The sequence below is a fragment of the Vibrio sp. CB1-5 genome (assembly GCF_059412285.1).
Map to the genome: position 1 here is coordinate 1 of NZ_JBJHPB010000034.1, position 51,746 is coordinate 51,746.

Sequence of the window (51,746 nt, forward strand, 5' to 3'; positions counted from 1 at the left end):
GAGTCTTAGCAGCAGTTAGCTGGTGCTTAGCGATCTTGTCTTCAACACGACCTAGTTTAGTTTCTTCACGAACCATTTTCGCGAAGTCTTCAGCTTTAGCTAGAACCGCACCACGGATAGCAGTAAGGATAGCTTCACGACCTTCTTTCGTAGACGTCGCGTAAAATTCAACTTGAGCTTTGTGAGTTGCTTCAATTGCAGCTTCAACAGTTTCGAAAACGCCTTGTGCGTTGTTGATATCGAATGACATTATTATTACCTTCTTAAAGTATTCGGTGGCAAGCCACTTAAAAGAGCAGGCTTAAAGCCTGCTCTTAATCTTTATTCTATTAAGCGTAAGTTTGAGCAGCTTCTTCGCCGTTCACTACGCGTAGCGTACCTAGTACTAGTGCTTCTAGCTCAACTTCACCTGGGAACTTAGTTACAGGTGCGATGAACTCAACGCGCTTAGTAATTTCAGCCGTGATGTACTTGCTGTAAGCGATACCACCAGTTAGTAGGATACCGTCAACTTTTTCACCGCCGAATACCGCGCCCATAGCAGCGATCTGCTTAGAAACTTGGTAAGCCATAGCGTCTGTTACTAGTTTAAACTCAGCGTCGCCAGCTTCTGCTTTCTCTTCGATTTCACGCATGTCGATGCTACCTGTGTAGCTGAATGCGCCGCCTTTACCTTGGATGAATGCTTTCATCTCAGCGTGCGTGTACTCACCGCTGAAGCAGATGTCGATTAGCTCGCGAGTTGGTAGGTCACCAGAACGCTCTGGAGTGAATGGACCTTCAGAAACTGCGTCGTTTACGTCAACAGTTTGGCCGCCCATGTGAGCACCTACAGTGATACCGCCGCCCATGTGACAAACGATAACGTTAACGTCTTCGTACTTCTTACCTTGCTCTTCAGCGAATTTACGCGCGATAGCTTTTTGGTTAAGAGCGTGGAAACGACCTTTACGCTTGATAGCTTTGTGACCAGAGAAAGACGCTAGCTCAGATAGCTCGTAAGTTACTGGAGCGTCAGTGAAGAACGCTTCGATACCGTTCTCATCAGCGATTTCTTTACCGATGATGCCTGCAAGGCTAGCTGGGTGCTGGATTTGCGCTTCTAGAAGGTCTGCGATTACTGCATCGTCAACCTTGTAAGTACCGCCAGCGATTGGCTTAAGAACACCACCGCGACAAGCAACAGCGTTTAGCTCAGAAGCTTTAACGCCAGCTTCTTCTAGAGCCGCTAGGATTGCTTCCTTACGGAATGCTTTTTGGTTTGCAACAACTGCACCGAATGGCGCTAGCTCTTCAGCGCTGTGACGTAGAGTTTTCTCGAAAAGTTCAGTTGTACCTTCGAAAAGACCGATTTTTGTAGACGTAGAGCCTGGGTTGATAGCTAGAATTTTCATCACTTATAAACCTAATTTAAGTTATTGCTAGTTATAATTAAGCAGACGCGTCTGCTGCTTCTTTCTGCTGGCTCATAGCCGCTACAGAACATGCAAGCGCGATAGATACTGTCTTCTCTGCTTCACCGTCTGCACGAGAAACAAGAACAACAGGAATACGAGCACCAAGTAGAACACCCGCCATGCTGAAACCAGCCATGTACTGAAGTGCTTTAGCAAATACGTTGCCTACTTCGATGTTTGGAACCATTAGGATGTCTGCGTTACCGGCAACTGGAGACTCATAACCTTTAAGGTTTGCTGCGTACTGAGATACCGCGATATCTAGAGAGATAGGACCAGAAACGATACAACCTTCGATTTCACCGTTTTGGTTCATTTTTTGAAGCTCTGCCGCGTCCATTGTCGCTGGCATCTTGTCGTATGGCTTCTCTTTCGCACATAGGTTAGCAACTTTAGGCTCTTCGATACCTACAGAGTGCGCTAGGCTCACTGCGTTTTTGATGATGCCCGCTTTTTGCTCAAGCGTTGGCATAATGTTCATCGCTGCGTCAGTGAATACGTGGAAGCTTTCGCCGCCTTCTTTAAATAGAACGCCTGCGTGGCTAAGAACGTTACCAGTGCGTAGACCGTGCTCTTTCTTAAGCACTTCTTTTAGTAGAACTGAAGTGTCGATTAGACCCTTCATTAGTAGGTCGCCTTTACCTTCTGCAATAGCAGATACCGCTGCAGTAGCGATTGCTTCTAGACCATCAGCTTCGATAATTTCGAAGTTAGCTAGATCAACGTTCGCTTTTTCTGCTGCTTCGTTGATTAGCGCACGCTCACCAACAAGAATCACATCTGCCATGCCTTCTTGGAATGCGTTGTTTGCTGCGTCTAGCGTCGCATCATCGTGCGCTGCTGCAACAACCATGCGTTGCTTCTTACCGAACTTTTTAGCTTGCTGAATAAAGAAGTCTTTATTGTACATAGGGGCGATACCTTATATTTAAGAAGAGAGCCACTCGCCCTCTTTCTATTATCGATAAACACTTATCTCTAAAACAATCCGTCATTGTGGAGCAATTGAAGCGAATTATTTTTTAGAACCTCGTGAAAGGATGCGGTGAATTTATCGTAGGTATTATCGGAATTAACGTCACTCAGTGTCAGTTTTTTTGACCGATTTACGGTAACAACCATTTGACCATGAATGATTTAGCGCCCCTTATATCACCCTCACCTATGTAAGCAGAGCGCGATCACATTATTGCCGCATTTTAAGTGGGGAATTGATGCGTATTTGACAGAGTACACTCGGTGCAGAGCTAGGTAACACACCAGTTATATCAGGTATGTTACCTACAATTAACTAGGTAACAGCATGTGATTTAGTCAAGGATTCATGACGACTATCTATTCACTAAATAAGCTATGATTAAGAAAATGAACCTGCTCAAAAAGCACTCATTCATCAGATGAATGTAAAATTGGCTTTTGTAAAGTCTTACGCCAACACTAGAGTAAGTTTTTTTGACGCTGAGTGAAGTGCCTCACTTTCCCCTCATATCCTATACTCGACCTCAGCAAATCACGGTGACTCAGGACAACTAAGTTTCTGAATCACAAAGTAGATATCATATTGACTACCATAAGTAAGGGTCGACGATGACAATCCAAAATCGCCTAGAAGAAAGTGTTAAGAACCTTAATTCTGTACTAGAAGAGCAAAAGCAGCTTCTTGCTGAGCACAAAGCGAACCAAAACTACGCTGAGCGCCTACAAAACCTATTAACTCCTACAGATGAGCTAAGCACTAAAGGTGACGACCTATACATCGGTGGCTGCAAAGCAACTGATCTAATCGAGCAATACGGCAGCCCACTATTCGTACTAAGCGAAGACACGCTACGTGGTAACCTACGTCGTGTTAAGAATGCATTCGGTTCAAACTGGCCTAAGCCTGTGAACGTAATGTTCGCTATCAAATCAAACACTAACTACGCAGTTCGTGCTATCTGTAACGAAGAAGGCGTAGGTGGTGACTGTTTCGGTCCTGGTGAAGTTGAAGCAACTTACATCGCAGGTGCTGATCCAAAAACTATCGCTCTTAACGGTACTGTTAAGCCTGAGCTAGCTATCCGTAAAGCTATCGAGTACGGCTACGCGATCCACCTAGATTCTTACGAAGAAATCGAAATCATCGAGCGTATCGCTGCTGAAGTAAATCCAAAAGAAAAAGTACGTATCGCAGTACGTCTGAAGGTTCTTCCAGAAGAGTTCTTCGACAACTTCGAACCAGATGCATACCCATTCCCAGACTTCAAAGGCGCAATGAAGTGGATCAAGTTCGGTCTTCTGAAAGAAGAAGCGAAGAAGATCATCAACCGCGTTCAAGAAATCGATTCATTTGAATTCTACGGTTTCCACACCCACCTAGGCCGCTTCTCTAAAGATCCAGCAGGTTGGGATGCACTATACCGTGAGTACGCTCGCAACGTTATCGAGATCTCTCGTGACTGTGGTGTTCAACCATTCCAAATCGACCTAGGCGGCGGTTGGCCACGTGAGCGTGAGCCAGAAGGTCGTAGCGTTGAAAACCTAATGAACCCGAACACTATCGAAGACTACGCGTCGATCGTATGTAAGGGCATGCTAGAAGAGTTCAACAAAGAAGGCTTCGAGATCCCTCAACTATGGCTAGAACCTGGTCGTTACATCGCAGGTAACATCGGTACGCTACTAACATCTGTATACGTAGTGAAAGATGACCAAGAGATGGACTACACCTACACAATGGTTGACGCGTCTACTTACCTAGCAACGCTAGTTGAGTCTCAAGAGTCTAAGAACCCAGTTCTACCAGCAAACAAGATGACTCAGCCTCTTGTTGAGAAGACAACTGAAATCGCAGGTCCAATCTGTATCCCATCAATCTGGGAAAGCGGCGCACGCATGCCAGCTCTAGAGCCAAAAGACGTTCTAGCTATCATGGATGTGGGTCACTACGCAGAATCTCAAGCGAGCCAGTTCAACTCTCTACCACGTCCTGCAACTGTACTAGTTAAAGACGGTGAAGCTGAACTAATCAAGCGCGCTGAAACTGTGGAAGACGTATTTGCTACGCAAATCCTTCCAGAGCGTTTCAAAAAAGCTAAAGCAGAAATTGAGAAGCAGCGTAAAGCTTAATTCTTAAGTCTTCTGGACGGACAAAAGCCTCTCGATTGAGAGGCTTTTTCGTATTTGTTGGCTAGATAATTACGCCGACAGATAATAGATAAGTTACAAAAAAGCGGAACAGTTTTCTGTTCCGCTTTTCTATAATCTCACTTTCAAACAGTGACTAACGTTAATCAAGTAGTTTGCGCGCCGCTTCTACAACAACGCGAATAGAACGTGTCTCTGCTTGTTTCAGCGTATCGTGATCCGGTGTCTCTTTTTGCGTACGGTTGATAATAACGCCCGCAACACAGCCCGCTCGTAGACCAGAACTTGCACACATTGTTAGTAGTGTGGCTGATTCCATTTCAAAGTTAAGCACGCCCATTTGTTGCCACTCTTCCATAGAACCTTGGAAACGACGTACCACACGACCCGAGAACGTATCGTAGCGCTCTTGGCCTGGGTAGAACGTATCGCTCGATGCTGTCACGCCAGTGTGAACTGTTGAACCTGCTTCAACAGCCGCTTCTTTCATTGCCGTTGCGACATCGAAGTCCGCAACCGCTGGGAACTCCATTGGCGCGAAGTGTAGGCTGGCACCGTCAAGGCGAACAGAGCCTGTAGTCACAATCATATCACCCACATTCACATGTGATTGAATCGCACCTGTGGTACCAACGCGCAAGAAGGTGCGCACGCCAAGTTGTGCGAGCTCTTCTACCGCGATTGATGTTGATGGACCACCGATACCAGTCGAACAAACCACCACTGGCTTACCGTCTAATTTTGCACGGTACACCGTGTATTCACGTTGGCTTGCCAAAAACTCTGGCTCATCCATCAACTCAGCGATCTTCTGAACTCGAGCTGGGTCACCTGGAATAATGGCAAGTGTCGCGCCTTGTAGATCTTCTTTATTTACTCCGAGATGGAAAACAGCTTGGGACATGGGGGACTCCTTTTGTCTCTTGGGTATGGGTTTAAGCTTATAAGATAGCGCCGCCAATAAACGTACACAGATCACATTTACCCAATGCAACAATCACAATATTTCACGTTAAATCGGTTTACATCACATTTTATTGTCGAATTCGCTCTGATATTGCACAAATTCAGTTTTCAGATCACAAAAAAGCCGCTCAGAGACGTTAAGTCCGTGAGCGACTTTCATCATTCTAGTCGAAATTAATCCAACGAGGATTTATGACGAAGCAATCTCAGCGCATTCAAGGTCACAATCGCCGTCGCGCCACTATCAGCTAATACGGCCACCCAAAGCCCAGTTATACCCAGTAAGCTCGTGACAAGAAACACCCCTTTAAGACCAAGCGCCAGAGCCACGTTCTGTTTGATGTTATTAAGCGTAGCACGTGAAAGCTCAATCATCGCAGGTAGCTCGGTTAAACGGTTGTGGGTCAGCGCTGCATCGGCGGTTTCAAGCGCGACATCCGTACCGCCCCCCATCGCAACCCCAATATTGGCCGCTTTCATTGCCGGCGCGTCATTAATACCATCACCCACCATCGCCACTCGATGCTGGCTTGCCAGTTCATTTACGTAACTCACTTTATCCGCGGGTAACAATCGCGCTTTGTAATCCATGCCAAGAGGAGAAGCGATGGATGCGGCGCTGCGTTCATTATCACCGGTCAGCATGATAGTTCGGATACCAAGTTTGGACAGTTTTGCCACTGCCTCTGCGGTATCTGGCCTGACTTCATCTTGCCACGCAATCAGAGCTTGCAGCGTCATCCCCTGCTCGGTTTCACAAAGTGCGACCACGACGGTTTTACCTTGATCCTCAAGTGCTGCAATTTGCTCTAGATCTTGGCTAGAAATTGACACTTCGAGCTTAGAAGGAGCAGAAAGCATCCACTTCACCCCCTCTAACATGCCTTCAACACCTACGCCAACTAGCGCTTTTTGCTCTGAAGCAGGTGCAATTGCGATACCTTTGCTTTCTACATAACGCACTAGCGAAGTCGCAAGTGGATGGTTAGACCCCTGCTCAATCGACGCTGCGGCTGACAGTAGCTCGTCTTCAGACAATGCACCGTTCACTATCACATCCGTCACTTGCGGTTTGCCTAGCGTTAGAGTGCCCGTTTTATCAAACGCCACGGATTCAATATTGCCAAGCTGCTCAAGCGCCGCCCCACCTTTAATGAGTGCACCACGTCTTGTCGCCGCAGCCAATCCAGAAGTAATTGCTGCTGGTGTTGAAATAACGAGTGCACAAGGACAAGCAATCAATAGCAGTGCAAGACCTCGATAAATCCATGTTTCCCACGGCTGAGCAAACAGAAGTGGCGGCGTTACGATAACCAGCATAGACACCAGCATCATAAGCGGGGTATACCAGCGGCTAAATTTATCGAGAAAACGCTCAATCGGTGCTCGACGTGACTCGGCTTCTTCAATAAGGTGCAAGATGCGATCAATCGCATTCTCACCTTGTTTTGAGGTTACTTTTAGGCGCACGATTTTATCAGCCAGCACTGCGCCAGCCATGACCGTGTCACCCACCATGCGCTCAACGGGAACAGATTCACCAGTCAGTGCGCTCTCATCAAAACTGGCATTGGCACTTAGGAGTTCACCATCAGCGGGCATTCTATCGCCAGGCGCGACTTCGATAATATCGCCTGGCTCAAGCAAAGCGGCACTTTTCTTTTGACGGGTGTTGTCAACAATGACCGTGGCTTCTTCTGGTACTAACGACATTAGCGCTTGAACGCCGCTTCTTGCTCGCGAGGCAGCGAACGCTTCAAGGCGCTCACCAATCAAAAACAGCAATAGCACCATTGCGGCTTCTACCGTTTCACCGAGATAAAGCGCACCAATCGCAGCCACACTCATTAGAGTTTCAATGGCAAAAGGCGTACCAGATTTTGCCAGCTTGATGGCTTTGGCACCAATCGGCATTAGGCCGAGGATACAAGTCAGAGTAAATAGCCACTCACTGATAACAGGATAAGCGCCTTTAAAGGCAGCGGCGATAACCATACCTGTGGATATCGCTAGGATATGAGCGTTGTCTTTAAAGGTCTTTTTCCAGCCCGTTAGCTCAACGTCACCGTTGTTACTGACCGCACTGCCATCTAATGCATTGAGGGTAAATCCGGCATCGGCAACAGCGGCTTCGACTTGTGAAAATAGCGAGGCGTCATTGACTCTCACCACCAATTTTTCGGTAGCAAACATCACTTTTGAGTTAACAACACCTTGGATTCGACTGGTTGCGGTTTCCACTTTTCGAGCACAAGCGGGGCAATCCATGCCGGCGACTTTCCAGGACTTTAACAGTCCTACGGATTCGGTTGAGGATTGTTGTTGACTATTGGAGGCAGCGGGCTCTTCAGGTTCCGCGCCGCAGCAACTATCACCGGACTGGCAGCCTTCAGCCGCACTTGCGGTCACAGTTACAGCGATAGTAGAAACTTGAGCGATTGTTGGTGCATCGCAAGCACCACTAACCGGACGAATAGCATTGATTTTTTGCGTACTGCACGCTTTATGTTTGTTACACATGGGACTCTCCTTTTCATATCCTTAACCCCAAGTGTAAACCTTGGAGCTAGCTCCAAGGTCAAGAACAAATTAACCAGAAAGTGTTGGTGATTCGAGTTGCTTGTCGATTTTCGATACTTCTTCAATCATCACAGGGTCATGGGAACAGAAAGGCTGTGAGTTGACGCTAACAATACTTGGATCTTTGGTTTGCGAGCACTCACCCGTTTTATGAAGCTCGGCAATATGAAAACGCAGCACAATATAACCAAGAACACCAAACACAATGTTGCCTACGGCTTGACCATACAAAACCCCCAAAGCGCCAAACCACAGTGAGCCAAAATAGACAAATGGCAAGGTACCGGCGGTCGCTTTTCCCAAATTGAGCGCAGTGGAGTACAGCGGCTTCCCAAGATTGTTAAATGATGTATTGGCAACAAACAGCACGCCATTAAACACGAAGGTGATCGCCACATAAGTAGCGAACGCCGCAACAATATGCGCCGCATCGCCGGTCAATGAAAACACAGCTACTAAAGGATCTTGAACTAGGTAGAGCAACAAGCAAACCACCAGCGTGTAGAACGTAGTAACGATTAACGAGTTCTTTAATGTCTCTTCAACCCTATCAATCCGTGCAGCACCAAAGTTTTGGCCGACAATGGGACCCACCGCCCCCGACAACGCAAAAATAAACGCAAAACACACAGGAATAATACGGCCAATAACCGCAAAACCAGCCACATAATCTTCACCATATTGAGCGATAGCCGTGGTAACAATAGCATTACCAATTGGCGTCGCGGTGTTAGTCACTATCGCAGGTAAAGCAATAGCAAGCATGACCTTGGTATCGCGTTTCACGGAATCAAAGGTTGGTCTAGAAAGCAGCTGATGTACTTTGATGAGCGGTACAAATGAAAAATAGAATACGGCGAATCGAGCGACGACAGAAGCCGCCGCGGCGCCTTCTACGTTCCAATTAAAACCAAAGATAAATAACGGGTCGAGAATAGCATTAACAATACCACCCGCGAGCGTTGCCCACATCGAACGCTTGGCATCACCTGCGGCACGAAGCCCGGCACCACTCGCCATCCCAAGGGCAATGAGTGGCGTACTAGGTAGCATAATCCACAAATAGGCTTCAGCACGCTCATGTGCACGCCCTTCCGCCCCGATGGCTGTAAGAAGCTCCGGTATATACGCGCACATCAGCGCGGTCACCAGGGCACTAATCACGAAGGAGATCACCAAGACACTACTGCCGATCTCTCGCGCATAACTGATGTTCTTCGCACCAATGGCTTTGGACATCAAGGCGCCCATAGCAATGGATGTACCGATACTTACCGACGTAGCAAAGAAAGTGAGGGTGCCCGCAAAGCCCACCGCTGCGGCGAGCTCTGCCTGTCCGAGCATACTGATAAACAGCATGTCGAGTAAGTCGACGACAAAAATTGCCATGATGCCCACTGTCGATGTTCCAGACATCACCAAAATGTGGCGCATCGTTGACCCTTCAACAAACTTGGCAGACTGTTCAGCCATTGAATTCCCTTTCTGCTTACAAACGCTCTACAAACAACAAAGGGCGCCGCAGCGCCCGTTTCGAAAAATACCTAGTCTATACTGGATGTTTGAAACATTCTTCAATCGTTTTACCAATAGCACGCAGTACATCACGACGGGTGATCACACCGACCAAACGGCCGTTATCGATAACCGGGTACATCTTCGGCTTACCCACTTTCATCATATCAGCCAGTTCGATGATGGAGGTGTGTGGTGCAACGGACAATACCTCACGGTACATACAGTCACCTACAGTATGCGTATCCTGACAGTGATAGCTCACTTTCACTAGCTTCTCGAGCAAGTCTTGCTCAGAGATAAAACCAATCACTTGTTCTTTGTCATTAATGACTGGGCCACCTAGATGAGTCGATTGCATCACTTTGTCGAGTGCTGCACTGAGCGACATGTCTTCCGTGAACGTGACCGTTCTTTGCGTCATATAATCTTTTACTTTTAGCGACTCCATAGCACTCTCCTTACATCCCGATATCCAAACCTTGTACGTTCATTATGGTGCAATCCGTCACAAGGTAGAAATGGGACTTATCGATACTATCGATAGTGAATTCCTATCACAGCGGAAACTCCTTGATTCCACTGCATTGATATTTCTAAGCGTAAGACGGTTTTTTCGATTTTGCCTATCTTATCGATAAGAATTTTGTAACAATCGCATCAATTAGGTTTTCAATTACTGACTCCAAGATGCTCAAAAAGCTGCTTCAATCCCTATCCGATGCTATCGAATTTCGTTCACGAATTTGGGTAGTTCATATCTCAGAATCTTTTCTCAAAGACCAATCATTCGTGGTTAACGAGGATCAGTTTTCAAGTCCATTATCTTGGATGAAAAGCAAGGGTTACAATGAGAGTATGTTGGAGAAAGTTGAGTTGATGAAGCCGTCCCAAATAGTAGTAGTGGAACTAGGTGGCGCGACTCACCAACTCATGAGGGTTAAATAGCGCCACCGTTTTTGGCACTATTTAGCTAAACGTTTAAGCAGACATCACCCAAACTTCTTCACCACGTATTTCAACAAGCCATGTTTTGACTGAGACGTCAGGGTCTTCGATACACTCACCAGAGGTTAAATCGAAGTGCTGCTTGTATAGTGGAGAGGCGACACAATCGCGTCCACCAATGTCGCCCACTATCCCGCGACTTAGCACAAATGCCTCACCGATTGGGTCCCAGTTGTCAATGGCGTACACGGCTTTTTCAGTCTCTGGTAGATAAAATAGCGCAAGTTGGCTTTCCCCTACCAATGCTCCACGCCCTTGATATGGCGTCAAATCGGCAACATCACAAATCTTATTCCACATGATTAATCCTCCAACTGCGGGTCAACGATGGTGACAGGGATTTTCTGACCTCGAACGCGCTGATAGCCAAGGTCGGTACTTTGTTGGTCACTGTTAATAAATGGCATAAACTTGGCGCGTTTCTCTTCCGATTCAACCGCTGTTTTCCATTCACATTGATAGGTGTCGACAATGTGCTGCATCTGTTTTTCAAGCTGTGAATTGATACCTAGTGAATCTTCGATGACCACTTGCTTGAGGTAATCCAACCCACCTTCTAGATTTTCCATCCAAACTGAAGTTCGCTGTAATCGCTCTCCGGTTTTCACATAGAACATCAACACACGGTCAATCAGATCAACTAGCTCTTCTGTTGTTAGGTCAGAAGCTAATAGATCGGCATGGCGTGGACGCATACCACCATTGCCACATACGTACAAGTTCCAGCCATTTTCGGTGGCGATCACACCAATATCTTTACTTTGTGCCTCGGCACATTCTCGTGTACATCCCGAAACAGCGAACTTGATTTTATGTGGAGCGCGCAGTCCCTTGTAACGATTCTCTAGATCGATCGCTAGACCAACGGAGTCATCGACACCGTATCGACACCAAGTCGAACCGACACACGATTTGACGGTTCGCAGTGATTTACCATAAGCATGTCCGGTTTCAAAGCCCGCTGAAATTAATGTATCCCAGATCTCCGGAAGCTGCTCTACTTGAGCACCGAATAAGTCGACTCGTTGACCGCCAGTGATCTTGGTGTAGAGATCGAACTTCTTCGCAACTTCGCCAAGCACAATCAATTTTTCCGGGGTAATTTCGCCACCAGGAACCCGAGGTACAACAGAATAAGAGCCGTCTTTTTGTAGGTTAGCAAGGAAAAGGTCATTGGAGTCTTGCAGACCACGATGCGAATCCTCTAACACGTGTTCATTCCAAAGTGAGGCAAATATCGACGCTGCTGTAGGCTTACAGATGTCACACCCTTTGCCCTTACCGTGCTTTTCAATCAGTTCATCAAAACTCTTAATAGCGTCAACTTGGCAGATATGAAACAGCTCTTGTCTTGAAAACTCGAAGTGTTCGCAAAGGTGGTTGTTGACCTCTTGCCCCATGGCGACGAGCTCTTCATCTAGGACGCTCTTGACCATGTTGGCACAGCCACCACAACCGGTACCTGCTTTGGTTTCATCTTTCAATGTCGCAAGATCGTGAGCCCCAGCATGAATGGCTTCAACCAGATCACCACGTGTCACATTGTGACAAGAACAGATCATGGTCGATGCGCTTGCACCGCCAGAGAGTGAGCTAGTATCAAACAGCAGCTCAGCTGGATGTTCTGGCAAGACTTTTTCATTCAGATACGCTTGCAACAACAAATCGTAGTCGGAGGTATCACCGACAAGAATTGCACCGATAAGCTTGCTGCTGGATTCGTCGACAATCAGTTTTTTGTAAGTGCCTTGAGCCGTATCCTGCAGCACCATTTCTTTGGCACCAGGGGTCTGCATTTGCGCGTCACCGATAGAAGCCACATCAACACCGAGCAGCTTGAGCTTAGTACTCATATCTGCGCCTTCAAACGTCGCTACCTTGCCCATAAGCTGGTCTGCAACGGCTCTTGCCATTGCGTAACCAGGGGCAACCAGTCCAAAGATTCGATTTTGCCATAGCGCACACTCACCAATGGCATAGATAGCATCATCGCTAGTTTGACAGTTATCGTTAATCACGATGCCACCACGCTCGCCGATCTCTAAGCCAGCGGTTCTTGCTAGCGCATCTTGCGGGCGAATACCTGCTGAGAACACAACTACATCCACATCCAACGGCTCTGCATCTTTGAACACCATACGGTGATAGGCGGTTTCGCCGTCGCAGATTTTATCTGTACCCGTAGAGGTGTGAACCGTGAGCCCGAGATCTTCGATCTTATCTTTCAAAAGACCACCGGCGCCATCATCAAGCTGCACTGGCATTAGACGTGGCGCAAACTCGATAACATGAGTTTCTAAACCAAGAAGTTTAAGAGCGTTGGCCGCCTCAAGACCTAATAGACCACCACCAATGACCGCGCCTGTCTTAGCACCTTCACACGCTTTGCGAATCGCGGAGAGGTCGTCCAACGTGCGATAAACGAACACATTGTCTCGGTCTTTACCTTCAATTGGCGGTACAAATGGATACGAGCCAGTGGCTAATACCAAATGGTCATAACCGAGAATATCTTCGCCGTCGAGGGTGATGCGTTTTGCTTGCTTGTCGATGTCTGTCACTCGGCTACCAAGTACAAGTTCAACGCCATATTTCTTGTACCACTCTTCATCACCTAGCATCAGTGAATCATGAGAATTGCCAGCGAACAGAGATGAAAGTTGTACACGGTCATAGGCAGCATAGCGCTCTTCGCCAATCACCGTAATTCGATAATTTAAATGTCCTTGTTGGCTAATGAGATGAGCAATAAAGTGATGCCCAACCATGCCGTTTCCAACTACGACTAGATGCTCCATATCTGCTGCTCCCTATGCGCTTTTCTTCGCGTCTTTCTGTTTGCTGATGTCGACCGATCCCGACAGCTCGTTTTTCGCCTGTTTCTCATAAAGGAAGGTCAATACGGCTTGGCGGTATTTTTGATACTGAGGGTTGTCCGCCATTGCCACGCGGTTACGCGGGCGTTCTAGATTAATTTCCAACACCTCGCCGATGGTCGCTGCTGGTCCATTGGTCATCATGACAATCTTGTCGGATAACAGTACGGCCTCGTCCACGTCATGGGTGATCATAATTACTGTGTTGTTTAGCTCAGCTTGAATTGCCATTAGGGCATCTTGGAGCTTTGCACGCGTTAATGCATCCAAAGCACCAAACGGTTCGTCCATGAGCAGTACTTTCGGCTTTAGTGCTAGTGCGCGAGCAATGCCCACGCGCTGCTTCATACCACCAGAGATTTCATCCGGTTTTTTATCAGCCGCATGTTCCATTTCTACAAGATCAAGATAATGATGAACTTGCTCTTTCACCCAGGCTTTGTCTTTGCCCTTCGCGACCTGCTTAACGGCAAGCTCAATGTTCTCGTATACCGTTAGCCATGGCAGCAGCGAGTGGTTTTGGAACACAACTGCCCGCTCAGGTCCTGGGCCATCAACTTCACGTCCATCAACGATAACACCACCATCAGTTGGGAAGTGAAGCCCAGCTACCAAGTTCAGCACAGTAGACTTACCACAGCCAGAGTGACCAATCAGAGAGATAAACTCGCCTTTTTGTATCTGTAGATTGACGTTTTTAAGTGCCACAAACTCCCCTTGTGGCGTAGGGAACCGCATTCCAAGCTGGGTCAGGTCAAGTAAAGGTTTCGACATCAGTAACTTCCTTATTCCATTTGTCTAGGTATCATTCGTTAGATCGGTGATTACCTGATTAGCGGAGCGATTGTTGTTTATTCCAAGAAAAGTGTTTTTGTAGTAGCAACATGCCACGGTCAAGCAACAGTCCAATTAGGCCGATAGCAAATACCGCGACCATGATTCGACCTAGCGATGCTGAGCTGCCGTTCTGGAACTCATCCCAAACAAACTTACCGAGACCTGGGTTCTGCGCCAGCATTTCTGCCGCAATCAATACCATCCATGCGATACCGAGTGATAAGCGAAGACCGGTAAAGATCATTGGGATCGCTGACGGTAAAACGATAGTGCGAATGTGTTGCCACCAAGAGAGCTTAAGCACCTTACTTACGTTAAGAAGATCCTTGTCTACACTCGTGACACCCACCGCGGTATTAATCAAGGTTGGCCACAAGCTACACAACGCAACGGTAATCAGTGAGTTGACAAATGACTTAGCAAACAGTGGGTCATCACTGACATAAGTCGCACTCACCGCCATGGTCACGATAGGCAGCCATGCCAATGGAGATACCGGTTTAAGCAATTGAATAATTGGGTTAAATGCCTGATAAACACCTTGATTTAAGCCAAGAACAATGCCCAGTGGAATCGCGATGACCGAAGCGACGATGAAACCACCTGCCACCGTAATCAATGACGTACCAATCTGGTCAAAGAAAGTGGGTTTACCCGTGTATGGGCGGATCTTCACTTTCGCATCTGGGTTTTTCGCCAGTTTGGCTGCGTTGCGTTTTTCCTGACGCTCAACAAAGGCTTCCGCTTTCTCGCGCTCCTCTACATGCTCCACAGCTAGGTTTTTAAATTGTTCAAACGTTTGAACTGGACCTGGAAGGGTACCCAGTGACGTTTCAACCTGTCTCGCTGCCAAATGCCACATCATTAGGAAACAAAGAATCCCGATGAGGGGGAACAGCAGCACTCGGCTGCGGTTCACCACCATTTCACGGCTTGGCTTCAGTGATATTACGTTCGTTGCCATCGCCTTTACTCCTTAGCTATTACTGCAATCATTCCGTTGACTTAATGCTTAAACCTTGTCTTTGCCTTTCAGACCAATTGAGAATTTCTCAAGGTAAGCGTTAGGTTTAGTGCCGTCGTAGACAATGTTGTCGATAAAGTGTTTCTGAGGGGCACGGAAGCCATCTTCAGATTTAAAATCAGGGAAGTCTTTTGAAGTCAGAGCGCCATCTTCTACCAAGGCTTCAGCTGCTTGTTGATAGATGTCAGGACGGTATACTTCCTTCGCGACGTTCATATACCACTCATCATCTTGTGAATCAGCAATCTGACCCCAACGACGCATCTGAGTTAGGTACCAAATCGCATCACTGTAGTATGGGTATGTCGCGTTGTGGCGGAAGAACACGTTAAAGTCAGGCACATCACGCTTATCGCCTTTCTCGTATTCGAACGTACCTGTCATGCTATTAGCGATAACTTCAGCATCAGCGCCTACGTAAGCACTCTTCGCAAGGATCTTCACTGCCTCTTCACGGTTTGCGTTGTTGTTTTCATCCAGCCAATGCGCTGCACGAATAAGCGCTTTTACAACACGGATATGAGTATTTGGGTTTTCTTCAGCCCAAGACTTAGATACACCAAACACCTTCTCTGGGTTGTTTTTCCAAATCTCGTAGTCGGTCACGACTGGCACGCCAATACCTTTAAATACCGCTTGTTGGTTCCATGGTTCGCCCACGCAGTAGCCTTCGATCGTGCCCGCTTCCATGGTTGCTGGCATTTGAGGTGGTGGCGTCACGCTAAGCAGTACATCAGCATCAACTTGGCCGCTGTTGTCACCTGATTTTGGTGCGTAAAAACCCGGGTGAATGCCGCCAGCTGCGAGCCAGTAGCGCAGCTCATAGTTGTGCGTAGATACTGGGAACACCATACCCATATTGAACGGCTTACCTTCATCTAGGTAACCCTCAACCACAGGCTTTAGCGCATCGGCTTTGATTGGGTGAACCGGTTTTCCATCCGCTTGCATCTCAAGGTACGGCTTCATTGCTGACCAAGTTTTATTAGAAACCGTAATCGCATTACCGTTTAAGTCCATGCTAAATGCTGTAATGACTTCCGCTTTAGTACCGACACCTATAGTCGCACCTAGCGGCTGACCTGCTAGCATGTGTGCGCCATCAAGTTCACCGTCAATCACACGGTCTAGCAGTACCTTCCAGTTCGCTTGTGCTTCTAGCGTCACGTAAAGACCTTCGTCCTCGAAGAAGCCTTTCTCGTAAGCCACTGCAAGCGGAGCCATATCGGTTAACTTAATAAAGCCAAACTTCAGTTCTTCGATTTCTGGCTCGCCCAATTCAGCCCATGCTGATGTGCCAACAAGTAGCGTTGCTGTCGCTATTGTTGCGGTGCTGACGCGATGAAACGTCTTACCGATCTGAGTTCCTAGTTGAGTCCATTTCTTCATAACACTCTCTCCGTGTGATGCTTAAAATTTTTTTTCAAAAAAAAAGGCGTTACCGCTATCAATAAGCAATAAAGCCTATGTATAAGCAGTAACGCCGTCGCCAACCTTCACTTCACCGCCGTTGATGATTTCAGGAGCTGCCCACTAAGGGGCGGGGGTATTGTGTTTGATATTAGTCTTTCAATATGCGTGCCAAAATGTATTTATCTATATTTATCAGCACATTAGCTAAATCCAGCTACTTTATCAGTTAAATTTTGCTTCGCTAGTGTGCACGGTGCACCAATTGAATGAATCATCACTAACCCCAAAGTAGTAGCTAAAGACTGATGGACTCTAGGGTGTGGATGAGGTTCTTAGAGACTTGAGCAAGCGATAAGCTCGACTGCATCGACGATTTTCGAAGTGCCGCGAAGGCGGTCTGCTCATCGAGATGATGATGCTTCATCAGCAAACCTTTGGCTTTTTCGATAAGCTTTCGCTCTTCTAGCTTTAGGTTAAGCGCTTCAAGTTTCTGATCGTCTTGAATCGATTTCTCACGTACTTGTCTTGCATGAACTACCCAAGCACTGAGTTCAAACTGCGAATCATGAGGCAACAATACGTAATCATTACCAACCGGTAAGCGATTGATATCATTCTTATTTAGTTGTTTTAGGATAACAAGAAGGGGGCGCTGTCTCTGCTTTGCAGCATCCATAATAAGCGAGAGTTCAGCACAAGGTTGCTGCCACGAAATAACCAGCGTGGCAGTGGGTTCTTTTTCAAGCATGGACTCCAGCTGGGAGAGCTGGCAGCCCATGATTTTGTCGAAGTCTTTGGCAAGCCTTGCGCTAATATGCGCCTGTTCTGCGATAGAGTCGCAACAAACTAAGACGGGTGTTTTTGGCATACGATTTTCCTAACATAGTGTTCCTTCACTCGTTAGACCATCGCAATATGTGTGCCAAAGTGTTGTTGCTTTTGATTCTGCGCTGTCCCAGTCACCAGAAAGTGTAAATAGCGCTATCGTCAGCGTACTGATGATGGTGTTCGCCATTATGTCTTGCTCATCTTCACCGGTTCCTAGTGGACAAGGAATCGCGGGCTGAGTGGTCATCGTCTCTTCTACGTAGTGAGAATTCACCTTACCGTCTTCCGCCCACCAGATGGTTTGGCTTACCTTAGGGTTGTATTCCGTCTCACCAGATTGGCCTTTAAACGATACCGTTCGCTGGGTTTGTTTTGACTTTGAGTGAACCAAAGATTCAACCTTAGCATGTAGCTCTTGAAAACCGGGATGGAAACTACCGCGCAGCGCAAACGGTGCATTTGCTGGGTTGAGAGCCCTTGCAACGGTATTGATCGGCGTTCTGAGACCGTAGCGATGCTTCCAATCGAGCATCACTTTGACCTGAGGAAAAAAGTGTTCAAGGGGAAGATAAGCGATGTTAAGCTGCTCTAGCAATGTTTTCGCTTCATCCAAGTTGGATGCGGTATTGATATTAAGATGACCAAGAAAATCACGGGCATGCAGACGATTGTGCATCTTGTCTAAGTCACCATGCAGCAATATCTTCACCCCACTGTCTGCCAGAATTTTGGCTGCAACTAGATGCCACGGTAAGCCCGAGGTTTGTCCTGTCCGTTTGCCCGCATAAAGCGGCCAATCAAGGTCGGCAAACTGCTCTTGGCTGCTCTTTAGAGCTTGCACGAAACCCGCGATCTCTTCTGGCGTTTCATCGCGGACACGGATGAGCATCATCAGCATGGCCATTTGATCATCGCCAACCTCACCCGCCAGATAGGCTTGCATCACTTCTCTGGCTTGAGTTTGAGTGAGTGGACCTCGTCCTCTAGAACCGCGACCCACGGTTCGTATACATTCTTGAATTAACGACACATCCTCTCCTACTTCTTGTGTCTGACCGCTCCTATGCGCTGCTTGTAGCGACTATGCTCTGCTTATAATGACTATGCTCCGTTTATAATAACAAGGCTAAGCAACGGCATACTCCTGCGCCACGTCGAGAAGCTCCTGACGAATCGATACTACTTCACCGATGATCATCAATGCAGGGCTTAAGCCGCGAAGCTGGTCAGCTATCTGATTTAACTGTGATAATTCGAAAGTATATACTTCCTGCTCGGGGCTACAACCTTTACCAATAATCGCTACCGGCGTATTTGGGCTTAGGCCTGAGCCTAGCAACCCTGTGTGTATCTCTCGGCTTTTTTCGAGCCCCATATAGCACACTAAGGTCTGCCCTTGAGCAATAAGCGACGACCACGCAGGGAGCGCACCAGAGACCACATTTCCTGTGACTAAGGTGACGCTTCGTGCTACTTTTCGGTGGGTGAGCGGTATCAAGGCACTAGAAGAGCAGCCAAGCGCTGCGGTAATACCGGGAATGACTTCAAAAGCGATGTTGGCCGATTTCAGCGCCAGCGCTTCCTCACCTCCACGACCAAATACAAACGGATCGCCCCCTTTTAATCGCACGGCACGATAGCCTTTTTGACCGCAGTCTTTGAGGATCTCATTAATCGACGCTTGATTGAGACTTGGCATCCCGCAACGTTTACCTACATAGAAGCGAAGTGTCGATGCTGGGATAAGATCCAATATCGACTGACTGACTAAGCGGTCATAAATCACAATATCCGCGCTTTGAATTCGCTTGTGCGCGGCCATGGTCAATAGGTCAGGGTCACCCGGTCCTGCCCCAACAATAGACACAAACCCTTTGCCACCCTTGCGCGGCAGTTCATCAATAAACCCTACATCTTGCTGTTGATGAGGACGGTATGCGTGCTCATTCCTTTGAGTGTTCATCCTACGTCTCCTTACTTCACAACGACATTAATTTGTTCTGACTGTTGGTGATGCTGATTCACCAACTTCTCTACTTCTGGCAGGCACGAACCACAGTTACTTCCGCATTTAAGCTGCCCTTGCAACTGCGCTACGGTGGTGTGGTTTTGCGTTTGTATCGCATCAACAATCTGCTTTTCTGTGACTCTAAAACAGCTGCACACGAGCTTACTCGCCGCTTCGGTCTGAATCGCTTTCAGGGTATTAGAAAGCGAAAACGGCTGACCGATGAGCTGAGTGATTTGCTCCACATCAGCGTCAAACGCCTTGTTCTCTACTTGAACAAAGCTTTTCACCGTGAGAGCCGCGTCATTAGCACAGCTCAGCGTTACCCACCCATGCTGTGTATCCATCACAAGGAGCTTGCCATTTAACGCAGCGTCCGTCGCCTGAGTCCATGTTTGCTTACTCAACACGGATTTAGAAGCGTAGCGCCAAAGATTGCGGCTTTGACCCTCACCTTCAGTAATCTGCATCGAAGAAAAGTCCGCGATACCACCCAGCTTGTCAGCATTCTCGCCAATCGCGACGAAGTAGCTACCGATGGCAAAGGGTTCGACCTCAACGAACGAGGATTTGAATGCCGGCTGGCCTGAGAATGGGTCGACCACAGACTCTGTGACATGGTTGACGCCGCTACCTGCGCCAAACTCTCCCGCCCAGTGCATTGAGAGATAAACACTATGTAATCCTAGACCGTCGTCTTCTTTGACACGAGCCACAATCTCAGCACGGCTTTCTGGAGCAACAAGTCTAGCCAATTGCCCAGTTTCGAGCGCTGCGCGTTCTATCGAAAGCGGGTTTAGATATACCGTTGGCTCTGTTTCTTTTTGCGTCAGAGCAGGCACGAAGCCGGTACGTGTCATGGTATGCCACTGGTCTCTATCACGGCCTGTATTGAGCACAAACTGATGATGGCCTCGAGGAGCTTGGCTCAATGAGCCTGCTGGAACAATAAGATTCGCGCGTCCATTTAGCGTGGCAAATTGTCCATCTGAGAACGGACGCTGACCATCGAGCGGCCATTGCTTTGGCTGCCATTGGGCGTAGTCGGCTGCCGACAGTTCACTCAGTTCGCTTAGATCAAACAATTGTGGGCTGTCACTATTGATTGAGGAGAGCTCAACATGCTCTTTGAAAATGTCATATTCACTCTGGTAGGTAAATCCATCCTCTACCTTCATGAGCTCACACAGTGCTTGGCCGACTTTAGACACCGCCCACCAATCGGGCTTGCTTTCACCGCGCAGTGGTAAGAAGGCTCGTTGCCGTGACATCATGCGCTCAGAGTTGGTGACCATACCTTGTTTCTCGCCCCAACCTGCTGCTGGCAAGATGATATCTGCATACTGAGCAATATCCGAATCAACACAGATATCTGAGACAATCACAAGCTCACATTTCTTGAGAGCGCGCTTAATTTTGTGGCTTTGTGGGAGTGACACTACAGGATTGGTTGCCATGATCCAAACCGCTTTCACCTCGCCTTTTTCAATGGCATCAAACAAGTCCACCGCCTTTAAGCCTGGTTTTGTCGCCATATTGGGCGCACGCCAAATCGCTTTTACTTCGTCGATGGATGCTTGGTCAAACCCTCTGTGAACCGCGAGTTGGTTCGCTAAGCCGCCAACTTCACGCCCTCCCATGGCGTTCGGCTGCCCGGTTATTGAAAACGGTCCACAACCTTCTCTTCCAATCTTACCGGTTAGCAGGTGTGCGTTGATGATAACGTTACCCTTGTCCGTCCCATTCTCCGCTTGGTTAACACCCTGACAATAAAGGGTGATGACTCTCTTTTTAGTGGCGAACCAATGATAAAACTGCTTCAGACGTGTTTTATCTACTCGAGTTTTCTCCGCGACTGACTCCAACGAACATGTCGCTTGCTTAGCAGCGTCAATCAAGGCTTCACTTCCTTGGGTATGTTCTGCGATATAGTCGTTATCAAAAGCGCCAGTATCCAAACAGTACCTTGCTAGCCCCATAAATAGGTCCACATCACTGTCAGACTCCAAAGGCAGGTGAAGGTCTGCTTGTTCAGCACTCATGGTTTTTCTCGGATCAATCACCACCAGCTTAAGGTTTGGATTCGATTCACGAGCCTGCTGGATACGACGAAATACAATAGGGTGCGTCCACGCCGCGTTTGAACCCACTAGCACAATCATCTCGGCAAGTTCGAGGTCTGCATAATTTACCGGAACCACATCTTCTCCAAACGCTCTGACATGCGAGGCCACTGCCGAAGACATACATAGCCTTGAGTTGGTATCGATGTTTGCTGTACCTACGTAGCCCTTCATAAGTTTGTTCGCGACATAGTAGTCTTCAGTCAATAACTGTCCCGAAACGTACATAGACAGAGCGTCAGCACCATGCTGCTGACGAATATCGTGAAATCGTGTCGCAATCGCGTCAATCGCTTCCTGCCACGATGTTTGTTTGCCATTGATCTTTGGATACAGAAGCCGTGCGGGTCCGGTGTGGCTATCATCGAGCGATGAGCCTTTCACACACAAGGCTCCCATGTTTGCTGGATGAGTAAGATCCCCTTTGGTCGAAGCATCTTTTGGATTGCTGACACATTTTGCGACGAGGCCACAACCGACACCACAATATGGACATGTTGTATTGACACTTCTCGACTTCATAACGTCTCCTTTCGCCTGACTATATCAACAAAAAAAGGCGCCTCTCCTTGCTAAAAGAAGAGGCGCCTTTGCCATTGACGAGTTAGTTTTTTTGTTCACTTCAGTGCTGCAATCGCCGTTTGACTGCCCACTGAGATTTTCGTAAACAAGTAAATGCAAATTTGAGTCCAACTCATAGAAGTCTTACTTATCATAAGCTTACTTAAATCCAGATTTTAAGAATCCCCGTTATTGCGCTTTTGTATGCACTAAAACGGTGCATGCTATTCCGCTAATTCTCACATACTAGACACCCATTACATTGAGCTTTCCGATTGCACACCTAAACTAAGAATCATGATGAACGTGTGGGCGACCAATCCACAGATCTCTAATTGGGCCGGTACTTATGATGAAACCACTGGGCCGAGCATACTGCGCACTTTCGAAACTTCAAATACACACAGTCAAAATGTAAGAATAATGAATAAGGAACCGTAATTTACTGCCTGCTACTTTGAATTTGAGTATACTCGTTTCCTTGTTTATTCAAACACCATACATAGCGACCTATGACCGACACTATTAAGTTCATCGCCACCGATATGGATGGCACATTACTCGATGAAAACAGCAATCTGCCACCTGCATTCCCAGAGTTTTTCCAACGACTCAAAAACGAAAACATTCTATTCGCAGCCGCTTCTGGTCGTCAGTACTACAGCCTGTACGATACCTTTAAAGGTTATCAAGACGAGATGCTTTTCATCGCGGAAAACGGTACGCTGGTGATGCATCAGGGCAAGGAGCTTTATAGCTGTACACTAGATAGCGATTCCGTGCCATCTATCATCAATACAGCGCGTCGCATTAACGATACGTTCATCGTTTTGTGTGGTAAGAAAAGCGCTTATATCGAGACCCAAAACCCTACCGCACTCGAAGAAATCAATAAGTATTACCACCGCTGCGAGTACGTTGAGGATCTGCTTACCGTTGAAGATGAATTCATCAAGATCGCGGTCCTTAATTTCAATGGTTCGGCGGACTATATCGAACCAACAATTAGGCCTGCATTTGGTGATGATTTCCAAGTTGTGGTGAGCGCGAAAATTTGGCTCGATGTGATGAATAAAGTTGCTTCAAAAGGCGCTGCGATACGACACCTGCAGCAAACGATGGGGTTCACCTATGAACAAACCATGAGTTTTGGTGACTACTTCAACGACGCAGAAATGCTTAAAGAAAGCTACTACTCATACGCGATGGACAATGCTCACCCGGGCGTCAAAGAACTTGCTCGATTCTCTGCGCCAAGTAATACCGAGTTTGGTGTAATCAGTGCAGTGTACGACTTTTTAGACAAGAACCCGTAGGGTTCTAACAGCGAAATCTAAATGAAAAAGGGGCTCTAACTTATTAGGCCCCTTTGTAGTATTGCTGCGACGTTACTTCTGCCAGCGCTCTGCCGCCTGCGCATCAGAGTCACGCGATTCCACCCAGCGAGTTGATTCTGTCGTGCGCTCTTTCTTCCAGAATGGTGCCTTGGTTTTCAGGTAGTCCATGATGAACTCACACGCCTCAAAAGCACTGCCGCGGTGCGCACTTGAGACACCAACAAACACAATTTGGTCGCCAGCATCAAGGTCGCCAACGCGGTGGATAACGTGAATACCGTTTAGCATCCAACGTGATTCTGCTTCATCACAGATCTTTTCCAAAGAGCGCTCTGTCATTCCTGGATAGTGCTCGAGTGACATGCCAACGACGTTATCGCCTAGGTTCATGTCGCGCACTTTGCCCGTGAAAGTTACAATAGCGCCTGAAGCTGTGCCCTGCGCCAATGCCTCATACTCATCACCGACAGAGAAATTTTCACGTTGAACAGATACTCGAATGGTCATATTAGCCCCCAGTAACCGGAGGGAAGAAAGCGACTTCATCGCCGTCTTTCACAGCGGAATCGAGAGGCATGATATCTTGGTTGACGGCAGCAAGCAGCTTGCCTGGCTCAAGAGCCAGATCCCACTTACCTTCTTGTGTCGCCAAGTGAGCACGAATGTCTTCAACCGTAGCAAAGTCCATGTCTAGATCGACACTGTCTACGCCCACCAGCTCTCGAGTTTGTGCAAAGAAGAGTACTTTAATCATTATTCGACCTTAAAATGTCCTGACTTACCGCCAGTTTTTTCCAACAATCGAACGCTGTCGATGACCATGTCTTTTTGTACCGCTTTACACATGTCGTAAATCGTCAGAGCGGCAACAGATGCTGCGGTTAGTGCTTCCATCTCAACACCTGTCTTACCCGCGAGTTTACAGACTGATTCGATACGCACTTTGTTCTCATCTTCGAGCGCTTCAAGTTGGACTTCAACTTTAGATAGTAACAACGGGTGACACAGTGGGATCAAATCCCATGTTTTCTTCGCCGCTTGAATGCCAGCAATACGCGCCGTCGCAAATACATCACCTTTGTGATGATTACCAGAGGTGATCATTTTCAGCGTCTCTGGTGCCATATGGACAAAAGCTTCCGCTCGCGCTTCTCGAACGGTCTCTGCTTTTGCCGAGACGTCGACCATGTTGGCCTCGCCCGATGCGTTAATATGAGTAAATTCCGACATGGTATACCTCAGCAATTACTTAGTTAGGTGAGGCATAAAGTTACAAGGGCGGTGGCTCGCATCTAGCTGCTGCTTGATGATCTTCGTCCAACCAGTGCGACATGCGCCTGTAGAACCTGGCATCGCAAAAATAACCGTGTGGTTCGCAAAGCCGGCAATCGCACGCGATTGAATTGTTGAGGTGCCGATCTCTTCGTAAGATACCGCACGGAATAGCTCACCAAAGCCTTCTACTTGCTTGTCGAAAAGAGGAATGAGCGCTTCTGGTGTGCTATCGCGAGAGGTAAAGCCAGTACCGCCAGTAACCATCACCGCTTGAACGCTCTCATCCGCAATCCACTGTGAGACCACAGCGCGAATTTGGTAGATGTCATCAATAACGATTTTCTTGTCCGCAAGCGAGTGACCCGCTTCTTGTAAATTCTCTACAAGGTAGCGACCCGACGTATCATTTTCTTCAGTACGTGTGTCTGAAACGGTTAGCACTGCGATATTCGCAGGCACAAATTTGCTCTCTGCGTGACCCATGATTTTTCACCCTATAAAAACTGTAAACGTAACGTCGACGACTCGAGTTAGCCGCCGATAGATGCCAAGTGAGGCGTCATTCCTGAATTTCCATCATGTAGGAAGTGACTGACCGACTTGGTCTGTAATTGTGCTTGGATGCGCTCGATCAGCGCTTGCTCTTGAGTGTCTTCTTGTAGCAAGTCGCGTAGCTCAACTCCATGCTCGCCAAACAAGCAAAGATGCAGCTTGCCCATAGCGGAAACACGTAAGCGATTACAACTTTCACAGAAGTTCTTCTCATACGGCATGATCAACCCAATCTCGCCTTTGTAATCGGCATGGACAAATACTTGTGCAGGACCGTCGTTCTTCTGACGAGCCTTGAGTATCCAGCCGTTAGCAATAAGTTGATTGCGGATATCGACGCCTGACACATGGTGGTTTTGGAACAATTCGTCCATTTCCCCCGTCTGCATGAGTTCGATAAACCGAAGTTGAATAGGACGGTCTTTGATCCAGTTGAGGAACGAAGGCAGCTCTTTTGCGTTGAGATCTTTCATCAACACAACGTTAACCTTGACCTGCTCGTAACCGATTTCAAACGCACGGTCGATACCATTCATCACCTCGGTAAACTTATTTTCACCGGTGATCTGATGGAACATACGTGGATCTAAGCTGTCGACGCTGACATTGATGTGCGTCAAACCAGCTTGCTGCCAAGTATCCACTTGCTTCGCCATGCGATAGCCATTCGTCGTCGTTGCGACTTTAATGATACCCGGAGTATTAGCGACCGTTTCAATGATCTGAGGAAAGTCCTTCCTAAGACTTGGCTCACCACCAGTAATGCGCACCTTCGACGTACCACAATCTGCAAACGCAGTTACGACACGTTTAATTTCAGGTAGCGTCAAAAATGCCGGCCTTTTTTGACCGGGTGGTTTGTAGCCATCAGGGAGGCAGTATGTACATCGGAAATTACAGACATCTGTAACCGACAAGCGCAAGTAATAAAACTTGCGATGGAATTTATCTTCGAATTGTTGCGCCACGGAACACCTTTCCAAACACGGGAGGCGTGATCATTTCCAATCAAGCCCTTGTGACCTTCTGTCACTGGCTCAACACGCTTATCTGAATGGATACTCAAGTTTTAGGAGTAAATCGCAATCGACTTAGCGTTGTGAGCTCGGAGTTATGGCAGTTAACGAATGTGATTCGCTAACAGCTTGCGAGTAAAATACTTAATAACGACGGGGTTTTCCAGCTTTGTCATCAAAAAACCTTATCTATTCGTCATTTTTATTATAGTTGAGTATCGCTAATGAACAATTTACCTTATGTTACGACAACTAAGTAACACAAACGAAACAGCATAAAAGTAGAATAAGATGAGCAACTATTCATCAAAAAAAATCGTCGCGATCGGTGGCGGTCACGGCTTAGGGCGCATGTTGGCTGCGCTGAAAGATTTTGGGTCTAATGCCACAGGTATTGTCGCAACGACGGACAATGGTGGCTCCACCGGCCGCATTCGAGAGTGTCAAGGTGGCATTGCTTGGGGCGATACCCGTAACTGTATCAACCAGCTCATTACCGAGCCGTCTATCGGTTCCATGATGTTTGAGTACCGTTTCAAAGGCACCGGCGACCTGAATGGTCACAACCTTGGCAACCTTATGCTTACAGCGCTGGATAACCTATCCGTACGCCCACTTGACGCAATTGAGCTAATAAGAGACTTGCTTAAAGTCGATGTTAATATCATCCCAATGTCTGAGCACCCTTCAGATCTCAAAGCACTTTCGGTAGAAGGGAAATGGGTTACGGGTGAAACCTCTGTGGATGAAATGGAACAAGACTTACAGCGCTTAGATCTGGAACCTGTTGTTCCTGCAACTAAAGAAGCGGTGGATGCGATTCTCCAGGCGGACTGTATTGTGCTTGGTCCCGGTAGTTTTCTAACCAGTATCATGCCGCCGCTTTTGCTTGCTGATCTCAGCCAAGCTATTAACAGTAATACCAATGCCAAAGTGGTGTTTGTTGAGAACCTATCACCCGAGTATGGGCCAGCTGGACGAATGACGCTGGAGCAAAAACTACAATGGTGCGAGCGCGCTCTGCATGGCCGAAAACTCGATGTCATTTTAGGTGAGCAGGCACACCCAGATATTTGTTCAAGCTGGAATTGTATGACTCAGCCTCTGGCCTCACCAAATCGTGATTGGCGCCATGATAGGAATAAACTCAAGCAAGCGATTGAATCGCTGCTGCAATAAACTCAAGGCGATTCGCTGAACAACCCCAACAAAAAGCCTCATACTCAGTCACTTAGACATAGTAGAGGCTTTTTTGTATGTCAGGTAAGTATTCACTCACAGTTCCTCATTGCTATTCTGATAAAAACCCTACTTAGTTAACAATTGCTAACCAAGCAAATTGTTGTGCTGCCATGAATACATCACTCTAACATCACAACAATCAAAATAGCGAAGTGCCGACATGAACCAGTACGTGAATGACCCATCCAATTATCAACTGTTGATCAAAAATCTCCTGTTCTCCCCTGTTGCTTTCGATCCAGACCAAGAAATCGTCTACGCCAACTACCGCCGCCACAGCTATCAGACCTTCCATGACCGCGTAAGACAGCTTGCCAACGCCCTAACCCAAATGGGCGTTAAGAAAGGTGACACTGTTGCTGTCATGGATTATGACTCTCATCGTTATCTAGAATGCTACTTCGCGATTCCTATGATTGGCGCCAAGCTGCATATGATTAACGTTCGACTCTCCCCTGAGCAAATTCTCTATACCATCGACCACGCAGAAGACGATGTACTGCTCATCCATGAAGAGTTTTTGCCAATCCTTGATCAAATCAAAGGACGTATCGATACCATCAACGACTACGTGGTACTGCGTGATGAAGGCGACTGTGAGTATGAGCAGCGATTGGCCGCGCAACCGACCGAGTTTGATTTTCCTGATTTTGATGAGAACACGGTCGCCACCACCTTCTACACGACAGGTACAACAGGGATGCCAAAGGGGGTGTTCTTTACTCACCGTCAATTGGTGCTGCATACCCTAGGAATTCTAAGCTCTCTTGGCACCAACGCGGTTCAAGGCCGGCTGCATCAAGGCGACATCTACATGCCTATTACGCCAATGTTTCATGTTCACGCTTGGGGCCTGCCATATATGGCCACCATGCTTGGCATCAAACAGGTCTATCCGGGTAAATATATTCCAGATGTATTGCTCGGCCTTATTGAACAAGAAAAAGTGACCTTCTCACACTGTGTACCCACCATCTTGCACTTGCTACTCAACTCACCTAAATCGTCCTCGATAGATTTATCGGAATGGAAAGTCGTTATTGGTGGCGCTGCATTGCCAAAAGCGCTTTGTCAGGCTGCATTAGCGCGCAACATAGATGTCTTTGCCGGGTACGGTATGAGTGAGACCGGTCCAATCCTGTCGATAGTGCAACTCACCCCAGAACATCTTGAACACGATATGGAAACTCAAGCGGAATACCGAGCGAAAACAGGTAAAAAAGTCGCGATGGTCGACGTAGAGATCGTCGATGAACAAATGGAGCCACTTGCACACGATGGCGAAACCACAGGTGAAATTGTCGTGAGAGCTCCTTGGCTTACACCGAGCTACTACAAAGACAATAAGAACTCTAAGGCATTGTGGAGAGGTGGTTACTTACATACTGGCGATGTAGCAACCATCGACCAAGAGGGATTCATCAAGATTACCGACCGCGTGAAAGATATGATTAAAATCTCAGGCGAATGGGTCAGCTCCCTTGAACTTGAGGATATTCTTCATCAAAACAGAGCTGTTTCTGAAGCCGCTGTAATTGGCATGCCGCACAATAAATGGGGCGAAGTTCCTCTGGCTCTGATCACCCTAAAGCCTGAACAAACGGTGACAGAAAAAGAGCTATTAGGGTTTGCAAAAGGCTTTATCACCAAAGGCATCCTTACTCGCGAAGCGCTGTTAATGAAGATTAAGTTTGTCGACAACATAGCTAAAACCAGCGTTGGTAAAGTCGATAAGAAAGAGCTTAGAAAATTGTATTTATAGAGCGCTGCTTTGACTTACGAGCATAAAAAATGCAGCCACAACGGCTGCATTTTTACGTTTGATAAGGTTAATGCGCTACGCTTCTATCGTCTTAAGGTAGCGAGCATAAGTAGTATGCGTATTCGCCAGCAGTGCAAGCACTTGGTCGATCAAAGCTTGATCTTCCACGAGCGTGTTCTGCTTCGACTTGGCATCAATTTGGATCGCAAGCTGGCACAAGGGCTCAGCACCAAAACTGGCGGCGCTGCTCTTGAGTGCATGGCAAATTTCCGTCAGCAACTCCATTTTGTCACTAACTGTGCCTTCACTAAGTTGACTTTGATACGTCACCAACTCCCCAGTGAATATTCCCAATAAAATAGGAATATTGCTCTCGCCAATTTCGTTGGTAAGCTGCTCAACTCGGTCTTGATTCATAAACGTCATGCTTTGCTCTCACTCGCGTTCCATGCTTGGATTTTTCTATAAATGGTCGATGGACTTACGTCCAGATACTTTGCCGCCTGTGGGATATTACCGTCACAAGCCTCAATGGCCTGCTCAATAGTACGTCGCTCAGTTTGCCATAGCGGCACAATATCTTGTGGGCCAAATGATGAGACCGTGATCGTTGATACGGTTGGTTTCACGACGACCAAAGGCTCATTCAACGGTGGCGGCAACATATCTAACGTAATCTCTTTACCGTGGTTAAGTACCACAACATTACGTAGCACATTTTGCAATTGACGCACGTTACCCGGCCACTCGTAGTGGATGAAGCGTTCAATCACATCTTGAGAAAAGCGCACAAAGCTCTTCCCTTCCTCATGCGACATGAAGCCTAATAACGAGTAGGCAATTTCGATGACGTCTTCTTCACGATCACGAAGTGGCGGCAGGTGCAGTGGGATCACGTACAAACGGTAGTACAAGTCTTCCCTAAATCGTCCTTCTTGCACCTCTTTCCAAGGGTCACGGTTGGTCGCACACACAAAGCGCACATCCACTTTCTTCATCCGCGAGGAGCCCACTTTTTGAAAAGTACCGGTTTGAATAAAACGCAGCAACTTGGTTTGCAGTTCAAGGTCCATCTCGCATAGCTCATCAAGAAACAGTGTGCCACCATCCGCAAGCTCAGCCGCACCTTGTCTATCAACCGCAGCCCCAGTAAAGGCACCTTTCACGTGACCAAACAGTTCACTTTCAATCAGATCTTTAGGGATCGCGGCACAGTTAATTGCAATAAATGGCTTGTCACCACGTTTACTCGCTGCATGTATGGCTTCAGCACACACCTCTTTACCAGTACCACTTTCACCAGTAATAAAAATACTGGCTTTACTGGACGCGGCAGAGTCTATCGTGCGATACACGGCTTGCATCGGCTGGCTACTGCCAATAAAACCTTGATAGCTTGGGCTACCCGTATTGTTTATTTCATCGCGCAGTTTGGATGCTTTACGAATAGCGTTGGTGACAGTTACACGCAGACGGTCAGCTTCACAAGGCTTAATCAAAAAGTCTTGGGCACCGTGTTGCATCGCGTCGACCGCGATATCAATAGAACCGTGCGCCGTCATAAAGATGATCGGCACATCTGGATGAGACTGTTTCACTGCGTCCAGAACATCCATACCCGTCATATCAGGTAGACGCAGGTCCAGTAGTATTAGATCGGGGGTCCGATGCTGTAAGCTTTGAAGCGCATCGCGGCCATTGCCGACGATATTGATATCAATCCCTAAAGGAGAAAGATACGAGCGATATAAAGCCGCAACGGAGGCCGTATCTTCTACCATCAGTAAGTAGCGAGACTTCGGCTCGTCGAATAAAGGTTGCATAAATCCTAGCTAACTGTTGTTTTATTATGTTTGCTTTATTTGGTTACTCTATAAGCATATTCGCATTTTGCAATTATTGACTAAGAAAAACCATTTTTATTTTCCTGCTTAAAGCTTGAGCAGCCTACCAGACTGCTCTTAGCTTGTTAACTATTAGCGATGAAGTGTTGTCTAAGTTTTTCTATTTCATCACGTTTTTCAGCAGCTAGTTCAAATTCTAAGTTCTGAGCGTGCTGATACATTTCCCCTTCGAGCTTGAGAATTTGTTTTTCGAGATCTTGTGAAGACAAAGCTACATAAGCTTGTGAAGGCTCGGCCACTTTGGAAAGAGGTACCTGTTTACCTTTCTTCGGTTTACCGCCTTTAACCACACCACCAATTTCCATAATGTCTTTGATGTTGCGTTTGAGCGCCGTTGGTACCAGCCCCATTTTCTCATTGTACGCGTGCTGCTTTTCACGACGGCGAGTTGTCTCATCAATGGCTTTTTGCATCGATTTGGTGATACGGTCACCATACAAAATCGCCTTACCTTTCACATTTCGCGCAGCACGACCTATGGTCTGGATCAGAGAGCGTTCGGAGCGAAGGAAACCTTCTTTGTCTGCATCGAGGATAGCCACCAGTGACACCTCTGGCATATCCAAGCCCTCTCGAAGCAAGTTGATTCCCACCAACACATCAAACTCACCTAAACGTAAATCGCGGATGATCTCGGTACGTTCAACGGTATCGATATCTGAGTGCAAGTAGCGCACCTTAACGCCATGCTCATTGAGATATTCAGTCAAATCCTCTGCCATGCGTTTAGTGAGAGTCGTTACCAGTACACGTTCATCGATTGCTGCGCGCGCTTTTGCCTCGGACAGCAAGTCATCAACTTGGGTAGCAACGGGACGCACTTCAATTTCGGGATCTAAAAGGCCAGTCGGGCGTACTACCTGATCCGCAACATCGCCACCCGACTTCTCTAACTCGTATGCGCTTGGGGTTGCAGAGACAAAAATGGTCTGTGGCGAAATCATCTCAAATTCTTCAAACTTCATCGGACGATTGTCCAACGCCGAAGGTAGACGGAAACCAAACTCCACTAGCGTCTCTTTTCGAGAGCGGTCGCCTTTATACATTGCGCCAATTTGTGGCACGGTCACGTGTGACTCATCAATAATGAGTAACCCGTCTGCTGGCAAATAATCGAATAGCGTCGGTGGCGGCTCACCCTCTTTACGTCCACTCAAGTAACGAGAGTAGTTTTCGATCCCTGAACAAAAGCCAAGCTCGTTCATCATCTCAATATCAAATTGAGTACGCTGAGAGATACGCTGCTCTTCAAGTAGCTTATTGTTTTCTTTTAGATAAGTTGCACGACTGGTGAGCTCTTTTTTGATTTCTTCGATCGCATCTAGAATACGTTCTCGAGGCGTTACATAGTGGGTTTTCGGATAGATGGTGTAGCGCGCGATATCGCGTTGGGTAATCACACCCGTTAGCGGGTCAAAAAGACTGATGCAATCAATCTCGTCATCGAACATTTCAAGGCGTACTGCTTCTTGATCAGATTCTGCTGGGAAGATATCGATAACTTCACCACGCACGCGAAATTGGCCACGTTCAAACGCTACATCGTTGCGAGAGTATTGAAGCTCCGCAAGTCGAAGTAAGATATCACGCTGGTCGATCACCGCACCACGTGTCACATGAAGCATCATCTTTAAATACGAGTCGGGATCGCCTAGGCCATAAATGGCAGATACTGAAGCGACAATAATCGCATCTTTGCGCTCAAGCAGTGCTTTGGTTGCCGATAAACGCATTTGCTCGATGTGGGAGTTCACAGACGCGTCTTTTTCAATAAACGTGTCTGTGGTCGGTACATACGCCTCTGGCTGATAGTAATCATAGTAAGAAACAAAGTACTCAACCGCATTATTCGGGAAGAAGGCTTTCATCTCACCATAAAGCTGTGCGGCGAGGGTTTTGTTTGGTGCCAGTAAAATAGCGGGTCTTTGCGCTTGGGAAATGACGTTCGCCAAAGTGAAGGTTTTACCGGAGCCAGTTACCCCGAGCAAAGTCTGGTGCGCGAGCCCTGAGTCTAAGCCATCGAGTAACTTCGCGATCGCGGTAGGTTGGTCCCCCGACGGTTTATAGTCAGAAACCAATTCAAAGTGTTTTGCCATCTATATGTGTCCCTTATTTGCAACCCTATTATTTGAGCGCTAGCGCTATCAATTTGCAACCAAAAGCTCGCCTTTATACGCACAATTTGCTATTGTGTGCACCCTAGCAAAAACCTTATCCACGCCAAGCCCTTCAATCCATCCACGGGTTTTCCCCAATCAATCACTACTTACCTGTCAATAAAATCATTCTCATTTTTGACACAACAACACACTACAAGTAAAAATCACTTTATTTCAATTAGATAAATGACAAACCATTCAGTTATTCACAACCCAATAAATGAGTAATTACTCAATTCAACACTCTTTACCGCACAATTAACACATTTATCCACAATTTTGGTGGATAAGTAAAACGACCTCATGAGCAATAAGGCTCCCAAGAAAGTAAAGTGTTTTTTGAAGTATTTTTTGCAATAATTTTTCGAAAAAACCATTGACTCACACATCTAGGGTAGCTAAGATTCGCCCCGCTTAAAGCAATTCCCCCTTAGTTCAGTTGGTAGAACGGCGGACTGTTAATCCGTATGTCGCAGGTTCGAGTCCCGCAGGGGGAGCCAAATTCAGAACAAGCCGTGTCGCAAGACGCGGCTTTTTCGTATCTGCGGCTCACAAACTCCTCTCGAATAACAGCCTTTTTGTCTGCTCTGGCTCACCCAATTCTGTACGTCTTTCTTTGTTTTTAGCCCGAATGCCTATACTTTTCGTACAAACGAGCAAAACCATAGATTTCACAGGTTGTTATTCACCGCTCAAAACTGGATAATATCGGGATCGGAGCTCTTTACACTTTTTATTATGACCGAATATCTTTTGTTGTTGGTGGGCACAGTACTCGTCAACAATTTCGTACTGGTTAAATTCCTTGGGTTATGTCCATTTATGGGCGTATCTAAAAAACTCGAGACGGCCATCGGCATGGGTCTTGCGACAACATTCGTACTGACTTTGGCCTCTGTGTGCGCCTACCTCGTTGAAACCTATGTTCTCGTACCTCTGGGTATTCAATACCTGCGAACAATGAGCTTTATTCTCGTTATCGCGGTTGTGGTTCAGTTCACAGAGATGGTGGTTCACAAAACCAGCCCAACTTTATACAGGTTACTCGGTATATTCTTGCCACTTATCACGACCAACTGCGCCGTGTTAGGTGTTGCGTTGCTAAATATCAATGAAAACCACAACTTCATCGAATCCATTATCTATGGATTTGGCGCAGCCGTTGGTTTCTCCCTAGTACTAATCTTATTTGCTTCCATGCGTGAGCGCATTGCAGCCGCGGATGTTCCAGCGCCATTCAAGGGTGCCTCTATCGCAATGATTACCGCAGGATTGATGTCTCTCGCGTTCATGGGCTTTACAGGGTTGGTGAAACTATAATGAGTACCATCCTTATTGCCATTGTTGCTGTTGTAATCCTAGCGGGTCTGTTCGGAGCCGTATTAGGGTTTGCTTCCATCAAGTTCAAAGTCGAAGCCGATCCAATTGTCGATCAAATCGATAGTATTCTGCCACAGACTCAATGTGGTCAGTGTGGTTACCCTGGCTGTCGCCCTTACGCCGAAGCGATTGCTAACGGCGATGCAATAAACAAGTGCCCTCCGGGTGGTCAACCGACGATTGAAAAGCTTGCCGACTTAATGGGTGTCGAAGTCGAAGACTCCGCTCACGATGCCGAAAAGTCGATTAAAAAAGTGGCCTTTATCCACGAAGACATGTGCATTGGCTGCACTAAATGTATTCAAGCGTGCCCTGTAGACGCCATTGTCGGTGGCACTAAAGCACTGCACACGGTTATCAAGGATGAGTGTACCGGCTGTGACCTTTGCGTTGCGCCGTGTCCGACTGATTGTATTGAAATGATCCCGGTAGAAACCACCGCGGATACATGGAAATGGCAAATGGATGCTATCCCTGTCGTCAACATTACCGAACCAACGACAGAACTAAACGGTAAGTAGGGAGCATTATGTTATCACTCATCGAACAAATTAAATCAGGTTCCCTTTGGGACTTCCCTGGCGGCGTGCACCCGCAAGAAAACAAGACGCAATCTAATCGCAATGAGATTGTGCGTGCTTCCGTACCGAGCGAACTCGTCATTCCTCTAAAACAGCACATTGGTAAGCCAGGCGATCTATTGGTTAACGTTGGCGATAAAGTACTTAAAGGTCAACCACTGAGCCAAGTCAACGCAGCCTTTATGTTACCTGTCCATGCGCCAACGTCTGGTACTATCAAAGCGATTGAACCTCGCACTATTGCTCACCCATCAGGTTTGAGCGATTTATGTATTGTGATTGAAGCGGATGGGGAAGACACTTGGTCAGAGCTTGCTCCGGTTGAAGACTACCGTACACTTGAGCCAGAGACGCTCATCGAGACCATTCGACTTGCTGGTATCTCCGGTATGGGCGGTGCGGGCTTCCCAACCGCGAAGAAAATCCAATCTGGTCTCCAGCGTACCGAAATCTTGATCCTTAACGCTGCTGAGTGTGAGCCTTACATCACGGCTGACGATCGCTTAATGCAAGATTGCGCCGATGAAGTGATTGAAGGTATCAAGATTCTCAAGCACATGCTTAAGCCAAAGCTAACCATTATCGGTATCGAAGATAACAAGCCTAATGCGATTAAAGTACTAGAGAAAGCCGCTGCGAACGAAGACATTGTTATCCGCGTGATCCCAACTAAATATCCATCAGGCGGTGAAAAGCAGCTCATCAAGATCTTAACCAACCTTGAAGTGCCAGTTGGTGGCATTCCTGCCGATATTGGCCTCATGGTACAAAACATCGGTTCTGCGTTTGCGATTAAGCGCGCCGTTTGCCAAGGTGAGCCACTTATTGAGCGTGTCGTTACCCTAACAGGTAAAAGCTTTAACCAGCCACGTAACGTTTGGACTCGTGTCGGTACGCCAGTGCAAGCGCTTCTAGATGAGTTTGGTTATAAAGCAGATAAGAAATCACAGCGTCTTATTATGGGCGGTCCCATGATGGGCTTTACGCTGCCGCACGCCAATGTCCCAATCACTAAAACGGCGAACTGTATCTTAGCACCGACGTTCCGCGAGATTGATCCACGTTCTCACGAAATCGCTTGTATTCGTTGTAGTCAGTGTGCAGAAGCCTGCCCTGCATCTTTACTTCCACAGCAGTTGCAGTGGTACGCAAAATCACAAGAATACGACAAGTGTGAAGAGCTAAACCTTAAAGACTGTATCGAATGCGGTGCATGTGCGTTTGTTTGTCCAAGCGAAATCCCGCTTGTTCAATACTATCGTCAGGCCAAAGCCGAAATCCGCACTCGTAAGCAAGATGCCGATGCAGCTGAACGCGCTAAAGTCCGTTTTGAAGAGAAAAAAGCACGCATGGAGCGTGACAAAGCGGAACGTGAGAATCGATTCAAGAAAGCCGCTGATGATCGCCGCAAGCAGATGAGTAAGTCTGGCGGGGACGACGCTATCGCTGCCGCTATTGAGCGCGTCAAAGCGCAGAAAGCCAAAACTGAAACCACTAGTGAGGTGAAACCAGCGGTCGCTGCTGCTATTGCCCGCGCTAAAGCTAAGCAGGCGGAAGCCGCTAAACAAGGTCAAGCAGAGCCCGACAATTCAGAAATGGCTAAACTGCGCGAAGAGCGCAAGCGTCAAGCCAGAGAGCGCAAAGCTGAGAAAGCGTCAGCACCAGAAGACGCGACGGCTGAAAGCAGCGCAGATATCGATCCGAAGAAAGCTGCGATTGCTGCAGCCTTAGCTCGTGCGAAAGCCAAGAAAGCCGCACAGCAACAACAAGAAACACCTTCTGATTCAGACAGCCAAGAAGCGAAAAAAGATGCAGTAGCCGCTGCGATTGCTCGTGCGAAAGCACGTAAGCAAGCAACACAAAGCGAAACTGCACCAGAAAGTGATGCTAAGAAGGAAGCTGTCGCGGCTGCAATCGCTCGCGCGAAAGCCCGTAAGCAAAGCACTCAATCAGCATCAACTGAAACAGAATCCGTGGAAAAAGAATCCATGGAAAAAGAAAGCGAAGCACCCTCTTCTGAGGATCCTAAAAAAGCAGCTATTGCTGCCGCTATCGCTCGTGCTAAAGCTCGTAAACAAGCCGCTCAGGTTGAGCCAGAAGAAGCAAAAAGCGAAACGCCAGCGTCTGAGACAGACGATCCGAAGAAAGCAGCAGTCGCTGCGGCTATCGCTCGCGCTAAAGCTCGTAAACAAGCCGCTCAGGTTGAGCCAGAAGAAGCGAAAAGCGAAACGCCAGCGTCTGAAGCAGATGATCCGAAGAAAGTAGCAGTGGCAGCCGCTATCGCGCGAGCTAAAGCTCGTAAACAAGCCGCTCAAGCTGAACAACCTAAAGAAGTGGTGACTGAGACGGCAACTTCAGAATCAGACGATCCGAAAAAGGCCGCCGTCGCTGCCGCGATTGCTCGCGCAAAAGCAAGAAAACGCCAACAAGAACAGAATAAGGAGAACAACTAGTGTCGTTCTTTATTGCTAGCTCTCCACATGCTCATAGCCGCAAACGTACGCCAGATCTAATGAAGGGTGTGGCACTGTGTGCACTGCCGGGTCTTGTCGCTCAGACTTACTTCTTTGGTTGGGGCACGATTATTCAACTTGCGTTGGCGCTTGTAGTCGGGCTAGGACTTGAAGCCGCAGTTGTGCTGCTTCGTAAGCGCTCTCCTGCCCTAGCACTTCGTGATTACAGTGCTTTGGTTACCGCTTGGCTGCTTGCTATTGCCATCCCACCATTGTCTCCATGGTGGGTAGTAGTCATTGGTCTACTATTCGCTATCGTCATCGCGAAACACCTTTATGGTGGTCTTGGCCAAAACCCATTCAACCCAGCGATGGTAGCCTACGTTGTGCTGCTTATCTCGTTCCCTGTAGAGATGACAAGTTGGATCACGCCAATTTCTATCTCAAACGAGCCCGTTGGATTTGCCGACGCTTTCACGCTGATTTTTGGCGGCTTTGATATGGATGGCTACTCGCTACAACAGATCCGCACCGGCATTGATGGCATCACAATGGCAACGCCGCTTGATGCATTCAAAACAGGCATCAGCAATGGCAACACCATGGGTGAAGTCCTGAACCAACCAATCTTTGGCAGCCTCGCTGGCATCGGTTGGGAGTGGGTAAACTTAGCCTATCTGCTAGGCGGTTTGGTACTGCTTAAACTTCGCATTATCCAATGGCACATACCTGTTGCGATGTTAGTGTCTCTAACGATGGTTAGTAGCTTCTTTGCAATGATTTGGCCTGGCGAGACAGGCTCACCCCTGCTGCACCTGTTGTCGGGTGCGACTATGCTTGGTGCATTCTTTATTGCAACTGATCCCGTTTCGGCATCGACGACAGTAAAAGGTCGTTTGATTTTTGGTGCCTTCATTGGCTTGATGATTTTCATCATCCGTACTTGGGGCGGTTTCCCAGATGGCGTCGCCTTTGGCGTACTGCTCGCCAATATGTGCGTACCGCTTATCGATTACTACACTAAACCAAGAACTTACGGGCACTGATATCATGTTGAATGCAATTAGAAAAAACGGCTTAACACTGGCTATCTTTGCGTGTGCATCAACAGGGGTCGTTGCCGTCACCCAGTATCTGACTAAGGATCAGATATTGCGCCAAGAACGCGCACAGCTGCAAGCAACGCTGAATGAGGTCATCCCTCATGAACTGCATGACAATGAACTATACGCTGCTTGCACCTTGGTCAGCGACCCAGCGCTTGGTACAACAGCAGCGCAGCCTGCTTACATTGCGACCATCAACAATGAGCCAAAAGCACTGGCTATTGAAACCATAGCACCGGACGGTTACAGCGGTGCAATCAAACTCATCATTGGTGTGGATATCGACGGTACTATCTTAGGCACGCGAGTATTAGCACACCAAGAGACACCTGGACTGGGCGATAAAGTCGACCTTCGAATCACCGATTGGATCTTAGGTTTTTCTGGCAAACAAGTGACCGAAGACAACATGAGTGAGTGGGCAGTCCGTAAAGACGGCGGCCAGTTCGACTCGTTCACTGGCGCAACCATCACGCCAAGAGCGGTGGTGAAAGCGGTCAAAAATACCGTGGAATACGTGAACAACAATCGCGATTCCATTTTAAACCAGCCACGTAACTGTGGAGGTGAGTAATGACAACCTCAAAAGAACTCTTTAAAAATGGCATGTGGGACAACAACCCAGCTTTAGTACAGCTGCTTGGTCTGTGTCCTCTGCTTGCGGTTTCATCCACCGTAACCAACGCCCTAGGCTTGGGACTTGCGACGCTATTAGTGCTGGTTGGCTCCAACGTCACTGTCTCTTTGGTTCGTGATTACGTGCCAAAAGAAGTGCGCATCCCGGTGTTCGTGATGATCATTGCAGCGCTAGTAACCTGTGTTCAGCTACTGATGAACGCCTACGCGTATGGCCTTTACTTGTCATTGGGTATTTTTATCCCGCTTATCGTAACCAACTGTATCATCATCGGCCGTGCAGAAGCCTTTGCCTCTAAAAACGCGGTTGGTCCCGCGGCTCTCGATGGTCTTTGGATGGGGATGGGCATGACGTCAGCACTTGTTGTGCTTGGCGCGATGCGCGAGTTAATTGGCAACGGCACCCTGTTTGACGGCGCCGACCTGCTACTAGGAGACTGGGCATCCGCACTTCGCATTGAAGTATTCCAATTTGATAGTCAGTTTTTGTTGGCCTTATTACCACCAGGCGCGTTTATCGGCGTCGGATTCTTGATTGCTCTTAAGAACGTCATCGATAAGCAAATCGAGCAGCGCCAACCAAAACAAGAAAAACCTGAGATTGAACGCGCTCGAGTTACCAACTAAAGCTTTTCATGCCCGAGATTTTCGGGCATTTTTATAATAAAAACACACTGGATACTCAGACACTGAGTACAAGCAATCAGCGGAAGAATTAGTCAGCAAATGAACAACACCAAAAGAAAAGAGATTCTAGAGCGGCTTCGCGAAAACAACCCCAAACCAGAGACCGAGCTTAACTGGAGCTCACCATTCGAACTGCTGATCGCGGTTCTACTCTCTGCACAGGCAACCGACGTTAGTGTTAACAAAGCCACTGATAAGCTCTATCCCGTCGCGAATACACCAGAAGCCATGCTGGCACTTGGCGTCGATGGTGTCAAAGAGTACATCAAGACGATTGGTCTGTTTAATTCCAAAGCCGAGAACGTCATTAAGACCTGTAAGATCCTTATCGAAAAACACGGCAACGAAGTACCAGAAAACCGCGAAGCGTTGGAAGCCCTACCTGGTGTGGGACGTAAAACCGCCAACGTGGTACTCAACACCGCCTTTGGCTGGCCGACCATCGCCGTAGACACCCACATCTACCGCGTCTCAAACCGCACTAAATTCGCGATGGGTAAAACCGTTGACGATGTGGAAGAGAAACTACTTAAAGTCGTACCAAAAGAATTTAAACTTGATGTGCACCACTGGCTGATCCTCCACGGACGCTACACCTGCATCGCCCGTAAACCGCGCTGCGGCAGCTGTATCATCGAAGATCTCTGCGAATACAAAGAAAAAGTCTATCCAGACAATTAATATTAAGGAGCAATGTTATGTCTAACGGCCGTATCCTTCACACCATGCTACGTGTAGGTGACCTAGATAAATCTATCTCGTTCTACACCGACGTCATTGGTATGAACTTGCTGCGCAAAAATGAAAACACCGAATACAAGTACACCCTAGCCTTCCTAGGTTTTGGTGACGAGTCTGAAGGTGCAGTGATTGAACTAACTTACAACTGGGGCGTCACAGAGTACGACCTAGGTAGCGCGTATGGTCACATCGCTATCGGTGTAGATGATATCTACACCACATGCGATGCGATTAAAGCGGCTGGCGGCAATGTCACTCGCGAACCGGGTCCTGTAAAAGGCGGCACCACTCAGATCGCCTTCGTCAAAGACCCTGACGGCTACATGATTGAGTTGATTCAGAACAAGCAAGCAAGTGCTGGCCTTGAAGGTTAAGTGCTGATTTAACTAAACTAAAATAAGAAAGCCAGTGGACATTAACCACTGGCTTTTTATCGCTTCAACCAAAACACTACAGCCATCAAGTTTCCACACATCCACCAGCCCTCTGCCCCCATGAAGCCACAGGCACCAGAACCAAAAAAAGAACCGATGTCATTTCACGACTACTTGCCATGAGCTTCAATATCCAGTCCCGAGACCATTAACTTGTATGTGTTTTTCAACTTACTTCTGAATTTCCACTCTAATCTTGACCATAAAGTCAGAAAATGGAAAGCTTCTTGCATATAATCGATAGACAAGGAACGGTTAGAGTTAAACGCTAACCTCGAATTTGCACTAGGAAGGTGATCATGTCTCAAGTAAAAATCAGTGTATTGGATAGAATATTCATGCACATTAGCATGCCAGCAAAAATGTGGCTCCCCGGAATATGTGGTGTTGTTAGTAATCTATTGTTTACTATGGCTTTATTGATGCAGCATGGCGCACTTAATAGTTTAGGGTTTAGTCTGTCCGTTGAGTTGATATTGATGTTTTTTGTTACGAGCATAGCGGTCATTATTTTTTTCAGTTTAGGTGCTTATAAGAACACCATACCTTTGTTGCACCACATTGTGACAACGATGCAATCCATTAAGGAAGGAGCTCTGCATTCTAGAGTTGGCTTTTCAGGAAGTGATGAGTTCGGGCGCATCGGGTCGGCCATTGACGGCACCATGGAAAAATTGGAGCGCTTATTAACTCGCGTCGAACAATCGTCGGGGTCACTCAAAAAATGCTCGGTTGAAACAGAACAAACATCTATTGAAATCGAAAGAAATATTGAACATCAGTCAAAACAACTATCGATGACATCGACCGATATCGAAAATGTCCAAGTATCAATTAGTCAAACCGCTTCAGAAGCTCTGAAAACATTGAAAGTAGGCGAAGAAGTGATGAGCTACTTTGACCAAATCACGGAAAGTAACAAACAGCTCAATACGTATTTTAGTGGACTTAAGCAAGATATTGATTTAGCAAACGCTTCCAGTCTGGACTTAGTTAGTGTTTCCAATAATGTGAAAACGGTGCTGAGTGTGATAACAGGAATTTCTGAACAGACGAACTTACTCGCGTTGAATGCAGCGATTGAATCCGCTAGAGCCGGAGAACATGGTCGTGGTTTTGCCGTAGTGGCAGGTGAAGTTCGCCAACTATCACAGCACACACAAAGTGCCGTTAGCGATATTGAAGCGATGACAAATGACCTGATAGGAACGGCGGATAGTTTGGTTGAAGCGATGGAAAAAATTCAATCTACCGTTGATAACATTGCCACGATTAACAAACTTTCCGATAAATACTTTATCGATATTTCGGCTAGCTATGGAGGCTTAATGGCACTGAACCAAAAAGTCAGTATTGAGTCTGATCACTCACAGTCACTTTGCGCAGAGTCTATGGCGCATATTCAAAAAGTATTGGCCGAGGCAAAAGATACCGCAGATAAGGTTAAGGTAATGAGAGCGCAAGGGGGGCAACTACAACTTATGTCTTCACAACTTCAAATATCGATGGCAGCTATTGGTCAGGAAGATATAAACTCGATTAATCAATACAGTTGAAATATAAGAGATAGGAAGCGCTAAAGCTTGAAAACCTGAAAGGGGGGAACGTCCTAAAAGACACACAAATCTCATACTTCCCCTCCCGACTGACTGCGTTTTTGTTCACATTTGCATGTAGAAGCTTTGGAAGTGAAAAATAGGTCGTAAAGTTGCAACACTATGTTCTCAGGACTCATTATGCTTTGGTGAGGAAAGATGGTTTAAGACAGCGCGTGACCACAAAAAACCAGTAGCCCCACGACCACTGGTTTCCAAACCTTCTACGTTAAATAGAACCTAAACCTCAGTCCGCCCAAACGAAATCACCACCCTTTGGTTCTTCGCTTTACCCACTGGCGATGCATTGCTCGCAATCGGACGACGCTTACCATAACCCTGCACCTGAATGCGGTCTTTCGGCAGCCCTAAAGAATGGAAATAGTCTTGCAAAATTGTTGCGCGTTTTTCCGATAGCTGCTGACTTTCACTCTTAGACTCCGAAGAGTCAGTAAAGGTGGACACTAAGACCAAGTCGATATCTTGGTTGTAGCGCACGTACTCAGCAATCTGCTGTAAGCGGTGTTGCGAGGTCTTATTGAGCTGCTCACTATTGCGGTCGTAGTGCAAGATAGTGAAAGAAATATCTTCAAAGCTGTATGGCAGTAGGTTAGCAGCACAATCGCTAAACACATTGTATTTGGCTTGAAACAATACCGAAGATAACGACACTTCGATACGCTCGTCCCGGCTTTGCCAGTCCTGATAACTGAACGTTGGATAACGACCTTTTTCTAGCTCACTCAAAATACCCCAAGCGGCCTGGCCACCGACGTAACCATTAAACTGTTTAAAGAACTGCAAGTTGGTGATGCGGTCAGCACTGTCACCTGGACGCCATGGTGGTGGCATCGACACTAAACTTACGTTGCGCGTTTCCCCCATAGAACGGCGCATCTTAAGTTCAAAATCGAGGTTCTTCTTTTTACTGGCACGAGCGACAAACTCCGCATCGCCAAAATTTGGGATCGGATGTACAAGGCGGCACTCAAGCGGTGTGTTACTTACCATTTCCCACTGCGACTGGGTGGGTGTTGCCACATAGCGCTTTTCTATTGCCGCATCCGCCATTGGGATTGCCAGCGTAGGTAGGAACAATGTGGTAAGTAAAGCTTTTAATTTCATACAGATAGACAACTCGATAACTTTTGCATTAGCGGCATGTCCTTGCCGCTAAAACATTTAGATGGATCTCCGTATAGGTCATTGCAATTTCCCCGCCAACATAGCGCTAGTGAAAAACAAAGCGCTAGTTTCCTGAAGGCGCGTCTCAGACAAGAAGGATTCTGATTACTTTTCATACCGCCCTTGCTCAACCAATTTCTTAGACCAGCCTTGGCTGTTGAGCCAAAGCTATGAATGCTTACTATCAATAGCCGTATAGAAGGCAAATTAAATGCCCGGTTTAGTTTTTTATGCTGACATAATCTGCAATAATGCCCGCTTCGTCACACTTGAAAACTCAAACATGTCTGTAGAAAACGAAGCACTTACCCTAAAAAAGCGATTCCGTGGTTACTTTCCCGTTGTTGTCGACGTGGAAACAGCAGGTTTTAATGCTAGCACTGATGCGTTACTGGAAATTTGTGCCATCACTTTAAAGATGGACGAAGAAGGTAACCTTGAGCCTGCCACTGTGATGCACTATCACATTGAACCGTTCGAAGGCGCAAACTTAGAAAAGGAAGCGCTGGAATTTAACGGTATTCGCGACCCATTCAGCCCACTTCGTGGTGCGGTATCGGAGCAAGAGGCGTTAAAAGAAATCTACAAAGTGATTCGAAAAGAGCAAAAGCAACACGATTGCAGTCGCGCCATCATGGTGGCGCACAATGCGAACTTCGATCACAGTTTTGTGAGTGCGGCGAATGAACGTGCCAAACTTAAGCGCGTTCCGTTCCATCCGTTTGCTACCTTTGATACTGCCACTTTGAGCGGTCTCGCCTTTGGTCAAACGGTATTGGCAAAAGCTTGTAAAGTCGCAGGAATGGAGTTCGATAACAAGGAAGCCCACTCGGCTCTTTACGACACTCAAAAGACGGCTGAGCTGTTTTGCCGAATCGTCAACAAATGGAAGGCTCTTGGTGGCTGGCCGATTGTTGACGACAACCAAGAATAAACAAACACACATTTTTAGAGATTATTATGAATCCTGTCGTTATTTCCGTTTGCATCATGCTGCTGCTCGCACTGATGCGCGTTAACGTTGTCGTTGCGTTAACATTCAGTGCCATTGTTGGTGGTGTCGTATCTGGTATGTCTTTGACTGACGCTGTTAGTGCCTTTGAAGGCGGCCTCGGCGGTGGTGCCACTATCGCACTTAGCTATGCGATGCTAGGTACCTTTGCTGTCGCAATTTCGAAATCTGGTATTACTGATCTACTTGCACAGAGCGTTATTAAACGCATCCATGGCAAAGAGAGTTCAGCAGGCACGACGGGTCTTAAATATGCAGTTCTTGCCGCGCTTATCCTAGTGACTATGTCGTCTCAGAACATTATTCCAGTTCATATCGCCTTTATCCCAATTTTGATCCCACCTTTGTTAGGCGTATTTGCAAAACTTAAGCTGGATCGTCGTCTAGTAGCGTGTGTGCTGACCTTTGGTCTAGTGACGCCTTACATGGTATTGCCTGTCGGTTTTGGTGGCATCTTCCTAAACAACATTCTGCTTAAAAACCTGCACGACAATGGCCTTGAGTCAATAACAGCGTCACAAGTACCAATGGCGATGTTGTTGCCAGCTGCTGGCATGATCACCGGTCTTCTAGTGGCTGTGTTAGTTAGCTACCGTAAGCCTCGCGAATACGCAGAAACCGAGCTAACACAAATTGATGAAGAGCCTTCACACATCAATAAAAAGAACATCGTTATTGCTCTAGCGGGCATTGTGACGGCTCTTGCTGTTCAGCTAACCTCTGGCTCTATGATCATTGGTGCACTCGCTGGCTTCATGGTGTTCACTTTTGGCGGCGTGATCGCTTGGAAAGAGACGCAAGATGTGTTCACTAAAGGTGTTCACATGATGGCAATGATCGGCTTTATCATGATTTCAGCGGCGGGCTTTGCAGCAGTGATGAAGCAAACTGGCGGCGTTGAAACGTTGGTTGAAGCACTATCAACAAGCATTGGTGACAACAAGCCACTTGCAGCACTTCTTATGCTTATTGTGGGTCTTCTGGTTACTATGGGTATCGGCTCTTCGTTCTCAACGATTCCAATCATCGCAACCATTTACGTTCCTCTAGCACTTGCATTTGGCTTCTCGCCTATGGCAACGGTTGCCCTTGTTGGTACAGCGGCTGCACTTGGTGATGCCGGTTCTCCAGCCTCTGACTCAACCTTAGGTCCAACATCTGGCCTAAATGCAGATGGCCAACACGAACACATTTGGGAAACCGTAGTACCTACCTTTATCCACTACAACATCCCACTTATCGTATTTGGTTGGATTGCGGCAATGGTACTGTAGTTAACTTCTGACTAACACCATACGCGAGATCGAAAAAAGGCTTGGTCATTGACCAAGCCTTTTTTCGATCTTCATGAATCCAAGACTATTTCTTTGCTTGTCTTGCTTCAAACGCGGCTAACTGTTCTGGTGTCGCCTTAGGTTGATGATTGGTTTTCCACTCATCGTAAGTCATGCCGTAGACGCGCTCGCGAGCGTCATCAATGTCTAAATCCAATCCTGCAGTTTCTGCTTCAGCTTTATACCATTTGCTAAAACAGTTGCGGCAAAAGCCTGCCAAAATCATAAGGTCGATGTTTTGCACATCTTTATTGCTGTCTAGGTGCTCTAGAAGGCGACGAAATACCGCAGCATCGAGCTTATCTTGTTGCTCTTGAGGTAGATCTTTATATTTGAAATCAGCCACTCTACTTTCCTTTTATTGTTGGTTTTTCTTCCTCCATCCTAACCAACAAACAAAAAAATGCCCAGTCGAAACTGGGCATTTATGACCTATACGTCGTTTAACTCACCATGACTGGCTCGCGCTTTCACATCGTGGCTAAGGGCTTTATTTAGCTCAGCCTCAACGTGACCTGGCGATTGAGTACGCGCCGATATCAAGCGGTACATCGCTGGAATAACGAACAAAGTAACCAAGGTCGCAAACGCCATACCGAAGAAGATTACCGTACCTACGGCTACTCGGCTCTCATAGCCCGCCCCTGTTGAAAGGATGAGTGGGATGGCACCTGCTAGCGTAGTAAATGCTGTCATCATGATTGGGCGTAGACGTCTTGCAGAAGCATCAATAATGGCTTTTTCAAACTCGATGCCTTTGTCACGAAGCTGGTTCGCAAACTCTACAATCAAGATGCCGTTTTTGGTCACCATACCGATAAGCATAATCATGCCGATTTGACTGTAGATGTTCAGACCTTGTTGCATGATGACTAACCCTAGGAAGCCGCCAAACACACCCATAGGCACAGTAAACATCACCACCAGTGGATTCACAAAGCTCTCGAACTGCGCTGCCAACACCAAATAAGCCACCAAAAGCGCTAAGCCAAACACCACTAGGATACTCGATTGGTTCTCTTTGAAGTCTTTCGACTCACCCGCGTAGCTCACCGAAATATCACCTGGCAGCATCTCAATAGCCTGACTGTCCATAAAGTCGAGTGCTTCGCCCAAGGTGTAACCATCGGACAAGTTAGCGGTAATCGTAATGGCTTTTTGCTTGTTATAGTGAGACAAACGAATTGATGACGCTACTTCTTCGATCTTGGTTACCGTATCAAGAGTAACCAGCTCGCCAGACTTAGTACGCATGTAAATTTGACTCAAGTCATTGGCGTTATTAAAGCTGTTTTCATCACCGCGCAAGTAAACGTCATACTCTTCACCGCGATCGACATACGTGGTCTCAGTTTTACCGCCAAGCATGATTTCCAGCGTATCTGAAATATCTGAAACGCTGATCCCAAGCTCTGCAGCACGTTCACGGTCGATGCTTACCACCAGCTCAGGCGTTTTTTCTGAGTAGTTAGTATTGGCGCCTTCCATATAAGGTGACTGCTCTGCCGCTTGTTCTAGCTTATCTGCCCATGTTTGCAACTCTGAATAATCGGAACCACCAATAACAAATTGTACTGGCTCGCTCGAGCCCCCTCTAAAGCCTGGCATGAACGGGAACACGCGAACATCGGCAATGCCAGCAAGTGCTTTTCTCGCCTCACCTAGCGCTTCCTGAGCTGTGACATTTCGATCATTCCAATCTTCGAGGATCATGATGACAAAGCCGGTTTGGTCGCCCGCCTGACCACCAAACGCTGGCGACTGGATGCTAAAGGATTTTAAGAAGCCTTGACCAAGCAGTGGCATCAATCGCTCTTCCACCACGTCCATGTTCGCCGCCATACGGTTGTAACTGGTCGCATCCGCACCACGAACAAAGGCAAAGATCACACCACGATCTTCTGAAGGTGTCAGCTGTGCAGGCACTTGTTGCATCAACTGGAAGCTGCCTCCGACACACGCCATAATCACGACTGGCGCTAGCCAGCGCCATTTTAGCGCTTTCGCAAGCAATGACTTGTAGCCACCCTCAAGCTTCTTAAATCCACGGTCAATGGACTGAGTAAATCGGTTCGGCTTAACGTTAGCACGCAAGATGGTGCTGCCAAGAACTGGGGTCAGCGTGAGTGCGATTAGCGAGGAGAATATCACCGACATCGCCAGCAACACCGAGAACTCGGTAAACAGCAAACCAATCATACCGTCCATAAAGGAGATAGGCAGGAACACCATTACCAAGACCAGTGTTGTCGCCACTACCGCGAATCCTACTTCACGAGCACCTTTATAGGCCGCGAGTAATGGAGATTCACCGCGCTCAATATGATGGAAGATATTCTCAACCACAACGATGGCATCATCCACCACTAGACCAATCGATAAGATCAGTGCCATTAGCGTAATGAGGTTGATGGAAAAGCCAAAGAAGTACGCCGCGATAAACGATGAAATCAGAGATACAGGTACCGTCACCGCAGGAATGAGCGTCGCTCTCGCCTGTCCGATAAAGATGTACAGCACTAAGATAACCAGACCACCAGTGATAAACAGGGTGTTGTACACCTCTGAAATCGAACGGTCGATAAACACCGTGGAGTCGTAGTCAATCGCAAGTCTCGTTCCATCAGGAAGGAACTGCTGCATACGTTCCACTTCTTTGTGGACGAGGTCAGCCACTTCAAGTGGGTTAGCATCTGATTGCGGTACGATACCCATACTCACATTTACGACACCGTCACTTTTAAACGTCGAGTTTTCGTTCTCTGCGCCAACGTAAACGTCAGCCACATCTTTAAGGTAAATGGGCGTGTTGTCGCTAGCACGTTTAACAACTAAGTACTCAAAATCTACCGGCGTGTTGTAAGCACGCGCAGTACGCACCGACATCACCGTCGCATCATTTCGCACTTCACCGCCCGGACTTTCGAGGTTTTCACTTCGCAAAGCCGCCGTAATGTCTGATGCAGTCACACCGCGTCCTGCCATATAAGCAGGCTTAAGCTTGACGTACATGACCTGATACAAACCACCAGAAATATCCACCGAACTCACACCGGAAATCAAACTAAAGCGGTCAACCAACACACGATTTACGTAGTCGGTAAGCTGAGTTCGGTCCATCTCTGAGGAGCTAAGGTTAATATAGAGAGAGGCTTGTCCGCTGCCGTTATTTTTGAATACCAGTGGATCGTCCGCTTCATCAGGCAGCGCGCGCTGCGCCCTTGCCACCGCGTCACGAACATCACTTACGCCAGAGTTCAAGTCATAACCAAGTTCAAAGGTTACAGTAATACGAGAACTGCCGTTGCGCGTGGTCGATTCAATCTCATCAATGCCACTAATACCCGATAATTGGTCTTCAATCACCGACGTTATTTGGCTTTCAATAATGGTCGCGGATGCACCGTCGTAGCGAGTAGAGATCGACACCACAGGGTTTTCGATGTCCGGCATTTCGCGCACAGCCAGTTTGCTAAAAGAAACCAGACCAAATACACAAAGCAGTAAGCTAAGTACGATCGCGGCTACCGGACGTTTTACAGAAACATCGGATAACAACATTAGTTGGCTTCCTTCTCTTTAGGCTTAGTCGCACCCTCAGGTTTGCCGCCTTTGCCACCGACAGGTCGGCCGCTTGCATCGACTTCCGAAACGGACACGCCATCACGCATGTTCACAATACCTTGAACAACGATACGTTTGCCAATTTCTAACCCCTCTTCGATGACCACCTGATTGCCGACACGTGCACCAAGAAATACTTCTGTGCGGTGTGCTTTGTTATTGTCATCAACCACGTAGACATAACGCTTAGTACCGGAATACTCCAACGCTTGAACTGGAATGATTGGCGCTTCAATAGGGGGGAATTCCATGCGCGCTTGAGCTAGCATACCCGGCTTAAGACGTGCTTCCTCGTTGTCGAAGTGGATACGAACGCGAAGGTTGAGCGTTTCTTGATTAACGCGAGTATCAATAGCGATCACTTTACCGGTAAATACGCGAGTTCCCCACGCGGAAGTTCGCGCTGTGACCGCCATGCCTTTCTCTAGCATTGGCAAGTAGCTTTCAGGAACCTGAAGATCTAGCTGCATCACAGACAGATCATCGAGAGTGAGTAGCTCAGTACCCACATTCACCAGTTTACCTCGGCTGAAATCAATCAGACCAACGGTGCCAGCAAATGGGGCTTCTATATAGAGGTCGTTTAAGTTCGCGTTAGCGGCATCTAAACGCGCGTTACCAATCTCAACCACCGCTTTTTGGGCATCGATCTCGGTTTTTGTGATCGCGTTGCGATCCACTAAGCGTTCAAACTCAGCAAGAATACGTTTTTGGTCACGTACATAAGCTTTCGCTTCTGCGACAGCAGCGAGCGCCTTGTCATCATTAAGCTGAACCAGTAGTTGACCTTTTTCTACGGTTTGATTAGCCGTCACTTGAATGCTATCAACAATGCCATTCACCTCAGACGCAATAATGACAGATTCGTCAGCTTCAAGTTTGCCGACGAGAGAAAGCGATTGCGAGACTTGGTGGATAGCAACAGGTTCGGTCACCACCGACACTGCCTTGGCGCCAAAACTCCTTTTGGCAAAACTTGCTGGAGAGGCACATAGAATAGACAGTGCGAGCAAGCCCGTTATGGTTTTATTTTTCATTGTATGTGTCTTATCGTGTAAAAACTTAGGTTATTTTAACGAGTTATACGCCGTGTAACGTCAAGAAGTGTAAATCTCTCCAGAGCAGTTCATTTACATTTGAGTTTAATCTCTCCTTCTTACTCGTCGCGTAGAACCACTATAACTCCCTGCTGTTTAAATAATAATGACTAAAAACACGCTTTTTGGCCCTCTCTGCCCAAAAAGGCACCATTCAGTTCAAAATCAGCAAAAAAGGGTTTACAGCCATACGGAGTTTGTTATGATGCGCTCCGAACTTGAGGGATGTGTTGGGAAAACATCAAACAAGTATAAAACCCTGGGGGGGTTCCCGAGTGGCCAAAGGGAGCAGACTGTAAATCTGCCGGCACT

42 protein-coding genes, 1 tRNA gene, 1 pseudogene and 1 riboswitch are annotated in these 51,746 nt (G+C 47.3%); of the genes and pseudogenes, 16 read left to right on the forward strand and 28 right to left on the reverse strand.

The window, feature by feature from the left end; translation table 11 throughout:
• From ACJB0T_RS19120 to ACJB0T_RS19130, 3 genes and pseudogenes are all read right to left on the reverse strand, one after another.
• Positions 1 to 250, reverse strand: a pseudogene (locus ACJB0T_RS19120) (aldehyde dehydrogenase EutE); the annotation flags it as partial.
• 79 nt (positions 251 to 329) lie between these two features.
• On the reverse strand, positions 330 to 1,394 hold the full coding sequence (gene buk / locus ACJB0T_RS19125; protein WP_479290785.1) for a butyrate kinase: 1,065 nt from the start codon (positions 1,392 to 1,394) through the stop codon (positions 330 to 332).
• A 37-nt stretch (positions 1,395 to 1,431) separates the two neighbouring features.
• Positions 1,432 to 2,367 carry a bifunctional enoyl-CoA hydratase/phosphate acetyltransferase gene (locus tag ACJB0T_RS19130; protein WP_479290786.1) on the reverse strand — a complete coding sequence of 312 codons (936 nt, stop codon included), beginning with the start codon at positions 2,365 to 2,367 and terminating at the stop codon, positions 1,432 to 1,434.
• A 677-nt stretch (positions 2,368 to 3,044) separates the two neighbouring features.
• On the opposite strand from ACJB0T_RS19130, the gene ACJB0T_RS19135 reads away from it, so the two are divergent.
• Entirely contained in the window at positions 3,045 to 4,565 is a 1,521-nt protein-coding gene (locus tag ACJB0T_RS19135; RefSeq protein WP_479290787.1) for a diaminopimelate decarboxylase family protein, read from the forward strand.
• Between the two features lie 160 nt (positions 4,566 to 4,725).
• Here ACJB0T_RS19135 and udp read toward each other — a convergent pair whose 3' ends face one another.
• The 13 genes from udp to ACJB0T_RS19200 form a co-directional block, all read right to left on the reverse strand.
• On the reverse strand, positions 4,726 to 5,487 hold the full coding sequence (gene udp, locus ACJB0T_RS19140) for a uridine phosphorylase (RefSeq protein ID WP_479290788.1): 762 nt from the start codon (positions 5,485 to 5,487) through the stop codon (positions 4,726 to 4,728).
• A 236-nt stretch (positions 5,488 to 5,723) separates the two neighbouring features.
• Positions 5,724 to 8,069, reverse strand: a complete 2,346-nt coding sequence (locus ACJB0T_RS19145) for a zinc/cadmium/mercury/lead-transporting ATPase (protein ID WP_479290789.1) — start codon at positions 8,067 to 8,069, stop codon at positions 5,724 to 5,726.
• Positions 8,070 to 8,138: 69 nt separating this feature from the next.
• A complete protein-coding gene (locus ACJB0T_RS19150; protein WP_479290790.1) occupies positions 8,139 to 9,602 on the reverse strand; it encodes an MATE family efflux transporter in 1,464 nt (487 codons plus the stop codon).
• Positions 9,603 to 9,678: 76 nt separating this feature from the next.
• Positions 9,679 to 10,095 carry a CBS domain-containing protein gene (locus ACJB0T_RS19155; RefSeq protein ID WP_479290791.1) on the reverse strand — a complete coding sequence of 139 codons (417 nt, stop codon included), beginning with the start codon at positions 10,093 to 10,095 and terminating at the stop codon, positions 9,679 to 9,681.
• A 530-nt stretch (positions 10,096 to 10,625) separates the two neighbouring features.
• Positions 10,626 to 10,952 (reverse strand): nitrite reductase small subunit NirD, encoded by a 327-nt coding sequence (gene nirD, locus ACJB0T_RS19160; protein ID WP_479290792.1) that lies wholly within the window; start codon positions 10,950 to 10,952, stop codon positions 10,626 to 10,628.
• 2 nt (positions 10,953 to 10,954) lie between these two features.
• Positions 10,955 to 13,450: a nitrite reductase large subunit NirB gene (gene nirB / locus ACJB0T_RS19165; protein ID WP_479290793.1), complete on the reverse strand. Its 2,496-nt coding sequence runs from the start codon at positions 13,448 to 13,450 to the stop codon at positions 10,955 to 10,957.
• Positions 13,451 to 13,462: 12 nt separating this feature from the next.
• Positions 13,463 to 14,302, reverse strand: a complete 840-nt coding sequence (locus ACJB0T_RS19170) for an ABC transporter ATP-binding protein (RefSeq protein ID WP_479290794.1) — start codon at positions 14,300 to 14,302, stop codon at positions 13,463 to 13,465.
• 58 nt (positions 14,303 to 14,360) lie between these two features.
• Entirely contained in the window at positions 14,361 to 15,329 is a 969-nt protein-coding gene (locus tag ACJB0T_RS19175; RefSeq protein WP_479290795.1) for an ABC transporter permease, read from the reverse strand.
• 48 nt (positions 15,330 to 15,377) lie between these two features.
• A complete protein-coding gene (locus ACJB0T_RS19180; protein ID WP_479290796.1) occupies positions 15,378 to 16,778 on the reverse strand; it encodes a CmpA/NrtA family ABC transporter substrate-binding protein in 1,401 nt (466 codons plus the stop codon).
• Positions 16,779 to 17,097: 319 nt separating this feature from the next.
• Positions 17,098 to 17,670, reverse strand: a complete 573-nt coding sequence (locus ACJB0T_RS19185) for an ANTAR domain-containing response regulator (RefSeq protein ID WP_479290797.1) — start codon at positions 17,668 to 17,670, stop codon at positions 17,098 to 17,100.
• Between the two features lie 9 nt (positions 17,671 to 17,679).
• On the reverse strand, positions 17,680 to 18,660 hold the full coding sequence (locus ACJB0T_RS19190) for a glycosyl transferase family protein (protein WP_479290798.1): 981 nt from the start codon (positions 18,658 to 18,660) through the stop codon (positions 17,680 to 17,682).
• Between the two features lie 96 nt (positions 18,661 to 18,756).
• Entirely contained in the window at positions 18,757 to 19,593 is an 837-nt protein-coding gene (gene cobA, locus ACJB0T_RS19195) for a uroporphyrinogen-III C-methyltransferase (protein ID WP_479290799.1), read from the reverse strand.
• 11 nt (positions 19,594 to 19,604) lie between these two features.
• Positions 19,605 to 22,283, reverse strand: a complete 2,679-nt coding sequence (locus ACJB0T_RS19200; RefSeq protein ID WP_479290800.1) for a nitrate reductase — start codon at positions 22,281 to 22,283, stop codon at positions 19,605 to 19,607.
• A 551-nt stretch (positions 22,284 to 22,834) separates the two neighbouring features.
• Here ACJB0T_RS19200 and ACJB0T_RS19205 point away from each other — a divergent pair.
• Positions 22,835 to 23,638, forward strand: coding sequence for an HAD family hydrolase (locus tag ACJB0T_RS19205; RefSeq protein ID WP_479290801.1), 804 nt, complete (start codon positions 22,835 to 22,837; stop codon positions 23,636 to 23,638).
• Between the two features lie 72 nt (positions 23,639 to 23,710).
• Here ACJB0T_RS19205 and moaE read toward each other — a convergent pair whose 3' ends face one another.
• The 5 genes from moaE to moaA form a co-directional block, all read right to left on the reverse strand.
• On the reverse strand, positions 23,711 to 24,166 hold the full coding sequence (moaE, locus tag ACJB0T_RS19210) for a molybdopterin synthase catalytic subunit MoaE (protein WP_479290802.1): 456 nt from the start codon (positions 24,164 to 24,166) through the stop codon (positions 23,711 to 23,713).
• A 1-nt stretch (position 24,167) separates the two neighbouring features.
• Positions 24,168 to 24,413, reverse strand: a complete 246-nt coding sequence (gene moaD, locus ACJB0T_RS19215; RefSeq protein ID WP_234495478.1) for a molybdopterin synthase sulfur carrier subunit — start codon at positions 24,411 to 24,413, stop codon at positions 24,168 to 24,170.
• A complete protein-coding gene (gene moaC / locus ACJB0T_RS19220) occupies positions 24,413 to 24,889 on the reverse strand; it encodes a cyclic pyranopterin monophosphate synthase MoaC (RefSeq protein WP_479290803.1) in 477 nt (158 codons plus the stop codon). Before moaC ends, moaD begins: the two co-directional genes overlap by 1 nt.
• A 15-nt stretch (positions 24,890 to 24,904) precedes the next feature.
• Positions 24,905 to 25,417, reverse strand: a complete 513-nt coding sequence (moaB, locus tag ACJB0T_RS19225) for a molybdenum cofactor biosynthesis protein B (RefSeq protein ID WP_479290804.1) — start codon at positions 25,415 to 25,417, stop codon at positions 24,905 to 24,907.
• A gap of 47 nt (positions 25,418 to 25,464) precedes the next feature.
• Complete coding sequence (moaA, locus tag ACJB0T_RS19230) at positions 25,465 to 26,454, reverse strand: GTP 3',8-cyclase MoaA (protein ID WP_479290805.1); 990 nt, start codon at positions 26,452 to 26,454, stop codon at positions 25,465 to 25,467.
• Positions 26,443 to 26,609, reverse strand: a riboswitch (molybdenum cofactor riboswitch). (Overlaps the previous gene by 12 nt.)
• A 184-nt stretch (positions 26,610 to 26,793) precedes the next feature.
• Here moaA and ACJB0T_RS19235 point away from each other — a divergent pair.
• Positions 26,794 to 27,681 carry a YvcK family protein gene (locus tag ACJB0T_RS19235; protein ID WP_479290806.1) on the forward strand — a complete coding sequence of 296 codons (888 nt, stop codon included), beginning with the start codon at positions 26,794 to 26,796 and terminating at the stop codon, positions 27,679 to 27,681.
• 223 nt (positions 27,682 to 27,904) lie between these two features.
• Positions 27,905 to 29,506 (forward strand): long-chain fatty acid--CoA ligase, encoded by a 1,602-nt coding sequence (locus ACJB0T_RS19240; protein ID WP_479290807.1) that lies wholly within the window; start codon positions 27,905 to 27,907, stop codon positions 29,504 to 29,506.
• Positions 29,507 to 29,581: 75 nt separating this feature from the next.
• Here ACJB0T_RS19240 and luxU read toward each other — a convergent pair whose 3' ends face one another.
• The 3 genes from luxU to uvrB all read right to left on the reverse strand — a co-directional run bounded on the left by luxU (position 29,582) and on the right by uvrB (position 33,506).
• Entirely contained in the window at positions 29,582 to 29,932 is a 351-nt protein-coding gene (luxU, locus tag ACJB0T_RS19245; protein ID WP_479290808.1) for a quorum-sensing phosphorelay protein LuxU, read from the reverse strand.
• Entirely contained in the window at positions 29,929 to 31,329 is a 1,401-nt protein-coding gene (gene luxO, locus ACJB0T_RS19250) for a quorum-sensing sigma-54 dependent transcriptional regulator LuxO (protein WP_479290809.1), read from the reverse strand. The genes luxU and luxO overlap by 4 nt, the downstream gene beginning before the upstream one ends.
• Positions 31,330 to 31,475: 146 nt before the next feature.
• A complete protein-coding gene (uvrB, locus tag ACJB0T_RS19255) occupies positions 31,476 to 33,506 on the reverse strand; it encodes an excinuclease ABC subunit UvrB (protein WP_479290810.1) in 2,031 nt (676 codons plus the stop codon).
• Between the two features lie 487 nt (positions 33,507 to 33,993).
• Between uvrB and ACJB0T_RS19260 the strand changes: the two genes are divergently transcribed.
• From ACJB0T_RS19260 to ACJB0T_RS19305, 10 genes are all read left to right on the forward strand, one after another.
• A tRNA-Asn gene (locus ACJB0T_RS19260) sits at positions 33,994 to 34,069 on the forward strand.
• Positions 34,070 to 34,307: 238 nt separating this feature from the next.
• The gene (gene rsxA, locus ACJB0T_RS19265) at positions 34,308 to 34,889 is read left to right on the forward strand and encodes an electron transport complex subunit RsxA (protein WP_042476631.1); all 582 of its coding nucleotides are present in this window, start codon (positions 34,308 to 34,310) and stop codon (positions 34,887 to 34,889) included.
• Positions 34,889 to 35,470 carry an electron transport complex subunit RsxB gene (gene rsxB, locus ACJB0T_RS19270; RefSeq protein WP_112462411.1) on the forward strand — a complete coding sequence of 194 codons (582 nt, stop codon included), beginning with the start codon at positions 34,889 to 34,891 and terminating at the stop codon, positions 35,468 to 35,470. Before rsxA ends, rsxB begins: the two co-directional genes overlap by 1 nt.
• A gap of 8 nt (positions 35,471 to 35,478) precedes the next feature.
• Positions 35,479 to 37,983, forward strand: coding sequence for an electron transport complex subunit RsxC (gene rsxC, locus ACJB0T_RS19275; protein WP_479290811.1), 2,505 nt, complete (start codon positions 35,479 to 35,481; stop codon positions 37,981 to 37,983).
• Positions 37,983 to 39,029, forward strand: a complete 1,047-nt coding sequence (gene rsxD / locus ACJB0T_RS19280; protein ID WP_479290812.1) for an electron transport complex subunit RsxD — start codon at positions 37,983 to 37,985, stop codon at positions 39,027 to 39,029. Before rsxC ends, rsxD begins: the two co-directional genes overlap by 1 nt.
• 4 nt (positions 39,030 to 39,033) lie before the next feature.
• Positions 39,034 to 39,663 carry an electron transport complex subunit RsxG gene (rsxG, locus tag ACJB0T_RS19285; RefSeq protein WP_479290813.1) on the forward strand — a complete coding sequence of 210 codons (630 nt, stop codon included), beginning with the start codon at positions 39,034 to 39,036 and terminating at the stop codon, positions 39,661 to 39,663.
• Positions 39,663 to 40,352, forward strand: coding sequence for an electron transport complex subunit E (locus ACJB0T_RS19290; RefSeq protein WP_479290814.1), 690 nt, complete (start codon positions 39,663 to 39,665; stop codon positions 40,350 to 40,352). The genes rsxG and ACJB0T_RS19290 overlap by 1 nt, the downstream gene beginning before the upstream one ends.
• A gap of 99 nt (positions 40,353 to 40,451) precedes the next feature.
• On the forward strand, positions 40,452 to 41,093 hold the full coding sequence (nth, locus tag ACJB0T_RS19295; protein WP_479290815.1) for an endonuclease III: 642 nt from the start codon (positions 40,452 to 40,454) through the stop codon (positions 41,091 to 41,093).
• Positions 41,094 to 41,110: 17 nt separating this feature from the next.
• Positions 41,111 to 41,527: a lactoylglutathione lyase gene (gene gloA / locus ACJB0T_RS19300; protein WP_042502321.1), complete on the forward strand. Its 417-nt coding sequence runs from the start codon at positions 41,111 to 41,113 to the stop codon at positions 41,525 to 41,527.
• 359 nt (positions 41,528 to 41,886) lie between these two features.
• Entirely contained in the window at positions 41,887 to 43,143 is a 1,257-nt protein-coding gene (locus ACJB0T_RS19305) for a methyl-accepting chemotaxis protein (protein ID WP_479290816.1), read from the forward strand.
• Positions 43,144 to 43,422: 279 nt separating this feature from the next.
• Here the strand turns inward: ACJB0T_RS19305 and motY are convergent, their stop codons facing one another.
• Positions 43,423 to 44,253, reverse strand: a complete 831-nt coding sequence (gene motY / locus ACJB0T_RS19310) for a flagellar protein MotY (RefSeq protein ID WP_479292292.1) — start codon at positions 44,251 to 44,253, stop codon at positions 43,423 to 43,425.
• Between the two features lie 397 nt (positions 44,254 to 44,650).
• Here motY and rnt point away from each other — a divergent pair, with 397 nt between their 5' ends.
• Positions 44,651 to 45,301 (forward strand): ribonuclease T, encoded by a 651-nt coding sequence (gene rnt, locus ACJB0T_RS19315; protein WP_353496684.1) that lies wholly within the window; start codon positions 44,651 to 44,653, stop codon positions 45,299 to 45,301.
• Between the two features lie 26 nt (positions 45,302 to 45,327).
• Positions 45,328 to 46,653 carry a Na+/H+ antiporter family protein gene (locus tag ACJB0T_RS19320; protein ID WP_479290817.1) on the forward strand — a complete coding sequence of 442 codons (1,326 nt, stop codon included), beginning with the start codon at positions 45,328 to 45,330 and terminating at the stop codon, positions 46,651 to 46,653.
• Between the two features lie 85 nt (positions 46,654 to 46,738).
• Here ACJB0T_RS19320 and ACJB0T_RS19325 read toward each other — a convergent pair whose 3' ends face one another.
• The 3 genes from ACJB0T_RS19325 to ACJB0T_RS19335 form a co-directional block, all read right to left on the reverse strand.
• Positions 46,739 to 47,059, reverse strand: coding sequence for a DUF1244 domain-containing protein (locus ACJB0T_RS19325; RefSeq protein ID WP_042502329.1), 321 nt, complete (start codon positions 47,057 to 47,059; stop codon positions 46,739 to 46,741).
• Between the two features lie 86 nt (positions 47,060 to 47,145).
• Entirely contained in the window at positions 47,146 to 50,274 is a 3,129-nt protein-coding gene (gene vexH / locus ACJB0T_RS19330) for a vibriobactin export RND transporter permease subunit VexH (RefSeq protein ID WP_479290818.1), read from the reverse strand.
• Complete coding sequence (locus tag ACJB0T_RS19335) at positions 50,274 to 51,374, reverse strand: efflux RND transporter periplasmic adaptor subunit (RefSeq protein WP_479290819.1); 1,101 nt, start codon at positions 51,372 to 51,374, stop codon at positions 50,274 to 50,276. Before ACJB0T_RS19335 ends, vexH begins: the two co-directional genes overlap by 1 nt.
• Positions 51,375 to 51,746: the final 372 nt, after the last annotated feature.

Bases quoted from the DNA above. Each gene is read 5' to 3' on its own strand.
- buk (WP_479290785.1), bottom strand. From the start codon at position 1,394: ATGAAAATTCTAGCTATCAACCCAGGCTCTACGTCTACAAAAATCGGT.
- ACJB0T_RS19130 (WP_479290786.1), bottom strand. From the start codon at position 2,367: ATGTACAATAAAGACTTCTTTATTCAGCAAGCTAAAAAGTTCGGTAAG.
- ACJB0T_RS19135 (WP_479290787.1), top strand. From the start codon at position 3,045: ATGACAATCCAAAATCGCCTAGAAGAAAGTGTTAAGAACCTTAATTCT.
- udp (WP_479290788.1), bottom strand. From the start codon at position 5,487: ATGTCCCAAGCTGTTTTCCATCTCGGAGTAAATAAAGAAGATCTACAA.
- ACJB0T_RS19145 (WP_479290789.1), bottom strand. From the start codon at position 8,069: ATGTGTAACAAACATAAAGCGTGCAGTACGCAAAAAATCAATGCTATT.
- ACJB0T_RS19150 (WP_479290790.1), bottom strand. From the start codon at position 9,602: ATGGCTGAACAGTCTGCCAAGTTTGTTGAAGGGTCAACGATGCGCCAC.
- ACJB0T_RS19155 (WP_479290791.1), bottom strand. From the start codon at position 10,095: ATGGAGTCGCTAAAAGTAAAAGATTATATGACGCAAAGAACGGTCACG.
- nirD (WP_479290792.1), bottom strand. From the start codon at position 10,952: ATGTGGAATAAGATTTGTGATGTTGCCGATTTGACGCCATATCAAGGG.
- nirB (WP_479290793.1), bottom strand. From the start codon at position 13,450: ATGGAGCATCTAGTCGTAGTTGGAAACGGCATGGTTGGGCATCACTTT.
- ACJB0T_RS19170 (WP_479290794.1), bottom strand. From the start codon at position 14,302: ATGTCGAAACCTTTACTTGACCTGACCCAGCTTGGAATGCGGTTCCCT.
- ACJB0T_RS19175 (WP_479290795.1), bottom strand. From the start codon at position 15,329: ATGGCAACGAACGTAATATCACTGAAGCCAAGCCGTGAAATGGTGGTG.
- ACJB0T_RS19180 (WP_479290796.1), bottom strand. From the start codon at position 16,778: ATGAAGAAATGGACTCAACTAGGAACTCAGATCGGTAAGACGTTTCAT.
- ACJB0T_RS19185 (WP_479290797.1), bottom strand. From the start codon at position 17,670: ATGCCAAAAACACCCGTCTTAGTTTGTTGCGACTCTATCGCAGAACAG.
- cobA (WP_479290799.1), bottom strand. From the start codon at position 19,593: ATGAACACTCAAAGGAATGAGCACGCATACCGTCCTCATCAACAGCAA.
- ACJB0T_RS19200 (WP_479290800.1), bottom strand. From the start codon at position 22,283: ATGAAGTCGAGAAGTGTCAATACAACATGTCCATATTGTGGTGTCGGT.
- ACJB0T_RS19205 (WP_479290801.1), top strand. From the start codon at position 22,835: ATGACCGACACTATTAAGTTCATCGCCACCGATATGGATGGCACATTA.
- moaE (WP_479290802.1), bottom strand. From the start codon at position 24,166: ATGACCATTCGAGTATCTGTTCAACGTGAAAATTTCTCTGTCGGTGAT.
- moaD (WP_234495478.1), bottom strand. From the start codon at position 24,413: ATGATTAAAGTACTCTTCTTTGCACAAACTCGAGAGCTGGTGGGCGTA.
- moaC (WP_479290803.1), bottom strand. From the start codon at position 24,889: ATGTCGGAATTTACTCATATTAACGCATCGGGCGAGGCCAACATGGTC.
- moaB (WP_479290804.1), bottom strand. From the start codon at position 25,417: ATGGGTCACGCAGAGAGCAAATTTGTGCCTGCGAATATCGCAGTGCTA.
- ACJB0T_RS19235 (WP_479290806.1), top strand. From the start codon at position 26,794: ATGAGCAACTATTCATCAAAAAAAATCGTCGCGATCGGTGGCGGTCAC.
- ACJB0T_RS19240 (WP_479290807.1), top strand. From the start codon at position 27,905: ATGAACCAGTACGTGAATGACCCATCCAATTATCAACTGTTGATCAAA.
- luxU (WP_479290808.1), bottom strand. From the start codon at position 29,932: ATGACGTTTATGAATCAAGACCGAGTTGAGCAGCTTACCAACGAAATT.
- luxO (WP_479290809.1), bottom strand. From the start codon at position 31,329: ATGCAACCTTTATTCGACGAGCCGAAGTCTCGCTACTTACTGATGGTA.
- uvrB (WP_479290810.1), bottom strand. From the start codon at position 33,506: ATGGCAAAACACTTTGAATTGGTTTCTGACTATAAACCGTCGGGGGAC.
- rsxA (WP_042476631.1), top strand. From the start codon at position 34,308: ATGACCGAATATCTTTTGTTGTTGGTGGGCACAGTACTCGTCAACAAT.
- rsxB (WP_112462411.1), top strand. From the start codon at position 34,889: ATGAGTACCATCCTTATTGCCATTGTTGCTGTTGTAATCCTAGCGGGT.
- rsxC (WP_479290811.1), top strand. From the start codon at position 35,479: ATGTTATCACTCATCGAACAAATTAAATCAGGTTCCCTTTGGGACTTC.
- rsxG (WP_479290813.1), top strand. From the start codon at position 39,034: ATGTTGAATGCAATTAGAAAAAACGGCTTAACACTGGCTATCTTTGCG.
- ACJB0T_RS19290 (WP_479290814.1), top strand. From the start codon at position 39,663: ATGACAACCTCAAAAGAACTCTTTAAAAATGGCATGTGGGACAACAAC.
- nth (WP_479290815.1), top strand. From the start codon at position 40,452: ATGAACAACACCAAAAGAAAAGAGATTCTAGAGCGGCTTCGCGAAAAC.
- gloA (WP_042502321.1), top strand. From the start codon at position 41,111: ATGTCTAACGGCCGTATCCTTCACACCATGCTACGTGTAGGTGACCTA.
- ACJB0T_RS19305 (WP_479290816.1), top strand. From the start codon at position 41,887: ATGTCTCAAGTAAAAATCAGTGTATTGGATAGAATATTCATGCACATT.
- motY (WP_479292292.1), bottom strand. From the start codon at position 44,253: ATGGCGGATGCGGCAATAGAAAAGCGCTATGTGGCAACACCCACCCAG.
- rnt (WP_353496684.1), top strand. From the start codon at position 44,651: ATGTCTGTAGAAAACGAAGCACTTACCCTAAAAAAGCGATTCCGTGGT.
- ACJB0T_RS19320 (WP_479290817.1), top strand. From the start codon at position 45,328: ATGAATCCTGTCGTTATTTCCGTTTGCATCATGCTGCTGCTCGCACTG.
- vexH (WP_479290818.1), bottom strand. From the start codon at position 50,274: ATGTTGTTATCCGATGTTTCTGTAAAACGTCCGGTAGCCGCGATCGTA.
- ACJB0T_RS19335 (WP_479290819.1), bottom strand. From the start codon at position 51,374: ATGAAAAATAAAACCATAACGGGCTTGCTCGCACTGTCTATTCTATGT.